At 44.7% G+C, this 49,886-nt stretch carries 38 protein-coding genes; 25 read left to right on the forward strand and 13 right to left on the reverse strand.

Annotated elements, in window-relative coordinates; all coding sequences use genetic code 11:
• Window positions 1–153: 153 nt before the first annotated feature.
• A complete protein-coding gene (locus KDM92_RS09320) occupies window positions 154–861 on the reverse strand; it encodes a DUF6445 family protein (protein ID WP_212684097.1) in 708 nt (235 codons plus the stop codon).
• An 806-nt stretch (window positions 862–1,667) separates the two neighbouring features.
• Between KDM92_RS09320 and KDM92_RS09325 the strand changes: the two genes are divergently transcribed.
• The 6 genes from KDM92_RS09325 (at window position 1,668) to nagZ (ending at window position 10,261) form a co-directional block, all read left to right on the forward strand.
• A complete protein-coding gene (locus tag KDM92_RS09325; protein ID WP_230408266.1) occupies window positions 1,668–4,460 on the forward strand; it encodes a TonB-dependent receptor in 2,793 nt (930 codons plus the stop codon).
• A gap of 353 nt (window positions 4,461–4,813) precedes the next feature.
• Window positions 4,814–5,716: a glucosamine kinase nucleotide-binding domain-containing protein gene (locus KDM92_RS09330; protein ID WP_212684333.1), complete on the forward strand. Its 903-nt coding sequence runs from the start codon at window positions 4,814–4,816 to the stop codon at window positions 5,714–5,716.
• 49 nt (window positions 5,717–5,765) lie between these two features.
• Window positions 5,766–6,500, forward strand: a complete 735-nt coding sequence (locus KDM92_RS09335) for a GntR family transcriptional regulator (protein ID WP_189346951.1) — start codon at window positions 5,766–5,768, stop codon at window positions 6,498–6,500.
• A 50-nt stretch (window positions 6,501–6,550) separates the two neighbouring features.
• Window positions 6,551–7,660, forward strand: coding sequence for an N-acetylglucosamine-6-phosphate deacetylase (gene nagA, locus KDM92_RS09340; RefSeq protein ID WP_438947463.1), 1,110 nt, complete (start codon window positions 6,551–6,553; stop codon window positions 7,658–7,660).
• Window positions 7,653–8,663 (forward strand): SIS domain-containing protein, encoded by a 1,011-nt coding sequence (locus tag KDM92_RS09345; protein WP_212684335.1) that lies wholly within the window; start codon window positions 7,653–7,655, stop codon window positions 8,661–8,663. The genes nagA and KDM92_RS09345 overlap by 8 nt, the downstream gene beginning before the upstream one ends.
• Before the next feature lie 80 nt (window positions 8,664–8,743).
• A complete protein-coding gene (gene nagZ / locus KDM92_RS09350; protein ID WP_212684098.1) occupies window positions 8,744–10,261 on the forward strand; it encodes a beta-N-acetylhexosaminidase in 1,518 nt (505 codons plus the stop codon).
• 117 nt (window positions 10,262–10,378) lie between these two features.
• On the opposite strand, the gene KDM92_RS09355 is transcribed toward nagZ, so the two are convergent.
• Complete coding sequence (locus KDM92_RS09355) at window positions 10,379–10,933, reverse strand: hypothetical protein (RefSeq protein WP_212684099.1); 555 nt, start codon at window positions 10,931–10,933, stop codon at window positions 10,379–10,381.
• Between the two features lie 115 nt (window positions 10,934–11,048).
• On the opposite strand from KDM92_RS09355, the gene clpB reads away from it, so the two are divergent.
• Together clpB and KDM92_RS09365 are read left to right on the forward strand one after the other, a co-directional pair.
• On the forward strand, window positions 11,049–13,634 hold the full coding sequence (clpB, locus tag KDM92_RS09360; protein ID WP_212684100.1) for an ATP-dependent chaperone ClpB: 2,586 nt from the start codon (window positions 11,049–11,051) through the stop codon (window positions 13,632–13,634).
• Window positions 13,635–13,871: 237 nt separating this feature from the next.
• Window positions 13,872–14,426 carry a GNAT family N-acetyltransferase gene (locus tag KDM92_RS09365; RefSeq protein ID WP_212684101.1) on the forward strand — a complete coding sequence of 185 codons (555 nt, stop codon included), beginning with the start codon at window positions 13,872–13,874 and terminating at the stop codon, window positions 14,424–14,426.
• A 126-nt stretch (window positions 14,427–14,552) separates the two neighbouring features.
• On the opposite strand, the gene KDM92_RS09370 is transcribed toward KDM92_RS09365, so the two are convergent.
• The 3 genes from KDM92_RS09370 to sppA form a co-directional block, all read right to left on the reverse strand.
• The gene (locus KDM92_RS09370) at window positions 14,553–15,281 is read right to left on the reverse strand and encodes a hypothetical protein (protein WP_212684102.1); all 729 of its coding nucleotides are present in this window, start codon (window positions 15,279–15,281) and stop codon (window positions 14,553–14,555) included.
• A gap of 102 nt (window positions 15,282–15,383) precedes the next feature.
• Window positions 15,384–16,124, reverse strand: a complete 741-nt coding sequence (locus KDM92_RS09375) for a helix-turn-helix domain-containing protein (RefSeq protein ID WP_212684103.1) — start codon at window positions 16,122–16,124, stop codon at window positions 15,384–15,386.
• A 485-nt stretch (window positions 16,125–16,609) separates the two neighbouring features.
• Window positions 16,610–18,478, reverse strand: a complete 1,869-nt coding sequence (sppA, locus tag KDM92_RS09380; RefSeq protein ID WP_212684104.1) for a signal peptide peptidase SppA — start codon at window positions 18,476–18,478, stop codon at window positions 16,610–16,612.
• Between the two features lie 363 nt (window positions 18,479–18,841).
• Here sppA and KDM92_RS09385 point away from each other — a divergent pair, with 363 nt between their 5' ends.
• Window positions 18,842–19,948 carry an S-(hydroxymethyl)glutathione dehydrogenase/class III alcohol dehydrogenase gene (locus KDM92_RS09385; RefSeq protein ID WP_212684105.1) on the forward strand — a complete coding sequence of 369 codons (1,107 nt, stop codon included), beginning with the start codon at window positions 18,842–18,844 and terminating at the stop codon, window positions 19,946–19,948.
• A gap of 306 nt (window positions 19,949–20,254) precedes the next feature.
• On the forward strand, window positions 20,255–21,922 hold the full coding sequence (locus tag KDM92_RS09390; RefSeq protein ID WP_230408267.1) for a peptide chain release factor 3: 1,668 nt from the start codon (window positions 20,255–20,257) through the stop codon (window positions 21,920–21,922).
• Window positions 21,923–22,088: 166 nt separating this feature from the next.
• On the opposite strand, the gene KDM92_RS09395 is transcribed toward KDM92_RS09390, so the two are convergent.
• Complete coding sequence (locus tag KDM92_RS09395) at window positions 22,089–23,366, reverse strand: MFS transporter (RefSeq protein ID WP_212684107.1); 1,278 nt, start codon at window positions 23,364–23,366, stop codon at window positions 22,089–22,091.
• 493 nt (window positions 23,367–23,859) lie between these two features.
• Here KDM92_RS09395 and KDM92_RS09400 point away from each other — a divergent pair, with 493 nt between their 5' ends.
• From KDM92_RS09400 to KDM92_RS09410, 3 genes are all read left to right on the forward strand, one after another.
• Window positions 23,860–24,984, forward strand: a complete 1,125-nt coding sequence (locus tag KDM92_RS09400; protein WP_212684108.1) for an acyltransferase family protein — start codon at window positions 23,860–23,862, stop codon at window positions 24,982–24,984.
• A 236-nt stretch (window positions 24,985–25,220) separates the two neighbouring features.
• On the forward strand, window positions 25,221–26,357 hold the full coding sequence (locus KDM92_RS09405; RefSeq protein ID WP_212684109.1) for an HD-GYP domain-containing protein: 1,137 nt from the start codon (window positions 25,221–25,223) through the stop codon (window positions 26,355–26,357).
• 56 nt (window positions 26,358–26,413) lie between these two features.
• The gene (locus tag KDM92_RS09410) at window positions 26,414–27,283 is read left to right on the forward strand and encodes a response regulator (protein WP_212684110.1); all 870 of its coding nucleotides are present in this window, start codon (window positions 26,414–26,416) and stop codon (window positions 27,281–27,283) included.
• Window positions 27,284–27,368: 85 nt separating this feature from the next.
• Here KDM92_RS09410 and KDM92_RS09415 read toward each other — a convergent pair whose 3' ends face one another.
• From KDM92_RS09415 to KDM92_RS09445, 7 genes are all read right to left on the reverse strand, one after another.
• A complete protein-coding gene (locus tag KDM92_RS09415) occupies window positions 27,369–29,138 on the reverse strand; it encodes a DUF3426 domain-containing protein (RefSeq protein WP_212684111.1) in 1,770 nt (589 codons plus the stop codon).
• A 24-nt stretch (window positions 29,139–29,162) separates the two neighbouring features.
• A complete protein-coding gene (prmA, locus tag KDM92_RS09420) occupies window positions 29,163–30,083 on the reverse strand; it encodes a 50S ribosomal protein L11 methyltransferase (RefSeq protein ID WP_212684112.1) in 921 nt (306 codons plus the stop codon).
• A 217-nt stretch (window positions 30,084–30,300) separates the two neighbouring features.
• On the reverse strand, window positions 30,301–31,668 hold the full coding sequence (accC, locus tag KDM92_RS09425; RefSeq protein WP_189346968.1) for an acetyl-CoA carboxylase biotin carboxylase subunit: 1,368 nt from the start codon (window positions 31,666–31,668) through the stop codon (window positions 30,301–30,303).
• A 126-nt stretch (window positions 31,669–31,794) separates the two neighbouring features.
• Window positions 31,795–32,265 (reverse strand): acetyl-CoA carboxylase biotin carboxyl carrier protein, encoded by a 471-nt coding sequence (gene accB, locus KDM92_RS09430; RefSeq protein WP_212684113.1) that lies wholly within the window; start codon window positions 32,263–32,265, stop codon window positions 31,795–31,797.
• 136 nt (window positions 32,266–32,401) lie between these two features.
• Complete coding sequence (gene aroQ / locus KDM92_RS09435) at window positions 32,402–32,839, reverse strand: type II 3-dehydroquinate dehydratase (protein ID WP_212684114.1); 438 nt, start codon at window positions 32,837–32,839, stop codon at window positions 32,402–32,404.
• Window positions 32,840–32,919: 80 nt separating this feature from the next.
• Entirely contained in the window at window positions 32,920–33,456 is a 537-nt protein-coding gene (locus KDM92_RS09440) for a TlpA disulfide reductase family protein (RefSeq protein ID WP_212684115.1), read from the reverse strand.
• Window positions 33,456–34,064 (reverse strand): hypothetical protein, encoded by a 609-nt coding sequence (locus KDM92_RS09445; protein ID WP_212684116.1) that lies wholly within the window; start codon window positions 34,062–34,064, stop codon window positions 33,456–33,458. Before KDM92_RS09445 ends, KDM92_RS09440 begins: the two co-directional genes overlap by 1 nt.
• A 153-nt stretch (window positions 34,065–34,217) precedes the next feature.
• Here KDM92_RS09445 and mpl point away from each other — a divergent pair, with 153 nt between their 5' ends.
• The 12 genes from mpl to KDM92_RS09505 all read left to right on the forward strand — a co-directional run.
• Entirely contained in the window at window positions 34,218–35,645 is a 1,428-nt protein-coding gene (gene mpl, locus KDM92_RS09450; protein WP_212684117.1) for a UDP-N-acetylmuramate:L-alanyl-gamma-D-glutamyl-meso-diaminopimelate ligase, read from the forward strand.
• A 21-nt stretch (window positions 35,646–35,666) separates the two neighbouring features.
• Window positions 35,667–36,236, forward strand: a complete 570-nt coding sequence (locus KDM92_RS09455; protein ID WP_212684118.1) for a YqiA/YcfP family alpha/beta fold hydrolase — start codon at window positions 35,667–35,669, stop codon at window positions 36,234–36,236.
• A 34-nt stretch (window positions 36,237–36,270) separates the two neighbouring features.
• A complete protein-coding gene (locus KDM92_RS09460; protein ID WP_212684119.1) occupies window positions 36,271–36,864 on the forward strand; it encodes a chorismate--pyruvate lyase family protein in 594 nt (197 codons plus the stop codon).
• Between the two features lie 34 nt (window positions 36,865–36,898).
• Complete coding sequence (locus KDM92_RS09465; RefSeq protein WP_212684120.1) at window positions 36,899–39,001, forward strand: RNB domain-containing ribonuclease; 2,103 nt, start codon at window positions 36,899–36,901, stop codon at window positions 38,999–39,001.
• 120 nt (window positions 39,002–39,121) lie between these two features.
• A complete protein-coding gene (locus tag KDM92_RS09470) occupies window positions 39,122–40,018 on the forward strand; it encodes an energy transducer TonB family protein (RefSeq protein WP_329603145.1) in 897 nt (298 codons plus the stop codon).
• Complete coding sequence (gene aroE, locus KDM92_RS09475; RefSeq protein WP_212684121.1) at window positions 40,015–40,869, forward strand: shikimate dehydrogenase; 855 nt, start codon at window positions 40,015–40,017, stop codon at window positions 40,867–40,869. The genes KDM92_RS09470 and aroE overlap by 4 nt, the downstream gene beginning before the upstream one ends.
• A 3-nt stretch (window positions 40,870–40,872) precedes the next feature.
• Entirely contained in the window at window positions 40,873–41,571 is a 699-nt protein-coding gene (mtgA, locus tag KDM92_RS09480) for a monofunctional biosynthetic peptidoglycan transglycosylase (RefSeq protein WP_189346978.1), read from the forward strand.
• A 10-nt stretch (window positions 41,572–41,581) separates the two neighbouring features.
• Window positions 41,582–42,556: a magnesium/cobalt transporter CorA gene (gene corA / locus KDM92_RS09485; RefSeq protein ID WP_212684122.1), complete on the forward strand. Its 975-nt coding sequence runs from the start codon at window positions 41,582–41,584 to the stop codon at window positions 42,554–42,556.
• A 236-nt stretch (window positions 42,557–42,792) separates the two neighbouring features.
• Window positions 42,793–44,997, forward strand: coding sequence for a type I secretion system permease/ATPase (locus KDM92_RS09490; RefSeq protein WP_212684123.1), 2,205 nt, complete (start codon window positions 42,793–42,795; stop codon window positions 44,995–44,997).
• Complete coding sequence (locus tag KDM92_RS09495) at window positions 44,994–46,406, forward strand: HlyD family type I secretion periplasmic adaptor subunit (protein WP_189346981.1); 1,413 nt, start codon at window positions 44,994–44,996, stop codon at window positions 46,404–46,406. Before KDM92_RS09490 ends, KDM92_RS09495 begins: the two co-directional genes overlap by 4 nt.
• Before the next feature lie 33 nt (window positions 46,407–46,439).
• A complete protein-coding gene (locus KDM92_RS09500; protein ID WP_212684124.1) occupies window positions 46,440–47,045 on the forward strand; it encodes a response regulator transcription factor in 606 nt (201 codons plus the stop codon).
• A 91-nt stretch (window positions 47,046–47,136) separates the two neighbouring features.
• Window positions 47,137–49,886: retention module-containing protein (locus tag KDM92_RS09505; protein WP_212684125.1), on the forward strand; the 2,750-nt coding region annotated here is incomplete at its 3' end.

The raw sequence follows: 49,886 nt of genomic DNA on the forward strand, positions 1-49,886 counted from the left end.
TTAATGCAAGATACCCCAGTGCGCCACTTAAATACTCTTGCACTACACGGTATTTAAACTCTTCTGTATGTTTAGCCATTAAAAAACCCCAAAAGTTGGTGTCCAACTTTTGGGGTTCAGTTTACTTTTCATCGGGCTGTTTTTTTTGTTGGTTCAAAAATCGTAAAAAGTATTGACGGTAAGTCGACCTTTGCGTGGGTCATCCGTGATGCTGATTGCGGGATTGATGCAGGCGGTATGTAGCAAGCTACCGTGATACATCACCAGTCGATTAAATTTCGCAGGGATCATGCCGAGAAATTGAAATTGCTCAGTAGAGTCGTCGAAATAGCGCTGCGTTGGACGCTTTGCATTGATTTCTTGGTAGTAAACATCTAAATAATGCTCACGCGTGCTTTCGGTAATTTGTTGTAGTCCTGTTGCATTGTGTCGATAGAAGCCTGTGCCTCCATGTCGTTCGTCGCAAAGATAAAGTAGAACTGCCATATGGTAAGGTGTGCTGGCATCGAAATGCGGCGTCCTTTGTAAAGGTCCGAGCTCAGAAGCTGGCATGGTGGTTAGCGAAAAGGCGCAAATACTTTTTCTTAATGCCAGTTGCTCAGGTATATGAAAATTGGTCTTGATGATCGGTTCAAGAAAATCGGTCAGATTCAATGAGTAATCGGATGGTGCTTGCGCTCTAATACCTGGATAACCTTTACGGTCCGCATAACCAGGATAGCGACTGAATTCGCTGTAGACTGCAATTTCAAGTAAATGGCTTGGGTTTTCCAGAAAATCATCAATGATTAAGGCTTGATGGTCTCCAATCTGGACGGATTGAATAACTGGATTTTCGTTAATCGAAAAGTGTTGACTCATGGTTCGTCATTCTAAGATTTTTGCTTAAGTTAATTTTTCGGCGGAACGGTCATAATCTCACGCGCTTACTATTTTAAATTGTCTACATATGAATCTGGTGTGATGCCAATAAAAATCTTCAGATAGTCTGCCTCAATACATTCTTTTTTTATTCCCTTTTTTGGGATTGATGCAAACATGTATTTCTCTAGTTGTTTCTCATTTGATTTGCGGTTATTTCTAAAGCATTCAGGTGGTAACACGGTGCTCATAAATATTATTTTTTTGATTTTTTTGATGTGTAGACTTGTTAGATAAGTGGCTTTATGTTTAATGAAATTGGTCTGCCTCTTGGTAAATGACGTAGTGTTGGATTGGGTCAACATACCATTTAGTTGAGTTGGGTTGATTTTCAAAATAAATCTGATTGTAAACAAGTAGTTACTCTTAATGGCTTTCTATAGTCGCTAATACCATTACCGGTTATTTTCACAATACCAATCAAATAAATGTAATACCACATGAATACCGTTTGACAATTGGTATTAATAAAATTAAAGTGAAAGCTCTTCGAGATCTGTAAATTATTCCTGTGGGGGGAGTATTTAGTTTGAAGTAATCAGATGCTGGAGCGGCACGACAATTTGTATTGATGTGCTTGTTTGGGAAATGAGAGCGTCGATATCACTCGTATGGATTGATGATGTCGTGTTTGGTTTCCGGAGTAAGTAGATGATTTTGAAATTGGTGCAATGATTTGCTGGTAGTTAGATGACTTAGCGAATCATCTGCATTTTGGAAGTTTGATGAAATCCTTGGGGGAATACATGAAAAGTAATTTGAAACTAAATCTGACACCTATCGCTTCTGCGGTATCTGTTTTGATCGTGACGGCGGCGATGGCAACATCGATGTCGGTACAAGCGCAGCAAGCAGACACGAAAAAGGACGAGACACAGCAAGTGACGGTTACTGGTGTTCGTGCATCAATGCAGCAGTCCTTGAATCAAAAACGTAATGCTGAATCACATATCGAAGTGATTACTGCAGAAGACATCGGAAAGATGCCCGACAAAAACGTCGCGGATTCTTTGCAACGTGTTTCTGGTGTGACGACTAGCTCAGCCTCTGGTAACGAAGGTGGTTTCGATGAGAATGATCGCGTCAGTATGCGTGGTACGAATCCAAGTTTGACGCAAACTTTGATTAATGGTCACAACATGGCTGCTGGCGATTGGTTTGTTTTGAACCAATCTGGTGCTGGTGTTGGTCGTTCTATCAGCTATACCTTGTTGCCTTCTGAATTAGTTGGCCGTATCGAAGTCAATAAATCTTCACAAGCTAGCTTGGTAGAAGGTGGTGTTGCAGGCTCGATCAATGTGATCACGCGTAAACCATTAGAATTTAAAAAGCAATTAACAGCCGAAGCGTCATTGGGTGTTGTTTATGCTGATTTACCAAAAAAATCAGATCCACAATTGAGTGGTTTGATTAACTGGAAAAATGACGTAAATACTTTTGGATTGATGGTGCAGGCATTCTCAGAGAAGCGTAGTTTGCGTCGTGACGGTCAAGAAATTCTTGGTTGGTCTCAAATTGCTGCAAATAGTCCAATGGCTAAATCGAATCCAGATTTGGCTGGTGCTTACTATCCAAGCTTGATGGGTTCAGCATTGTTTGAGCAAACGCGTCATCGTACTGGTGGTTTGGTCAGTGCACAATTCAAGCCAAGCAAAGAATTTGACATTGTTTTAAATGGCTTTAGCTCGAAGTTGGATGCAGCGAACTACAACCGTAACTATATGTTCTGGGGTTCACGCATTATCGATAGTGGTAATGGACAAGCACCTGAGCCAGGTTACACCGTGGCGAATGATGGTGGCGTGAAGACTTTAACTAGTGCGACCTTCAAACCAATCGCAGGCAATACATACGGCGTGTATGATCAAATCTCCCGTCCAGATGCAGGCTCAGAGGTCAATTTCTTTAGCGCTGATGCAACTTGGAAAGCCAATGCCGACTTGAAATTTAATGCGCAATTGGGTACGTCAAAAGCGACAGGTAAAACACCAACGCAAGACGTGGCTGAATGGAATGTTGGCGTTGGTTCAGGTGCATCTTATCGTATCAATGGTGTCGATAATGCGGCAGATTGGAAATTAGGAAATACCAATTACGGAAGCCGTGCAAATGATACCTTGGGTTGGGTATTTGGTTATCAAAATACGATAGTCGATGACAAAGAATCTTGGGCGAAGTTAGATGGTGAGTATCAATTAAATCAAGGTGTATTCAGTACATTGAAATTTGGTGTACGTGCTACCGAACACAAACGTAGTAGCGATGCAGCGCTTGGTCAAGGTCCTGGCTGTAAAAATGCTGCTGGTACGCAAGCACCTTGGGATTGGTCACAATCTACATGGTGTCCAGTTGGCACGATCGCGCAAAATGATCCAGCTAAGTTCCCATCCACAGTCAGCCAATATCCATCTAATTATGGTTCTGGCTTAGGTGGTAATTTCCCATCGAATATTTGGTATTACACGCCAGCGCAATTGGCTGAATTTAACAAATATTCCAATCGCGACAATAACGGAACACGTCTTGACTACGGTACGCAGTTTGCTTTGAAAGAAAACGTCAATGCGTTCTATGTACAAGGAAACATGGAAGGCGAAGGTTGGAGCGGTAATGTTGGTCTGCGTTATGTACAAACGAAGGAAAACGTTGTGTCCACTTTGACAGGCCCAGGTGCAGGTCAGAAGACATCTGATTTTGGTACCTTCCATTTCGCGACAACTGAAAATACCTTTAACGATATTTTGCCAAGTTTGAATTTGCGTTTTGATGTGCAGAAAGATTTGGTTGCTCGTTTCGCGGTTTCTAAAACCATGACGCGTCCAGACTTTGGTGCATTGGCTAGTGCAATTAGCTTGAGCCCACCAGCAACGGCAACTGGTGTAGGTAGCGGTAGTGGTGCAAATCCAAACTTGAAACCAATTCGTTCCAATAATTTGGATGTTTCCTTGGAATGGTATTTTGCGCCACGTGCTTTGTTGTCTGGTAGCGTGTACTACATGGATTTGACTAGCTATGTTGGTATTGGCCAAGTTTCGCGTAGTTACTTCACGACTAGCGCTGCAATTCCTCAAGGTGCGATGGTTCCATACGTGTTGAGCGTACCAGTGAACACAAGTGCGAAAGTGAAAGGTTTTGAGTTGGCATACGAACAGCCAATTGGTGCTAACTTCGGTTTTGCTACGAACTACACTTACGCTGATGCAAAAGACGCCAAAGATCAAGAAGTTGTTGGTGCTTCTAAGAACACGTATAACTTGAGTGGTTACTATGAAGACGACACGTTCAATGCGCGTCTGTCCTATAGCTATCGTTCCGCGTTTTACAGTGGTTTGGACCGTGAGACAGCATTCTCACAAGCGGCAACTGGATCTTTGTCTGCTTCTTTAGGTTACAAGATCAATGAAAATTTTGCGATTTCATTTGATGCACATAACTTGAATAAGCCAACTTTGAAGTATTTCGCTTTGAATGAGAACCAACCACGTTCAATTTATCAAAGTGGTCGTCAATACTATTTGACTCTGCGCGCGAAGATGTAATTGAGATGTAATCAAGCGACGGTCGTCGTAGGTAATGATGACGACCGGTTTTTGTCAGTGTCAAAGAAAGGAGTGACGAGGCCATTAGCTTCGTCACTTTTTTTTCGCTCTTTGTTTTGTTCGATGGCTATGTATTTTTGTGCTTTTTGTTGAGCATAAAGCTGGGTTCTACTTCACTAGCAAATTGACGCAATATTGTTGTGCTTAAACGAAAGAATGAAGAAAAGTTTAAATACCACTTAAATACCTATTGACAGCCACTTTGGAAACACCTAAAGTGTTCCTATATCTCAAATTCTGTCTATCGCGACTTGATAGTTAACGTTTTTTCTTTGGAAATGCCCGTGAGCCAAATGCAGCAAAATCAGCAAATTCAATCGACGCAAATTCAATATCTGATCGGTGTTGATGGCGGTGGCACTGGTACGCGCATCGTGTTGACGGACAGAAATGGTATTGAACTTGCTCGTGGTACCGCCGGTCCGTCTGGATTGATGCATGGAGCTAGCGCTGCGTGGAAAGCTATTTTATCAGCAATTGAGCAGGCATTTGCAACAAGTGGTATTGTTGCTCCTGCATTTCAGCAGATTGCGATTGGTTGTGGTTTGGCTGGTGTGAATAATAAGCTTTGGGCAGCGGAGTTTGTCGCTGCAAATCCGGGATTCGGCATGCTATTTGCAGAAACCGATGCGGGCACAACTTTGCTTGGAGCGCATCAGGGTAAACCAGGCGCGATTATCGCTCTTGGAACTGGTAGTGTTGGTGAGGTCATGTTGGCTGATGGTAGTCGGCGTGAAGTTGGCGGTTGGGGATTCCCTTCAAGCGATGAGGCAAGTGGTGCCTGGATGGGCTTGCGGGCAATTAATCATGTACAGCATGTGCTGGACGGACGTGCCGCAGGAGATGAGTTTGCAACGGCTATTATTGATTTTTGTGGCGGTAATAAAGATGCGGTTTTTGCTTGGTTAGGCGGTGCGACGCAAACCAAATTTGCGCAGTTAGCGCCTGTGGTCATCCAATATGCAGCACGTAATCAAAAAGCGAAAAGCATCTTAGTAGAGGCAGGGATAGAAGTAGAAAAAATGGCGAATGCCTTAGATCCAAATTGTGAAATGCCGATCGCTTTATGTGGCGGTTTGGCAGATGCGGTTTGGAACTATTTGCCGGAAAAATTATTGCAGCGCGTAAGTAAACCAATCGGTGATTCTTCTTCCGGTGCGCTTATTTTGGTCAGAAAACATTTGATGAAGTCGTAGTTCAATTTAAAGACTTCAGAAACTCCAGAGACTTAGAGGGATAAAAAATATGCTGGCACAACTGCTCGATTTTAAACCTGATGGTGATAGTTCTACGCCGCTGTATTTGCAGTTGGCAAATAAGTTGGCGAATGGAATTCATAATGGTTATTGGCAGCCAGATGAGGCTTTGCCTTCTGAACGGGTATTGGCTGAAACCTTAGATATTTCGCGTGTGACTGCGCGTAAGGCAATTGAGATGTTGTGTGAGCGTGGCTTATTAACGCGTAAGCATGGTTCCGGTACGTATATCACACCAAAATTAGAGCAACCTTTGTCGCGTTTGACGAACTTCAGTGAAGAATTGCGTCAACGTGGTTTCATGCCTGGCTCGCAGTGGTTGTCACGTGAAACTGGTGTGGCGTCACCAGAAGAAATATTGTCGCTAGGATTATCCCCGCATTCCGTAGTTTCACGCTTGAAGCGTTTGCGTACCGCAGACAATGTGGTCATGGCAATTGAGAGTACGACTATTCCTAATCTTTATTTGCCTAATCCAAAATTGGTAACAGATAGTTTATATGGCTACCTTGATCAAAATAATGCATCGCCAACGCGTGCGTTGCAGCACATTCGTGCGGTCAGTGCGACTGCAGAGCAGGCCAAGCTGATCGGCTTAAAGCAGGGTACGGCGATGCTGTTGATTACGCGTGTCGGTTATCTAGCAAATGGTGCAGCGGTCGAGTTAACGCATTCGTATTGCCGCAGTGATTACTATGACTTTGTAGTGGAGTTGTTTAGATGATTTCAGTGCAGCAAGATCAGCAAGCTCAACAATCTCTGATGCAAACTAAAATGCAAACCATAGAAGGCAATGTGTTGACGGCGGATGGATGGATCGCTGGAACAATTTCTTTTGCCGACAAGATTGAAGAGATACAAGGTAGTGAGGTTGATCCACGCTCGAATAATGCTGCTTATATTTTGCCTGGCTTTATCGATTTGCACGTGCATGGTGCTGGTGGCAAAGACACGATGGAAGCGGGCGACGCAGTTCAGGTAATTTCACGCATGCATGCGCAGCATGGTACGACCAGTATGTTGGCAACCACGATGACTGCGCCCATGTCTGATTTAGAGGCCGCATTGCAAGCTTTGGCAGGCGTTTGCCAACAGCGTACCGCGGGTTCTGCGCGCGTGTTAGGCGTGCATTTGGAAGGGCCTTACATTAATCCAGGCAAGTTGGGTGCACAGCCTGATTTTGCGCATGCGGGATCGCTCGAACAAGTAAAATATTTAGACGCGATTGCGCCAATTAAATTGATTACCTTAGCACCCGAAGTGGAAGGTAATTTGGCGATGGTCAGCCAATTGACTGCGCTTGGTATGCGCGTGCAATTAGGCCATACTTTAGGTACTTACGAAGATGGTGTGGCGGCGCTAGAGAATGGTGCTAGCAGTTTCACCCATTTGTACAATGCGATGTCGCGTCTTGATCATCGCGCACCAGGTATGGTTGGTGCAGCTTTGGCGCACGCGAATTTTGCTGAAATTATTCCAGATTTATTGCACGTTCATCCCGGTGCTATTAAAGCGGCGATGCGTGCGATCCCAAAAGTATATTGTGTAACAGATTCCACTTCTGCCTCTGGGATGCCAGACGGCGAGTACATGCTTGGTCGTCAAGTAGTGCATAAGTGTTTGGGCGGCGTGCGTTTAGCCGACGGCACTCTGGCTGGTAGCACGTTGACGATGGATCAAGCGCTCAGAAATTTAGTCAAGATTGGTTTAGAGCTGGACGATGCATCTAAACGCGTTTCTACCTACGCAGCAGATTTTTTAGGATTATCTGATCGCGGCCGTCTGCAAGTAAATGCGTATGCAGATTTAGTAGTTCTTGATCGGGATTTGAATCTAGTTGCTGTTTATATCGAGGGAGAAAAAATTGAGCTCAAAGATGCTTAAAGAAGCGTGTTCGTCTGGGGAATTTGTTGCTGCACAGTTAGGCCATGATCGTGAACGATTTATAGAATTAGGGAAGCAATTACGCGCGACGCCACCTTCTTCTGTGGTGACGATTGCGCGTGGTAGTTCAGATCATGCAGCAAATTACGCTGCGTATTTAATGATGGCGCGTTTGGGTCACATTGTCGCTTCTTTGCCGATGTCTTTAGTGACCTTGAATAAGGCGCCATTGCTGGTGAAAAATGCGCTGGCAATTGCGATTTCGCAGTCGGGACAAAGCCCTGACGTGGTTGAGCCCATCCGTTATTTTAGTGAACATGGTGCGACCACAGTTGCTTTAGTCAATGATGCTAGTTCGCCATTGGCACAAAGTGCGCAATGGACTATGCCCTTACATGCAGGACCAGAATTAAGTGTCGCCGCTACCAAGAGTTTTATTACCTCTTTAGTCGCAGGCGCACGTTTGGCAGGTCATTGGCAAAATGATCCAGCGTTCTTAGCGGGAATTGAAGAGCTGCCACAAGTTTTGCACGCCGCTACCCAATTAGATTGGTCGAATGCATTAGATGTGTTAGCACCTGCGCAACGTATTATGGTAGTTGGTCGCGGCATTAGCTTTTCTGTTGCTTTGGAATCTGCTTTGAAGTTCAAAGAGACTTCAGTCATCCAGGCAGAAGCATTTAGTGGTGCAGAGATTAAACACGGACCGATGGCATTGATCGATGATGGTTATCCATTATTGATTTTCGCAACGCGTGGTCCGGCACAAGCTGGCTTGATTGCCTTGGCAGAAGAAATGCGTGGACGTGGTGCGAACGTTTTGTTGGCGGCTCCAGCAGATGTCAAAGAACGCAACTTGACATTAGCAACCACAGCAACACCTGATCTTGATCCTATCGCGGCGATACAATCTTTTTACGTGATGGCTGCACATCTGTCAGTGGCACGAGGTTTAGATCCAGATAAGCCACGTCATTTAAGTAAAGTCACCAAGACGAATTGATTGGAACAAGCGGGCGATCATTTAGCATGAAGTCCGTTTTTCTTTTAGCCTATTTTCATTAGCCTCTTTTTGGAAATGCAATGACTCATATTAGTAAAGAAGAAGCACGTCGTATCGCAGGACAGTCGATCATGATTCGCATGCCGGAGACGGTACTAAGCGAAACAACCGCGAACTTTATTCGTGAAAATCATATACGCGCGATTTGTCTGTTTCGCCAAAATATGGTGAACCAAGATCAATTGACCAAATTGACCAGCGACTTACGTGCAGTAATGGGAACAGAAGCCTTGATCGGTATTGATCAAGAGGGCGGTGCGGTGGTTCGTGCCACTTGGGTACCTCAACCACCAGCAGCAATGTCTCTTGGTGCTAGCAATGACCCCGAACTTTGCCGCCAAGTTGGCGCGGCGGTCGCGCGTAGTGTGAAAGCATTAGGATTTAATTGGAACTTTGCACCTGTTTTGGATTTAAATAACAACGTCAATAATCCCGTGATTTCTGAGCGTTCGTTTGGGGCTGATCCAGTGCGAGCACATCAATTGGCGAGTGCGTGGATGGAAGGCAGTTTAAGCGAAGGCGTCGCATGTTGTATCAAACATTTTCCAGGTCACGGCGATACGCATGTCGATTCGCATCGAGATTTACCTGAAGTCAATAAGTCGCGTGCCGAGCTTGATGCCTTGGAATTAGCACCATTTAAAGCTGCCGCCAAAAATGCACCTGCAATGATGACGGCGCATATTGTTTATCCACAAATTGATCCTGAGAATCCAGCAACGATGTCAAGCAAGATTTTGACTGGTATCTTACGTGATGAATGGAATTATCATGGAGTCGTTATTACCGACGGCATGGACATGCACGCGATTGCTGGACGCTATGGTGTTGGCGCGGCTGCGGTGAAAGCATTGGCAGCAGGTGCAGATATGGTGATGGCGCTTGGTAATGCCGAGACGCAAATAGAAACCTTAAATGCCTTGGCGCTGGCGATTGAAAGCGGTGAAATACCCTATAGCGCTGTGCAGAAGAAGTTGGAACGTATCCGCCAACTTGCACAACAATATCCTAGTTTGACAGGGCTCTACGACCAACGAACGGAAGATGCCGATCGTGTTTTGATGGCGCAAGCTTGGCAATGTGGATTAACGACATATCGTCAAGCTGTACCGCCAAAACCTGGCAGTCAAGTGCGCTTGGTTATTAGTGCAGACGTGGTCAGCGATGGCGTGTCAGAGGCGGGTATCCCCGCGCATAAAGTCGCCTCGATGTTGTCGCAAATTTATGATGTGCAGACCAGCACTTTCGATGATGCTTCTAGCTTTGATTGGTCGAGCATTCCTGCCGATGGAAGAACGCTTATTTTGGCGTCAACAGTCAGAATTCGTTATAACGAACATGCCCGCAAAACGTGGAAGCCCGATTTGCACTTGGTCTTATGGAATCCATTTCAAACGCTCGATATCGATGCACCAGCGTTGATTTCTTACGGCTTTGCAGAACCTGCGATTCAAGCAGTTGGGGCTTGGTTATCAGGCAAGGCCGAAGCAAGTGGGCAGGTTCCTGTTGCGAATTTTGATCAGCTAGCAGCGTCTTAAAAAGTTTTTTTGTGCCCTACTAAGGGTGCTAATTGGGCTAAAAAATAAGGTAGGAAAGTAAGCTAATAAAGTAAGTGAACAAAGCCAGAATATGCTCAAGTATTCTGGCTTTTTTTATCAATTTAAAAGATGCGCAGGAATACTCATCTCTTCAGCTTTAGGCAGGCTTAGTGCTAAATCCCAGCCGGCTGCGCGTTCCGCATCGATTAATAATTTACAAAAACCGTGAAGCAGATTGTTTTCCAATCGTAGGTCTATCGATTGTCCTTGTTGCGCAATAAATTGTATGACCAGAGGCGAATTAGCTTTCAAATGGAAATTAATCGATTCAAGCAATAAGGGAACTTCACCGTGAATTGCTTTGCGCTCTTGGCTTTGGTAACTTTGTCCAAAATTACCTTCTTCTTTAATTTGATCAACTGCTTCTTCGTGTTCGATCTGAATTAACTCTTCACTTGCGAATGCTGTTTCAGGCCGATTTAAGCGCATATGCGAACTAATTGACTCCATCAAGACGGGCCACAGTCTTTGAAGCATGCGACGTGTGATGAATAATTGAACTTCTTGTTTTTCATCTAACTCGGATTCTTTGTTTTTTGTAGAAAAACCAATTCTGAGCAAGATACGATCTTCGTTTATCAGGTAGGTTAAATTAAGTTGTTCTAAATGCATAGCTTGTTGATGTAACGCAAAACGCTAATAAATTTTTGCAGGATTTGTTCTTGAAATCAGCTTTTCCCGCCTAATCTATAAGTCAATTAATCATTGAATCCTTTTAGGAGGCATTATGCGTTTAGATAAATTGACGACAAAATTACAGGAGGCGCTGGCAGATGCTCAGAGCCAAGCGGTTGGTAATGATAACCAATATATAGAGCCGGTGCACGTTTTACTTGCATTGATCAATCAGGATGATGGCGGTGCGCGCTCTTTGTTGCAGCGTGCTGGTGTGAATATCAATAGCTTATTGGCAGGTTTAAAAAGTGCGGTTGATCGTTTGCCAAAAGTTACGGGAACCGATGGACAAGTTCAAATTGGACGTGAATTAGCAGGCTTATTGAATTTAGCTGATAAAGAATCTCAAAAGCGCGGCGACCAATTTTTGGCGAGTGAGATGGTCTTGCTCGCTTTGGTCGATGACAAGTCAGAAGCCGGTAAGTTAGCACGAGAAAATGGCTTAACTCGCAGTGCTTTAGAAGCTGCGATCAAAGGTGTGCGCGGTGGTGCGAATGTTGATTCGCCAGAAGCGGAAGGGCAACGAGAGGCTTTAAAGAAATACACGCTCGATCTTACCGAGCGCGCACGTCTCGGCAAGCTTGATCCAGTGATTGGTCGCGACGATGAAATTCGTCGAGCAATCCAAGTCTTGCAACGCCGTAGTAAGAATAATCCGGTTCTGATTGGTGAGCCGGGTGTTGGTAAAACCGCGATTGTTGAGGGCCTTGCGCAACGGATAGTTAATGGTGAAGTACCAGATAGTTTGAAGTCAAAGCGCGTGTTGTCGCTTGATATGGCGGCTCTGCTGGCTGGAGCGAAATTCCGCGGTGAATTTGAAGAGCGTCTAAAAGCGGTGCTGAAAGAAATCGCAATGGATGAGGGGCAAACCATCGTATTCATTGACGAATTGCACATCATGGTTGGTGCTGGTAAGGCAGAAGGTGCGATGGATGCGGGCAATATGCTCAAGCCAGCGTTGGCGCGCGGTGAATTGCATTGTGTCGGCGCAACTACGCTTGATGAGTATCGTAAGTACATCGAAAAAGATGCAGCGCTTGAGCGTCGCTTCCAAAAAATTATTGTGGACGAGCCTAGTGTAGAAGCTACGATTGCAATTCTGCGCGGACTACAAGAGAAATATGAAGTACATCATGGCGTTGATATTACGGATCCAGCAATCATTGCTGCGGCAGAGCTCTCGCATCGTTATATTACCGATCGCTTCTTACCTGACAAGGCAATCGATTTGATTGATGAAGCTGCAGCCAAGATCAAAATTGAAATTGATTCCAAGCCCGAAGTGATGGATAAATTGGATCGTCGTTTGATTCAATTGAAAATTGAAAAAGAAGCGGTCAAGCGTGAGAAAGATGAGGGATCGAAAAAACGTCTTGCTTTGATTGAGGATGAAATCAAGGCTTTATCACGCGAGTACGCTGATCTTGAAGAAGTATGGAAGTCAGAAAAAGCAACGGTACAAGGTAGTACGCACATTAAGGAAGAGATAGAAAAAATTCGCCTGCAAATGGAGGAAGCAAAGCGTAAAGGTGATTGGCAAACGATGTCGCAACTCCAGTATGGTCGCTTACCAGAACTAGAGGCACAATTAAAATCAGCCGATTTGCAAGCCGCTAAAAATGCCGAAGCGGGTGGCAAACCTAAGTTGTTACGCACTCAAGTTGGTGCGGAAGAGATTGCTGAGATTGTGTCGCGTGCGACAGGTATTCCTGTATCTCGTATGATGCAAGGTGAGCGTGAAAAATTACTGCACATGGAAGATGCCTTGCATAAACGGGTAGTGGGTCAAGATGAGGCGATTACCGCGGTCTCTGATGCAATTCGTCGCTCCCGCGCTGGGTTGGGCGATCCGAATCGTCCGTATGGATCTTTCTTGTTCTTAGGTCCAACTGGCGTTGGTAAAACTGAATTGTGTAAGGCATTGGCTAACTTTATGTTCGATACGGAAGAGTCCTTGATTCGTATTGATATGAGTGAGTTCATGGAGAAGCACTCGGTTGCGCGATTAATCGGTGCGCCGCCGGGTTACGTTGGATACGAGGAGGGCGGCTATTTGACCGAAGCGGTTCGACGTAAGCCATACAGCGTGATTTTATTGGATGAAGTCGAGAAAGCGCATCACGATGTGTTTAATGTTTTGCTGCAGGTGCTTGATGATGGACGTATGACCGATGGTCAAGGGCGCACTGTAGATTTCAAAAACACTGTGATCGTCATGACTTCTAATTTAGGATCGCATCAAATTCAAGCGATGGAGGGAAGTGAACCCAGCGTCATTAAGATGGCGGTAATGGGTGAGGTTAAGTCACATTTCCGTCCAGAATTTATTAATCGTATCGATGAAATCGTCGTTTTCCATGCGCTCGATGCAAAAAATATTGGCGCTATTGCGAAGATACAATTAGATACTTTACATAAACGTTTGACGCAGATGGATATGAGTTTGCAGGTTACTGATGCTGCATTATTGAAGATTGCCGAAGCAGGATTTGATCCAGTTTATGGTGCCCGACCATTGAAACGTGCAATCCAACAAGAGATAGAAAATCCTTTATCTAAATTAATGTTGCAAGGTAAGTTTGGTCCCAAAGATACAATTGTTGTTGACGTCGCGAACGGAGAATTGGTGTTTAAGTAAGCAGACTTTGTTAAGCTAACTTCGAGTTGACATCTGGACCGTCGGATAGTCTTATTTGTATACCCTACAAATAAGACTATCCGACGGTTTTGTTTTTTTGGGCTTTTTGTGTATATTTTGTTGTGACGTTGGAGTGACAGCGTTGATGATTTTAGATATGCACCAATAGATGTGCCAATAGACGTACCAATAAATGCACGAATCTATCCAACTAGTATTTTTCAGCAAGAGGAATTTATGGTATCTGCAAACAATACGCAATTGATTGTTCGAACAAGCACTTTGGACGAGATTCCGCAGCTGAATCAATTGATAGTGGAATCAGCGCGTGTCTTAAGTCGAGGCTTTTACACGGAACAAGAAACCGAATCTGCGATCAAGTATGTATTCGGTGTTGATTCCGCTTTAGTGAAAGATGGTAGTTATTTCACCGCAATTTTAGATGGTGAATTAGTTGGTTGTGGTGGTTGGAGTCGTCGCCGCACTTTGTATGGTGGTGATCAGCGTCCAATGGGAGCAGATGAATATCTCGATCCGGCACATGATCCAGCCAGAATTCGCGCGTTCTTTATTTCGCCAAAAGCAGCAAGACGAGGTGTTGGTAGAGCCGTGTTTGAAGCATGTAAGCAAGCTGCACTTAAACAAGGATTTACTAGCTTGGAATTAATGGCAACGCTGCCCGGCGTGCCATTTTATGAAGTCTTGGGTTTTCAAAAGCTCGAAGATGTAGCTGATGTTTTGCCAGATGGTGTGACTATTCGGTTTGAGCGTATGCGTTTGCAGATTGCATGATTTGCTTCAGCTCTAATTAATTTTGTTATTCACACAATCGGTGTCAGAGCTTAAAAGAAAGGCCGGCGTTATTGCGTTCTGGCCTTTCTTTTCGTTCTTTGTTAATCCGACTACGAACAAGAATTATTAATTGCTCGGTGTAATGCTCTTCACAACTTTGCCAGTTTCATCCAGCATCTGGATTTCTGCTTGACCTGCGGCGCTTACGATTAACATCATGCGTGTTCTACCTTTGGCATCTTTTAGGCTCAGTGCTGACCCCTTATCTCTTGTATTACCCAAGTAGATTCGATTTTCGGACAGACGACCTTCGTCAGATAGTTTTTTCCAGTATGCAGCTTGCTCGGCTTGCGGAAGTTTTTCCGCTTCTGCGCCAAATTTTTTGATATCTTCTATCGAGCTAACTTTGTACATAGGTACATCGTTGATGCGAATACCGGTTTGTTGATGGTTGGCACTATCCGTACTGATCAGTTGTAAAGCCTGATCTTGACGGAAACGATCGAAGGTCAGTGATAGTCCAGCATCAATCTTGCCATTTTCCCCGATACTTCCTTTTTGAATAAAACCACCATTTTCAGTACCCTCTTCATTCACAAAGATCATGCCAGCAAAGCTGCGACGATCTGGGCGTGCACCTTCTTTTCCTTGGTGAAAATCGCCAGGAAATTGTGCACGATTCGAAATGATCATACGTTTGGTTCCATCTGGTTCGACGATATTGATTCGACCTACGGTGATTTCATCAAAGCGTTCGTTCTTCACAGGTTCACGTGCGCCAGTTAAAGCGAATACAGCGGCGAGTGCGGCTGCCATTGTGGTTGCGCCTGCAAAGAAAGTTCTGAGTTGTGACATAGTTTTCCTTCTAAAAAGTGAAGTGAGTGATCGGTGAAACAAAGCTAAGGAAGTAGATATATGAAAAAATGCTTGAATAAAATTATAGCGATAATTAAAAATTCATCGTGTTGGAATTTTACGAATACGCCATTCCATGAAGAAACCTAGGATGCCCGTAAAAAGAAAAAGGCCACCCAAAAATTGTATAAATTGATTTTGATAAGATCGAATAATACTGACGTCGACTAAATGAAATTTTCGACGACCACCTTCGACGTTTTCATAAAATACCGTGCCAGCATTGTGGCTTTTCTCAAGAAAAAGTGGTCGTCTGCGCTTCTCTGTGAAGTCTGCCAATAATTTGCTGGCTTCGTTTCTAGAAATTATGTTTGCATCAAATTTCAAATTGATGATTTTTTCAAATTGTTCAAATACGTCTTCTGCTTCGTCTGCGCGAAATACGCCTTTCGACTCGTACTTATAGAGTTTATTCGGAAAAAATATTCCTTCATTCGCGCTCAAGAGGAAGGCGAAGCCTAATGTGCACAGCGCAGCGGACCCAAACAGCCAACGCTTTACGCTATGGGTTTTTACGACGATTGTTGAGTTCAAATAGTGTGCGACTTCGGGAATATGTTTAAGGCTAGTTTGTAGAATTTTTTTATCAATGTCTTTTAAAAAATCACTGGCGTCGATCTCTAGCGATTTCATAATGGTCTGGAACATTTCAGCAGAAGGTACCGATTTGTCGTTTTCCAATTTCGATAAATAGGATTGTTCGATACCGATTGCCTCTGCCATTTGCGGTTGCGTCAGATTTTTCTGAGTTCTTATTTGCTTCAACTTCTCACCAAAGTTCATACGGGTGTCCTTTACATTTCTACTCTGGAATCGTTCAATCAACTTAATTCAATTTATTATCGAAGGCACTATCAATAGAGCCAACAGGGTCGTGCAAGTCGTATTCTTTTGTATTCAAGCGGAAATTGGAAGCTGAATATCTTCGAATATCCATGAATATTCAAATTTTTAGCCGATTTAGCTAATTTTTTTCGCTGTGACGATCGCGGGATTGAGAGCATGATTTAATAACTGATCATGTCATAGCAATTGCTTAAGCTAAATTGAATGTGAATCCCCATCATTCATAAGTCGCAAAGCTGTTGCTTGATCCAACTTAGCATGCATTGAACAGTGTGTAGCTTGGGCGGTATTCGATCTAAAAATGTTGAGGTGAGATGACAAAAGGGAGGCAATTTGCCTCCCTTATGCGTCTTCAAAGGTGCCGTACTTTATGTAATTGGCCTTATGTAATTTGCTTGAACATCAAGTTGAGATGTGGCTATTTAGGGCAAAGTACACATGCAGTGCGCCATTACCATATAGCTTCGATTCTCTTTGCGTAAATCCGCCAACCAAGCAAGATCTTTAATCATTTCTGTTGCTGCCGCTGGCGGAATGCCACTAGGTGCAACAGCAACTTTGAACTGTTCATTGATTGCACGAGCCGCTGCTTTGGTCGCACCGTCTTCAAACATACTAAAGAATCGGTCAAATTTAGACGGTTCGCGTTCGATATAGGTCACGCGATATTCATTACCTAATTTTGCTAGCGTTGCAGCGGACTTCAAGGCATCTTGATAACTACCAACGCGATCAATCAAGCCACGCTCTTTTGCCTGTTCACCAGTCCACACGCGGCCTTGTGCAACCGCGTCAATTTTTTCTGGTGTCGTTTTGCGTGCAGCTGCGGCCTTCGTCGTGAACTCGGAATAAATATTTTCCACTCCCAACTGAATCACTTCGCCAAACTTCGGATTCATAGGACGCAAAGGATTAAAGGAATCGCTCATCCAAGTGGTTGTCGTGCCGGCGGTGCGTACACCAATCTTTTCAACGATTTTATCTACAGTTGGAAAGATCACGTACACGCCAATCGATCCGGTGATGGTCGCTGCATCGGCAATAACTTCATCAGATGACATGGAAATCCAATAACCGCCAGAGGCTGCGACATTCCCCATAGAAATGACCACAGGTTTTCCCGCTTTGCGCGTTAATTCCAATTCTTGGCGAATTAACTCAGAACCGAATGCACTACCGCCAGGAGAATCAACTCTGACTACGAGTGCTTTGATTTGATCGTCCTCACGTGCCTTACGAATCAAGTTTGCTGTGGACATACCGCCAATCGCACCAGGTGGCGCGTTGCCTTCGCTAATTTCACCTTCTGCAACGATCACTGCAACCGCTGGCCCAAACGAAAAATGATTTTGCGCTTGTAGGTAGTCATCAAAGCTTACTTCTTTGAAGCTCTTTGTCCGCTCGTCCTTCGCGCCCAAGCCCAACATCATTTGGCGTAGTTCGTCACGCGATTTCAAACCATCAATTAATTTTGCATTGACCGCAAATTGCGCGACGCTTCCATTTGCTGCTTTTAACATTTCTGGTAAGTTGTTGATGCTCTCCATGATCGCGCCAGCAGGTAGTTTGCGTGCTTTTTCTACGCCATCGGTGTAGAGCTTCCACATTGCGTTGTATAAAAACGCTTCCGCTTCAGACGAGGCTGGTGAAGGACCGTTAGCAACGTAGGGTTCAGCAGCGCTTTTGAAGGTGCCGACTTTTAATAGATTGACAGTCACACCAATTTTATCTAGTGCATCTTTATAGTAATTGCGATATCCACCAAAGCCACTCAACATCACATTACCCATTGGGTGCATATACACTTCATTCGCATGCGCGGCTAAAAAGTATTGACGTTGATCGAAGCTAGATCCCCATGCGATCACTTTTTTGCCACTAGCTTTAAATCGTTCTAAGGCCGCTGCGACTTCGCGCAGCATCGGCAATCCCGCTCCTTGCATGCCATCAAGCATTAGCACGGCATTGTTAATTTTGGGATCTTTGCTAGCTGCATCAATCACGGTCAAAATGTCACGCAATTGTGTGGAGCGCTTGTTCTCGCCCTGCACCTCAGCAATGAAGGCATCACTTGCACTGCCAGCATGCTGTTCAACTAGTTGCCCTTTGAAATTCAAAATGAGCGCGGTTTTATCTTCAATCTTTAACTTGTCTGAAGAAAATAAAGCGTTCAATAGAATTATGACTAGTAACAAGAAAATAAAGTTAATGACAAAACGCCGACTCGTATCGACCGCACTCCAAAACCACTTAATACCTCGTCCGATTGAACGGAAGGGCGTAAAAGCCATAATAACTCCTGATTAAAAACAATTAAGGACAATAAATTACATACCAAGTTAAATCTACAACGTCTAACAAGTTACTGAATAGAGGAAATGCCAATCATTTTACCCATAGTTTATGCGAGCCAGTGGAAGTCCAGCATTTAAGTATCTATTTTAGCGATACATGTCGACAACCTGATTAGAAAAAATGAAGGCAAGCTTAAATTTATATTGACACGAGTTGGTTAGAATTTTAGCGGATTCCATTTTCCACAGCATAACAAAATCAGAAGTAGGAATTAAGGTTAAAATCCGTTTCGATCCGAGTTAAATTTGAGTTTGAATCAAATTTCTTTAATTTATTAACTTACGCGAAAGACCTCAATAATGAAAACCAAAGCCGCAATCGCATGGGAAGCAGGAAAGCCATTAACTATTGAAGAGGTAGATCTTCAAGGTCCAAAGGCGGGCGAAGTATTAGTCGAAATTAAAGCGACGGGCATTTGTCACACCGATTATTACACGCTGTCGGGTGCAGATCCTGAGGGGATTTTTCCAGCGATTCTAGGGCATGAAGGTGCCGGTGTTGTGGTCGATGTTGGGTCAGGTGTGAAGAGTTTAAAAAAGGATGATCACGTCATCCCACTCTATACGCCTGAGTGTCGTGAATGTAAGTTTTGTTTATCGCAAAAGACCAATTTATGCCAAGCTATTCGCAGCACGCAGGGACGCGGTTTGATGCCTGATGCGACTAGCCGTTTTTCTATTGATGGCAAGCCGATTTTTCATTACATGGGTACATCGACATTCTCCAATTACATTGTTGTCCCAGAAATTGCTTTGGCAAAGATTCGTGAAGATGCACCGTTTGATAAAGTTTGCTATATCGGCTGTGGCGTCACCACTGGCGTTGGTGCGGTCTTGTTCACAGCTAAAGTGGAAGCTGGTGCAAATGTTGTCGTGTTTGGTTTAGGTGGTATCGGTTTAAATGTGATTCAAGCCGCACGCATGGTTGGCGCGAATAAAATTATTGGTGTCGATATCAATCCCGCGCGTGAAAGCATGGCACGCAAATTCGGTATGACGCATTTCATTAATCCGAAAGAAGTTGCGAACGTGGTCGATGCGATTATCGGTATGACTGATGGTGGTGCGGATTATAGTTTTGAATGCATCGGCAATACAACAACCATGCGCCAATCATTAGAGTGCTGCCACAAAGGATGGGGACAATCCATCATCATTGGTGTCGCGGCAGCAGGACAAGAAATTAGCACGCGTCCATTTCAATTAGTTACTGGTCGGGTTTGGAAAGGCTCTGCCTTCGGTGGCGCACGCGGTCGCACCGACGTTCCAAAAATTGTCGATTGGTACATGGAAGGCAAATTAAATATCGACGACTTAATCACCCATAAATTGCCTTTAGAGAGAATTAACGAAGGCTTTGACTTAATGAAGAGTGGCGAATCGATTCGTTCTGTGGTCGAATTTTAATACTGATGATTTGATCTGAGTGAAGCGCAATTAAGAACAATCAATTCATTTTGATATTGTCCGTCATTTGCGCTTTAACTACCTAAGACTTAACTATCAAAGTTTCGATTACTTGTGCTTTGATTTTTGCAATCTCTTTCTCTAAAGCTAAAAGCGCGAGGGATTCTCTGCTTATTTCGCGCCTTATTCCTGTAATTTGTACTTAATTTGTTATTTCGAAATCCGAGCGCGGGTCTGCGCAAGCGAGAAAATCACGGTATCGCATGTTAAAATGTGCGGTTATTTTTTTCTAAGCAAAATCTCGCAATGACCGATTCCATCAGCACTCCAGACGATAGTAATGAAGCAGACAACCTTGTCGTCAAAAAAGTATCGACCGACCTCATCAGTAAAGAAGTAGCGCGTCGTCGCACATTCGGGATCATTTCCCACCCGGATGCAGGTAAAACCACTTTGACTGAAAAACTTTTGATGTTTTCGGGTGCGATTCAGTTAGCGGGCACGGTCAAGGCGCGTAAAAGCGGTCGTCATGCGACCTCTGACTGGATGGAAATTGAAAAGCAACGCGGTATTTCGGTAGCGTCCTCAGTGATGCAGTTTGAATATCGTGATCACGTCGTTAACTTATTAGATACACCAGGTCACCAAGATTTCTCAGAAGACACGTATCGCGTGTTGACCGCAGTCGATTCGGCCTTGATGGTGATCGATGCGGCAAAAGGTGTGGAAGAGCAGACCATTAAGTTGCTCAATGTTTGCCGTATGCGCAACACACCCATTATTAGTTTCGTCAATAAAATGGACCGTGAAACCCGCGATCCCTTGGAATTGCTCGACGAGCTCGAATCAGTCTTAAAGATTAATTGCTCACCAGTGACTTGGCCGATTGGTATGGGTAAAACTTTCCGCGGTGTTTATCACATCTTAAAAGATGAGATCATGTTGTTTACACCAGGTAGTGAGCGTGCCGATCAAGAATTTGAAGTTGTTAAAGGTATCGATAATCCACGTTTGGCTGAATTATTTCCATTAGAAATCGAGCAATTAAAGATGGAAGTCGAACTGGTACACGGCGCTTCACATCCTTTTGATTTAGCAGCTGTTTTGGCAGGTACGCAGACGCCGGTATTCTTCGGCTCTGCAATCAATAATTTTGGTGTGCGTGAGATTTTGAACGCGCTGCTTGACTGGGCACCCGCACCACGCGAGCGTGATGCGACTGTGCGTACCGTTGCACCGACTGAAGAGCCATTCTCTGGTTTTGTGTTCAAAATTCAAGCAAATATGGACCCAGCACATCGTGATCGTATTGCGTTCTTACGTGTCTGTTCAGGTCGCTTTGAGCGTGGCATGAAGCTCAAGCATTTGCGCATTAATCGTGACATTAAAGTGTCGTCGGTGGTGACCTTCATGGCATCTTCACGCGAGCAAGTCGAAGAAGCCTATGCAGGCGATATTATTGGTTTACCGAATCACGGCAATATGCAAATCGGTGATAGCTTTTCTGAAGGCGAATTACTGCAATTTACGGGTATTCCTTACTTTGCACCGGACTTTTTCCGTATCGCACGGATTTTGAACCCATTAAAAACCAAACAGCTACAAAAAGGTTTGCAACAATTGGGTGAAGAGGGTGCTGTGCAGGTTTTTAAACCTATCGTCAGCAGCGATTTAATCCTTGGCGCGGTTGGTGTTTTGCAGTTTGAAGTAGTCGCTAGCCGTTTGAAAAATGAATATGGTGTTGATGCTGTATTCGAGGGAACAAGTATTAGTAGCGCGCGTTGGATTACTTGCGAAGATAAAAAAATGTTGGCTGATTTTGAACGCTCTAGTGCGGGCGCCAACGTCGCTTATGATGCGGCCGGTAACATGGCTTACCTTGCTAGCTCCGGTGTCAATTTACGATTAACTCAAGAGCGTTGGCCTGATATCGTGTTCCATGCAACGCGTGAGCACGCGGCGAAGTTGGATTGATGCGTTGTTGTTGGTTTTGACTGGCACACAAAAAAAGGCAGAAATTTTTCTGCCTTTTTTATTACTGTTTATACAAAATAGAAAAGCGAGCGACTTGTTAACTCAACGACGTGATCTGATGAGTTGGATCGGTCATATTTTCGCCCCAGTTTGAACTGACTGCCAACTATTGGGAACTATCCGCTTCCTGATCTTTAATATTAAGAAAGCGACACAGGAATAAAACTGGTAGTGCTGAGATGATGACCCAGATAAAGAAATTGTGATAGCCAAGCATGGTTTGAATTTTTCCACTTAGCATTTTCGGGATAACCAATCCTAGTTGCATAACGCCAGTGGCAAGGGCGTAGTGTGCTGTTTGGTATTTTCCAACCGCGACTACTTGCATCATAAATAGAATCAGCCCAACGAAGCCAAAGCCGTAGCCGAACATTTCTATGCTTAAGGCTGCGCCAATAATCATTAAATTATCTGGTAATGAAGTGCTCAAAAAAAAGAACACGATATTCGGGAAATTCATTGTGATAATTAGCCAAGGTAAGGCTCGGCGTAGGCCTAACCAAGAAGTAAAGTAACCACCAAGTATGCTGCCGCCCAAAAACGCGATTGTGCCTGCGGTGCCATAGACCAGACCAACTTGTTCATTGCTTAAACCTAAGCCACCATGTTCTTTTAATTCTTTTAGAAATAGCGGGCCTATGGTTTGGATTTGTCCCTCGCCAGTTCTAAATAAAATGATGAACAGAATTGCCAACCAGATTCCTGGCTTTTTGAAAAAATCGATGACCACATCAACAGTGGTTGTGTAAATACTGCGCATGGATTGCTTGGATTCTGCTTGCTTTACATTGGGTAAAGACCAAGTGTGATAGAAACCAAGTGCAACTAACATTGCGCCTAACAATCCAAAAATAATTCCCCAGGCTTGTGCTGGCGGCATGCTTTTTTCTAGATGCCCAGCCAAGATAACTAGTCCACCAAGCGAAATGAATTTAGCCGCATTAAAAAATGCACCTTGCCAGCCAGCGTAGGCAGCCTGTTGTTTATTGTTGAGACTCGCTATGTAGAGCCCGTCTGCGGCGATGTCGTGGGTTGCAGAAGATATGGCGACAACCGCGAGTAAAGCGATACTGACTGCGAAGTAGTTGGGTAGCTGCATCGCTAGCGCAACGAGCCCTAGCGTCGCACCCCCGATTAGTTGAAAGCAGACTACTAGAAATTTCTTGCTACGAGCAGCTTCCAGAAATGGACTCCACAATGGTTTAAATACCCATGCAAAACCAATCGCGCCAGTCCAATAAGCAATTTCTTCGTTCGATACGCCTAAACTTTTGTACATCAAACCTGCGACGAGTGCGATCGCAAAAAAAGGTAAGCCCTCGGCCAGATAGAGTGTAGGAACCCAAGTAATCGGGGAGCGCGCAGGTTTTTGTTCGGTAGTCATAACAGCTGTCTCAGAAGGTGTAAGCAAAGATTCGGTGATATTTTGAGTGTTGCAGTAGGTAACTGAATCCAAACTGGTATATCGACGAAAGCAAGCTAAATTCGAAAATTTGGTGATACGAGCGGTCAGGTTTGAGCGCCTGAGCTACAACATACTATTCCGTTTTTATTCGGTCAACTGGTTTTACAAAAATAATGCCACTTAAGTACCAATATGCAACTATACTGATGTTTTTTGTTCGCCTACTCGTCTAAATAGGTGTTTCTAATTGCAATATTCAGTATAGTTAATCAGAGATGAATTGAAGTTAAGGTACTTCGAGTTGATTGATGTAGTTACTCTCGATTTTAGATAATTCACCTGAGTGGTATTGAAATATTGAAATCGTTTTGATTTGAAAATATTGGATGAAAAAGGTTTTCATGGTGCTGGGAAATGATGTTGCGGATGGTTTGGAAAAGTCTTAATCGGGGGGGCAGGAATGAGTCAGGATATGAATCAAGATGGGCAAGTGTATCTTGCGCACAGTCATGCGCAAGTTGCGAGTTTAAACAATCAACGTTTAACCTCCATTGATGCTTTGCGTGGGCTAACAGTTGCCGCAATGTTGTTAGTCAATAATGCGGGTGATTGGAATTATGTTTATTCTTGGCTTTCGCATTCCAGCTGGCACGGTGCGAGTCCTGCTGATTTCATTTTCCCGTTTTTCTTGGTCATCGTCGGTGTTTCCTTGTACTTGGCCTTAACGCCCAAATTCGAAAAAGGCCTTAATGCGAGACAATTGGCGCCGACAATTATTTGGCGTGCTTGTAAAATTTTTGCCCTAGGTGTGGCTCTACACTTGGTCGCGGTTGCATTGATTCCTGATCGTCAATTTCGCTTAATGGGGGTGTTACAACGAATCGGGTTGTGTTTCTTGGTGGCGGGTTTGCTCTTTATTTATCTACGCTCTTTAAAGCAGCTTTGGTACTTGATCGTTGCCATATTATTGTCTTACTGGTATTTGTTAGCGTCGGCTGGTTCTTATCAAGCACATTTGAATTTGGTTGATCAAATTGATACGCGTATTTTAGGAAGTCTCGCCTATCATTTCGATGTGCAATCAGGTTTAGCGCAAGAGCCAGAGGGCATACTGAGTACTTTGTCTGCTATCGTTTCTGTTCTATTGGGAATTCAAGCGGGGGCGATTCTGCGCCGAGGACTGGCTAGCAATCTCTTATTGCTGGGTTTGGTGATGTGTGCGTGTGCTTATCTCTGGTCATTTGTTTTGCCGATCAATAAACATCTTTGGACATCCTCATTTGTGTTGTGGACCACGGGATTTGCTTACCTGATTATTTGGCTCATGCATCAACTCGTTGATCGCTTGAAGCTGCCCGCAATTGGTTTAAGTTTTGGTGTGAATGCGATTGCGGCATATGCGGGTTCATGGGTAGCAACTTGCGTATTGGCGGGAACAGGATGGATGGATAAAATTTATAGTGGATTGTTTGTTCCCATTTTTTCGCCGATCAATAATCCATATTTGACATCGCTGGCTTTTGCTATTGTATTTACAGCGATATTTGCCGTTTTGATGTTGATCTTACGCAAAATTGGCTGGCGCTTCTCCGTTTGAATAGCCAACTTGAAATTGCTTTTTTTGATTGAAATTTGTTGGTGATGATTGCTTTGGAGTTTTCATAGCACAAGCACTCTCGATCTGTTGCATCAATTCATCAGACAAACGCGTAAAAGCTTGTGTCTTGTGCTTACTCTGTTAGGATAGAAGAGAAGGTCGCTCGCAAATCCTTTGGTTTGCTTGCTTGGCGCTTCTCGTAGCTTCGCTTCTCTCTCCACCTAATGGAGTTATGCATGTCGAGTAAACGTATTTCGATGTCAGATATCGTGCTTGGGCAACCCTTGCAATGGGATATCTTTGGTGCCGATGGCAATTTGTTGTTGAGGCGCGGCTTTGTCGTGAATAATGCACATCAAGTCGAGGTTTTGATTGAACGTGGGTTATATGTCGACGGCGACTTAATGGAGAATGCATCGCGCGATAAGAAAATTCCTAAAGTAGTTGAACAACCATCCGTTGTGCGCATCATTTCGCAAATACGCAATGACCTACGGGCCTTGTCTTACAATTTGAATAGTGTTGAAAATCCTCGCGATAAATTCCTTACCTTAGCGAAGTATGTTTTGTTGGCGACTCGTATTGATATGGACGTCGCTCTAGGTTGTATCTTGTTACACCAGGAAGGCAATTACTCTTCTCGACATTGCGTAGATACCGCTGTAGTTGCGATTGTCATTGGACGGGCATTAAAGAAATCTGAAGATGAATTAATTCTGTTGGCAGCGGCATGCTTGACCATGAACTTGAGTATGCTCAGACAACAAGAAAGACTGCAAGAGAAAAGTGAGTCTTTGAGCGCAGAGGAACAAGAGTTGATTTTTCGCCATCCTCAAGAATCCGTGCAGCAGTTACTTAGTGTTGGTGTCAATGACGAGCAATGGTTGTCTTGGATTTTACATCACCACGAGAACGAAGATGGCAGTGGCTATCCCGCCAAGAAACGTAGCGCCGAAATCCCCCAAAACGCAAAAATTATTTCGATTGCTGATCGCTATTGTGCGCGGGTTTGCGCGCGAAGTTATCGTAAGTCTTTATTGCCAAATGCGGCATTGCGAGACATTTTAATAGGTGGAAAAAATACCGTAGACATGATGTTGCTGACGCTATTTATTCGTGAGTTAGGAACATATCCAATTGGGACTTTTGTACGCTTGGAGGATGGAGCGATTGGCGTCGTTACCAGCAAAGGTGCGACTACCACGACACCTTATGTGCACTGCTTGCTTGGGCCAAGAGGTGTGCCATTAGCCGCACCGATTAAACGCGATACACAAAAACCTTTGCATGCAATTCGTGAAGTTTTACACCGAGATCAAATTGTGATGCGCTTCAGTATGCGGCAACTTTGGGGCGATGTGGCTGCTCAGTGAATGGTATTTATTTGGCGTAGAATTTTGTGTGTTTTACGATTAAAGATTGAGATGATATGAGTCGAGACGAATTGGATGTATATGCAGAACAGAATCAGCAAATGGCTGACGAGGCAACATTGGGAGACATCGTAATGAGTGAACTATCTGAACAAGAACCGACGAGGTATTTTGATCTTGTTTATATCTATTCTGCAGATAATAGGTATGTTCAAGAATTAAGTGATGCCTTGAGTCTGTTCGATCATGAAGTGGTAGGCTTTTCTGATTTAGAGGAGTTCCGCTCCGCGATTTTGGTGAGAGCTCCGGCAGCCGCTGTGTTGGATATTGATTCCGAGGCTGGTAAGTTGGCTAAGACTGCAATGTCGACTCGTGTGATCACCAGCTTTCCAGTGATTTACATTTCAGCAAATGATAATTTTGAGGATAGATTACTGGCGGTACGCGAGGGTGCCGAAGGTTATTTTATTAAACCGATTGATGCCCAGGCTTTAAGTGTAAAAATTGACGAGAAGATTGCAAAAAACGCGGTGCGCTCTTATCGCGTGTTGGTCGTTGATGATGACGAATTTTTCTTAAGCTTTTTTGATGCTGTGTTAAGTAGTGCGGGCATGCACGTGCGTTCGTTGATGGATCCGACAGAAATTCTTGATGCGATAAAAAAGTTTAAACCAGAACTTATCTTAACTGACTTATATATGCCGCAATGTAATGGCATAGAAATGGCAAAGGTTATACGTCAGAATAACTTGTATGTCGAAATCCCTATCGTGTTTTTGTCTTCTGAGACAGAAATGCAAAAGCAATTAGGCGCAATGGAAACTGGTGCAGATGATTTTTTAACCAAGCCTATAGATCCAGAAAAATTGATTGCCTCGATTTCAGCACGCGCTGAGCGCTATCGAAATTTGCGCAAAAAAGGATGATACAGCTAAGGGGAAGGGCGGCTTAGTTTATCTAGCCGTTTTTTTTATTTACTTGCTTTATTTGCTGAAGTTTTAGAGCCAAACTTTAAGGGTAGAAAATTTCTACTTGATAGTTGGATGCCTTTGCGATATTCAGCTCAAAATACAGTTTGTGGTTGCTCTCACTGAGTGCGGCTATTCCCTTTGGTAGATCCGATTTTGTATTCAGATATTCACTCGCTTGGAAAACTTTTTGTAATACAGTTTTACCGCGACGATCTTTTAAAGTTAACTCTAGCGCTGGCCATTCTTGAATAGTAGAGCTCTTATTTTGAATTTGAAATGCTAAGGTATTGATTCTTAACTCTTCATTTAAAATCAATAACTCGCTTCCAACCAGCTCTAACATACGTCGCTCTGCCGGTAACTTGATTTGGCATCCAATCATTTGACATGCACGTAACAAGTGCGGCTTAGTCGCTGGCCATTGTGCTGCGATTTGCGTTCGGAAGAAATACGCACCTTGTAGCAAGGTAGCGAAGACCAATACTAGGCATGAAAAAAACAAAGCAAATGTTTGCCATTTTCCATAACGCCGTTTTTTTTCTGCCTGCAGCACAAATTTGGGCGTTTCTTCATCGCCATCAATCTCGGCTGGTGGCTGTGAATCAGAGATGCTTTCGACCGGCTCTTCTGCATATATTGCATCCGAATGTGTGTCGGAATCTGCGCTGCTTTGCGCAGTTGTTGCATGCGAAGACGTAAATGAGGGCGGACGATTCGATGACGCTGATTCTTTTAAATCTTCGCCTAAATGAGGTTCGTGCCTAGACCATTCTTTGGCATCTTCATCAAGCGTTGCGATTCGATTCTCTAATTCTAATTGATGTAATAAATCCGCTTGTTCAACTAGGGCGCGCTCTTCAGACGTAAGCTCGAACTCCAACTTGCCAGTTAGGGGGGAAGGCTTCTGTTTATCGTTTGAATTGCTTTCAGGCTTAGGCTCTGTAGTACCACTGACACCTAACTCGGGCTCAATTGTTTCTAATTGTGCCGAGAATTGCTGCATTAAGTTTTGTTGTTGCTGGCTATGAACCGATTCTGATGCCGAACCTAAATTCATCAATTGCTCAAATTCATCAAGCTCTTGTTCCGAATTGGAATCGGATTTATCTTTGGTTTTTACATCAGCGTTGGATTCTGGCGCTAAATTCGAATCGGGATTTGAGTCTAGAGTGAAAACTGGCGCAGTGGTATCAATCGGTGACGCATTTTCGTCTATCGTATCCTGCGTTTGTTCTTGTGTAGCTTCATCGTTTGCTGTTGTGAAGTCGTGTTCTTCGCCAGATTGACGATTAGATTCAAAATCGAATTCTTGATTTTTTGAATCAGCTGTATCTAGCTGATCATTTTGAGCATCTGCTTCTACAATGTCCGAACCAGCTTCAAACTCATCTTCAAACTTAGCAATAAATTCTGTCGTAATTTGAGGTTTATGTTCATCGCCATCTTGACTTGCTTCATCTGCAGCTATTTCAGGATGATGAGACTGTTCCGTTGCATTGGATGCGATTGGATGTTCGTCTAAACTTGATTGATGCTGCGGTTCTGTTTGCTGAGAACTAGGCAGTTTCTTTGCGTCCTCGACTGCAGCTTTCTGTTGAAGTGAGCTTGGTGTTTGTTGCTCACTTGCTGATTCTGTCAGCTTGGAATCAGGCCGCTTGCGCGGTGCCTCACCGGGTGCAAGCAAATGTTCGATGCCATTAAAGGTGAGCTTGCAAGAGCCGCATCGAACCATCCCCGCGTGTAGCTTTAGCTGGTCATTCGCGACCCGGAAGCTGGTATAGCAATGAGGACATTGGGTCGCGAGTGCCATGATGTATGTGTTCGATGCTGAAGATTAGTTGTTGGATGCGGAGCGGCGACCGTGTAAAGCAACCCAGCCTTCACGCTCTTGCCAAACACTCAATTGGATGAAAGGCGCATAAGCGGCGGCAACTTCTTCAGCTTGACGTGCTAACACGCCAGATAGAATCAGTGCGCCACCTTCGGCGACTCGACCCGAGAGCATTGGAGCCATCAGTTTTAATGGGCTTGAAAGAATGTTAGCAACGACAACATCAAATTGTTGTGTCGACGGATATTTGTCACCAAATGCTTCCGGTAGTGAGAACTCGATATCGCATTGATTGCGTTCGGCATTGAAATTCGCTGATTCAATTGCTTGAGGATCGATGTCTACGCCGACCACTTTATTCGCGGCGAGTTTTTTCGCTACCATCGCTAAAATTCCCGAGCCGCAACCATAGTCGAGCACCGATAAATTGCTGGGGGCGTGCGCTTCTAACCATTCCATGCATAAACGTGTGGTCGGATGACTACCCGTGCCAAACGCCAAGCCCGGATCTAGTTCAAGAACTAAAGCTTGTGGATCAGGAATTTCATGCCAACTTGGTACCACCCAGATATTTTTGCCGATATGAATTGGTTCAAATTGAGATTGCGTCAGGCGTACCCAATCTTGCTCTTCTACACTGCGCGTCGTGAATGATGGCACTGTTGCCAATTTGATCGACGCTGCGGCTTCCGCTACCAGCGCAGCATGGTCGATGTCGGTGTCTGCTAAGGCAACTACACGACTGCGTTCCCACGCGCGCTCAGTGATTTCCATGCCTGGTTCACCGAATAATGGTTTTTCAGCGTCTGTTCCTTCATCGGCATCTTCTACCGATACAGATAAGGCACCTGCATCCATTAGTGCGTCGGATAAATTTTCTGCGTGATCGCGCGCAACTTCAATTAGGATCTCGACCCAGGCCATAAATATGCTTTCAAATTCAAAATACGTTTCGTCGCATTCAGGAATGCAGACGAATTAAATTAATAGTGCTTACACAAAATTCCGTCAATTAGGTAGCTTGCTGTGAGCGTAAAGACCTTAGTTTTTGTTTTTCGCAAGTTCTAATCAAAAAACGCGATTGAATATAGTATCTCAATCGCGTCATGGAAACTACCTAAGCAATCTTATTGCCGATGGTTTATTTATCTTTTTTAGATAGCACAGGCATATCTGCCAATTTATGCTCTAAATAATGAATATTGGTACCACCTTCAATAAAGCGTGCATCGACCATCAATTCGCGGTGGAGCGGAATGTTGGTTTGAATTCCTTCAACGACCATCTCAGACAAGGCAATTTGCATACGACGAATTGCTTGTTCGCGCGTCGCACCGTAAGAAATCACTTTGCCTATCATTGAGTCGTAATTTGGTGGTACGAAGTAGCCAGCATAAGCGTGTGAATCAACGCGAATACCAGGACCGCCCGGTGTATGCCAAGTTGCAATACGTCCAGGTGATGGTGTAAATTTGAATGGATCTTCAGCGTTAATACGGCACTCAATTGAATGTCCACGCAATTCAATGTCCGATTGCTTGAAGCGTAGCTTGTTGCCAAACGCAATATGAATTTGCTCTTGAACAATATCCACGCCAGTAATCATTTCGGTGACCGGATGTTCAACTTGTACGCGCGTATTCATTTCGATGAAATAGAATTCACCGTTTTCATAGAGGAACTCAAATGTACCCGCACCACGGTAGCCAATCTTGCGGCAAGCTTCAGCGCAACGATTACCAATTTTTTCGATTGTTTTGCGTGGAATGCCTGGAGCAGGGGCTTCTTCAATAACTTTTTGATGGCGACGTTGCATGGAGCAATCGCGCTCACCCAACCAAACGGCGTTGCCATGCTGATCAGCTAAGATTTGGATTTCCACATGCCGTGGATTTTCCAAAAACTTTTCCATATACACTTCTGGATTGCCGAATGCGGCACCGGCTTCGGTCTTGGTCATGGTGACAGCATTTAACAACGCTGCTTCAGTATGAACCACGCGCATACCGCGACCACCACCACCACCAGCGGCTTTGATGATGACCGGATAGCCGACTTTACGTGCAGTTTGGACGATCACTTTAGGATCATCTGGCAAGGCACCGTCTGAGCCTGGTACGCAAGGTACGCCAGCTTCAATCATGGCGTGCTTAGCAGAGACTTTGTCGCCCATCAAACGAATCGATTCTGCACGAGGACCAATGAAAACAAAGCCGGATTGTTCAACGCGTTCAGCGAAATCTGCGTTTTCAGATAAAAAGCCGTAGCCAGGATGAATCGCTTGCGCATCAGTGACTTCTGCGGCACTGATAATTGCCGGCATGCTTAAGTAACTGAGATTGGATGGTGCCGGGCCGATACAAACGGATTCATCAGCGAGTTTGACGTATTTGGCTTCGCGGTCTGCTTCAGAGTGAACGACTACGGTTTTGATGCCCATTTCGCGGCAGGCGCGCTGAATACGGAGGGCAATTTCGCCACGATTGGCGATCAGAATTTTTTCAAACATAATATATTTTGCTTTGGCAGAGGTTGCAGTCCGAAAGCTTGGGAGCGGTAAATTTTGTTTTCGCCAGATTGACTGGCGAAGCAAATGGCGTCATCAAGCTAGTCGTGCTGATAGGTCGTGCTGGAATTAAGCAATGATAAACAATGGTTGGCCAAATTCGACCGGTTGACCATTTTCGACCAAAATTTGCTTGATGCTGCCAGAGAAATCGCTTTCGATTTCATTGAGCAATTTCATCGCTTCGATAATGCATAAAGTGTCGCCACTGTTTACATTTTTGCCAATGTCTACGAATGGCGCAGAACCAGGTGAGGCTGCGCGGTAGAAAGTACCAACCATAGGTGATTTGACTACATGGCCTTCAACTGCAGCAGGTGCTGCTGGAGCTGCCGCGGCAGCGATTGGTGCAGCTGCTGGTGCTGGTGCAGCTTGTTGCATCATGGTCTGCATTTGTGGCTGCATCATCACCATTTGCCCTTGTTGAGCGGGTGCGGATTTCACGATACGAACTTTACCTTCGCCTTCGGTGACTTCCAACTCAGAAATGTCGGATTCTGCAACGAGGTCGATAAGGGTCTTGAGTTTTCTTAAATCCATGTGAAATCTCCTGAAAATTGAGGGCGTTTATCTGTGCATTTAGACATACTTTTGGTCGCTAAAATGCTATTTTTGGAATTGACGCAATTCATATTTATGTGATGAATGTATGTTAATTGCGTGAAGATGCGAGAATTTAAAGGTTTTTTAATGCAAAGTCAATCGCAAAGCGATATCCATCTGTGCCTAGACCACAGATCACACCTTTGGCTATATCGGAAAGATAAGAGTGATGTCGAAATGCTTCTCGTTGATGAATATTTGAGATATGTACTTCGACAAATGGAATCGCAACACCTGCCAAAGCATCGCGCAAAGCTACACTAGTGTGGGTGTAACCACCTGGATTGATTATAATTGCGTCAACTTGTTCGGCGCGTGCTGCGTGGATTCGGTCGATTAAAGCACCTTCGTGATTACTTTGAAAACATAAGAAAACACCGTTGGCGGCTTTAATTTGTTGCTCTGCTATATTTTCTATGTCACTAAGTGTTTGTTTTCCATACACTTCTGGTTCTCGGGTGCCTAATAAATTCAGGTTGGGACCATTGATGAGCAAGATCTTGCGTGCCATAGAATTTGATGAATTTGCCGAAGTTGCTGGCATTTTGCCGTTAATTGCTCCTAATTGGCAAGCAAAAATCCAGTATCTTTTTATTTTTTTGTGTTTAGTCTTAGGATATCGGCTTTCAATTCCGGCATTTTTAAGCGTCCGGTATAAGCTTTTACGACTTTTCCTTCAGGTGAAATTAAGACGGTAAAGGGAAGCCCACCAGCCTTGTTTCCCATCGCTTGCGACAGGCTAGTACCATCCATACCAGCAGCAAAAACGGGATAGCTAATTTGGTATTTTTTTGTGAAGTCTGCAATATTGCTCGGTGTGTCGATACCCAAGCCAAGTAGTTGAACATTCTTATTCGCAAATTCTTTTTGCAATTCGACTAACTCTGGCATTTCTTCTACGCAAGGTTTGCACCAAGTTGCCCAGAAATTAACGACAAGAAACTTTCCTTGCCATTGCTTGATTGCTTGCGGTTTGGCACCCGCATCATTTAAGGTGAGCCCAAAAAATTGTTGAACCGCGGTATCAGCGGCCGGAGCTGGTTCGAATTTCTTCGCGCCAAGAGTTGCACCGAGGCCAGTAAAGACTAAGCCGATCAAGATAGCGGAGATGGTGAAACGTTTATTCATCACATAGTTCCCAATTGTTGGTTTTCTATTAAGGTCAGTAAATTGCTCAAATTGGCGCGTTCATTTTTATCGGTGTGGCGAAGATCGTCGATATCATGCACTAATAAATGAACACCCTCATTTTTGTAGATGAAACTCAAAGTCTCAAGCGCTTCACCACGTTTGCCTTGATGTTCTGAGACTTCGTAGTCGATCCCTAAGTTCAATAGGTAAATCGCAACATCTTTGCTGTTGTCAGTGTAAAGCTGTAAATAAATATCTGAATGTTCGCCCGCAGTGCCGTTTAAAACTGCGCCAATGACGTAGGGGTTGAATGCGTTCAGTTCTTGCATTAGAACTGCGGCTAATTGTCGCAAGTGCAACAATCGTGCAGGCTGGCTATCGCCGAAGAAGATCGCTTGATACTCACGCACTTGTTGTTCAATTTGCGCATTGTCCGGCAAAATGTTGCCGTTTAGCTTTTGATTGCCAAGTAACTGTTTTACAGCGCGCCGCTTGGCTGTGCCGTATTCCGCACCTTCTTCGGCGATGAATTTGGCCGCAAGCGAAGCAATTTCTTCGCGTATTTGGGTGACTGAGTCGCCATCATTAAAAATAAAATTCGTCATTTGCGCATCATATCGCATTCGGTTTAGTCCTGCCTGCGAGCTTGCTCAGGTAGAATTGCGGCAATTGAAAAAAATTGGTCAAATTGAATCGGATGAGCAGGAATTGACTTGCCACCTTCATGATCAGGCATCTTGGAAAGTTGGCGTTTTTTTATGCATATTCATATTTTAGGTATTTGCGGTACCTTTATGGGCGGGCTGGCAGTATTGGCTAAACAAGCTGGGCATCGTGTGACCGGCTGTGATGCGAATGTGTATCCACCCATGAGTACACAACTAGCTTCGCAAGGAATTGAACTGATCGAAGGTTTTGACCCAGCACAGCTGGATTTGCAGCCAGATTTGTTCGTGATTGGTAACGTGGTGTCGCGCGGTAATCCTTTAATGGAAGCGATTTTGAATCGAGGATTGCCATATGTTTCAGGGCCACAGTGGATAGGTGAGCAGCTATTGCGCGATAAATGGGTGTTGGCAGTTGCAGGTACACATGGTAAGACCACAACCGCATCCATGTTGGCGTGGATTTTGGAATATGCCGGTTATGCACCAGGATTTTTGATTGGTGGCGTGCCTTTGAATTTTGGGATTTCTGCGCGCTTATCTGGTGATACCGTGGAAGGCAAAGGCAAAAGTTCTGACTTTTTTGTGATTGAAGCAGATGAGTACGACACTGCGTTTTTTGATAAGCGTAGTAAGTTTGTGCACTATCACGCGAAGACAGCGGTTTTAAATAATCTAGAATTCGATCATGCGGATATTTTTCCTGATCTTGCCGCGATCGAAACCCAGTTTCATCATTTGGTGCGCACAGTGCCAGGCATTGGTCGTTTGATCGTGAATGCAAAAGAGCCGTCTTTAGCGCGCGTGATACAACGTGGTTGCTGGAGTGAAAAGGAATTTTTCAGTGATAGTGCTTCGGATGCTGCAGCCGATTGGTCATTGCAATTGGGTGAATTAGAAGACTTTGAGGTGTATTTCAAAGCGCAGTTGCAGGGCGTAGTTCGCTGGAACTTAAATGGCGCCCATAATCGTTTAAATGCTTTAGCTGCGATCGCAGCTGCACGTCATGTCGGGGTTGAACCGGTGACCGCGATTGCTGCGCTATCTGAATTTATCAATGTGAAGCGCCGCATGGAAGTGCGTGGTGTGGTCGCCGACATTCAAGTGATCGATGATTTCGCCCATCATCCCACCGCCATCGCCACAACAGTGCAAGGGCTGCGCCGTAAAATGGGTTCAGGACGAATTTTGGCTGTGTTGGAACCGCGTTCAAATACGATGAAGATGGGCGCAATTAAGCAAGCCTTGCCAACTAGTTTAGAAGCTTCCGACTTGGTATATGTCTATGGTGCACAGAATGGAAAAGATGCGATTCATTGGGATTTGAGTGATACTTTTTCTCCCTTGGGTAGCAAGGTAAAAGCACATCATCAACTAGATGAATTAGTGCGCGATATTGTTAACGAGGCGCGATCCGGAGACGCAATTTTGGTGATGAGTAATGGCGGTTTCGGTGGTGTGCATCAACTATTGTTAGATGCGTTGGCTTTGAAATTTCAGACCGCATCTTCTGCGCAATGAATTAGCTAGATCGTAACGACAATGATTTTGTACTTGCACGGATTTCGTTCCTCACCGAGCTCATTTAAAGCGCGCTTATTGGCACAACACTTTGCCAGCATTGGACGTGCGGATGAATTTGTTTGCCCACAGCTGCCTGCCTCGCCTGCTGCTGCAATCGCCTTGGCACAAGAATTAATCAATCAGCGTCGTGATGAACGTTTGGTTTTAATTGGTTCATCCTTAGGTGGCTATTATGCGACCTATTTGGCGGAGCAAAATGATTGCAAAGCGGTGTTGGTTAATCCCGCTGTAAAGCCACCGCGTGATTTAGAAAAATATGTTGGCGTCACTACAGCTTTTCATAGTGATGAGCCGTTTGAGTTTAAGCAAGCTTATATCGATGAGTTGAAACGATTTGCGATTGATACGATTACGCGACCTGAACGTTATTTTTTGATCGCCGCAACCGGAGATGAAGTTTTAGACTGGCGCGACATGGTTGATCATTATCCACAGTCAAAACAATTGATTATTCAAGGTAGTGACCACGGTGTGAGTGAGTTTGCTGCGTATATTGAGACCGTGATGGCGTTCTGTGATGCAGAATAATTTTTTATCCGTTCTGTCGTCAGGGCATAAACAAATGCATCGACCTAGAGTCGCACAATGGCATACGCATACAAATGGTGTGCAAGCGACGCCTATGATGGCGGATTGGTTAAGCAATCGCGATTCATTGACTGAGCGTCTAATTGCGCATAGTCAGCAATTTCGGGTGCAGCGTTTGTATCAAGGTCGCGCGATGTGTTTGCGGGATGAGTTTGCAGAGATTGACTTGGCGAAACCGCAGCAAGTAGTTGAGCGAGAAGTTTTATTGCGATGTGATGATGTTGCGGTTGTATACGCCCATACCATCGTGCCACTCACAGCAAATGCGCAAGAGTGGCCTTTATTTGCATCATTAGGAAACCGTTCTTTGGGCACGACTTTGTTCAACGATCCTTTGGTGCAACGTGGTCAATTGCAATATGCGCGATTGAGTTGGACACATCCACTCATGCGGCGTATTCAGCATTGTGAGTTTATTCAACAGGATGGTCTGTTGGGATTGACGCACTTGTGGGCGCGCCGTTCCGTATTTACGCGCCACGGCGCAAAGTTATTGGTGACAGAAGTATTTTTGCCGACGCTACAACATTTGCGCTTGGTTGCGCATTCGAATTTGTCGTCGCAGTAATGTAAAGATGTAAGTATTTTAGAAGACAGACAGCATGAATTTATTTTTTGAAGAATCCGGTGATTTCAAGGCAGGTAGCGTGTTGTCGCAAGCGGGTGAGGCATATCAGGTAGAGCTAGCCAGTGGCAAACGAACCAAGGTGAAAGCAAAAGACGTTTTATTGCAATTTACTGCGCCAACACCACAAGAATTGTTGGAACAAGCGAAGCAACAAAGTACTGAAATCGATCTTGAATTTCTATGGGAAGTTGCGGGGCAAGAGGAGTTTGGTTTTGCCGAGTTAGGGGCTGAGTATTTTGGTCACGCGCCACAGTCAGTAGAAGCCGCTGGTTTGATTTTAGCCTTGCATGGTGCGCCGTTTTATTTTTATAAAAAGGGACGCGGCCGCTACAAGGCTGCACCAGAGACGGCACTCAAAGCAGCGCTGGCTGGTATAGAAAAGAAGAAGCAGCAAGCGATTATTCAAGCTGCTTATGTTGAAGAATTGAAGCAATTGCGTTTGCCGGAACAGTTTAAAAGTTTGGGTTTGCAATTATTGTTTAAGCCTGACAAAAACAGCATTGAATATAAAGCTTTCATTGAAGCTTGTTCTGCGATGCAAATGAATCCAGCGCGCTTGATGTTGGCGAGTGGCGGATTAAAAAGCGCGAAAGACTTTCACTTGTCTAAATTTTTGCTGGAGCATTTCCCGAAAGGATCTGGTTTTCCGCAAATCCCCTTGCCAAGTTTGCCGCAAGATTTACCAGTCGCCGATGTGCGCGCATTTTCTATTGATGATGTGACGACAACAGAAATCGACGATGCTTTGTCGATCACGCATATTGATGATCACACCGTTAAAGTTGGTATTCATATTGCTGCGCCAGCTTTAGGCATACAACGTAACGATGCCGTGGATCTGATGGCTCGCGCACGTATGTCGACAGTCTATATGCCTGGCGACAAAATTACGATGATGCCTGATGCTCTGGTGGATATTTACACTTTGGGTGAGGGACAAACGCGTCCTGCGGTATCTCTTTATGTCACTGTGAATATGAGTGATTGGAGCATACTCAGCACCGAAACCAAGGTCGAAGCTGTACCTATTGCAGCGAATCTTCGCCATAACGAGCTTGATGCATTAGTTACTGAAGAAAATCTTGCGAACGACGTAGGTGATTATCCGCATAAGGCTGATATTGCCTTGCTTTGGAAATGGGTGCAAGTATTAGAAGCAGGGCGCATGGCCAAGCGTGAAAGCTTTGGCTTAAAGCCTGAACAAACCAATCGCGTCGATTTTAATTTTTATGTTGAAGATGACGTGGTTAGTATCGTGCGCCGTAAGCGTGGTGCGCCTTTAGATAAAATCGTTGCAGAGTTAATGATTTTGGCGAACAGCACCTGGGGTAAATTGTTAGCCGATCACAATATTCCTGGCATCTATCGCGCTCAAGGTGGTGGCTCTGGCGGTTGGGCCGCCAAGATGCAGGTTCGAATGGTGACACATGCCGCACCCCATCAAGGATTAGGGGTGGACCAGTATGCTTGGAGCACCTCACCTTTGCGTCGTTATACAGACTTGGTCAATCAATGGCAGATCATTGCTTGTGTGCAGCACGGTGTGACCGCTGCGTTAGCGGCTCCTTTCAAGCCAAAAGATGCAGATTTGTTTGCGATCGTGTCGGGGTTTGATGCGGCTTACGCGGCGTACGGTGATTTCCAAACCAATATGGAACGCTATTGGTGTTTGCGTTGGCTAGGTCAAGAAAAACGTCAGCAAGTCGATGCTGTTGTATTAAAAGATGAAGTCTTGCGTTTGTTGGAAATCCCGCTGATCATTCGTCTGCCTGGTATGTCACAGATGGCGCGTGGCGCGCAGGTTCGACTCGAAGTGATTCGTTGGGATGAGTTGGATTTGAGTATCGAAGTGCGTTTGCTAGAAATGTTGGCGACATCGACCGATGAAGATTTAGAAGAAGCACCAGACGACGAAGTGGTGGAGCAAGTTGCGCCAGAGTCTGAATTAATCGAGTCGGATATAGCAAATTCGCTGACGGCAGAAGTCGATGGTGATCAAGATTTGGCGCTGCAAGAATCAAACTCGGTTGCTGATTTGTCAGAAGGTCTTGATCCAAAATCAGATGGCGCGATGTAGTCCCGAATACCAACCAATCGGCTTAATGCAAGAACTGTAAATGCTTTGTTTGATCTGCTTGGCGACCGACTTTCGCTGCGCCAATTTTTTGTAAGCTTGATGTAGTGTGGAATTTAATTTGTGAAAATCATTCTGGATAATTTGATTCTTAGTATGGCAGCGCTTGCTTCGGTGCTAGTGCATGCGGTCGCCTTGATGGTGCATTTCGTGATGCCGCCGCCTGAGCCTGTGCCCGCACACGACCCTGGTTTGGAAATCATTTTAGTCAATGCAAAACATGCTAAACGTCCGATGCAAGCGCAAGCATTGGCGCAGGTGAATTTGGACGGTGGTGGTGCGAATGATGAAGGGCGTGCGAAGTCGCCACTACCTGATATGCGTCGAACAGAAGACGGAGATAGCGTTTTAGTTGCGCAGAGAAAAATTCAAGAGTTAGAAGAGCGTCAAAAGCAGTTGATTGATCAAGTACGCAATGAAACGCGCTTTAAATCGCAGCGCGTACTCGACAAGAAACAATTAGAGGATAATCAACAAGCTGAGAACGGGCGAGACCAGTTGGATAGCAGCAAAATGTTGGCGCGCTCGATTGCTGAAATCTCGCAAACGATTGAAGATCAAAACAAACGTCCACGAAAGACATTTTTATCGCCGAGCACGCAAGCTGTTGGACATGCAATTTATTACAAAGCACTACAGAAAAAAGTCGAAGAGGTAGGAACCATTAATTTCCCTCAGGTGAATGGTAAAAAACTCTACGGAGAAGTGATTATTTATATCCCGATTTTTCAAGATGGCACCATCTATGAAAAAGGTGGTGGACCCAAAGTGGAGAAGTCATCGGGAAATGCAGCATTAGATGCAGCTGCATTAAAAATTATTAGGAAGGCCGCGCCATTTGGACATTTTCCGCCGAATATGCGTTCGAAAGACAAAGACGATATTTGGATTGTGATCACGCGCTTCAAGTTTACGCGTGAACAGCAATTGGAAACCGAAATGCGCGGAGGTCAGCAATGAGTGTGATCAATAGCTCGGCGCAGTTAGACCGCTATTGCGTGTTCGGGAATCCAATTCAACATAGTAAGTCGCCGGCGATTCACGCGATGTTTGCTAGTCAGACTGGGCAAACGTTGGAATATTCCGCGAGGCTCGCACCGCTCGATAGTTTTGTCCCCTCGGTACAGCAATTTATTGCCGAAGGGGGGAAAGGTGCAAATGTCACTGTACCGTTTAAGTTGGAGGCTTATGCTTTGGCGAATCACTTGAGCGAGCGTGCAGCCATTGCGGGTGCCGTCAACACACTGACGTTTTCTGATGGGGTGATTGTTGGTGACAACACCGATGGTGTCGGCCTGGTGCGAGATATCACTGAAAATGCAAAGACCGCGATTGTTGGGCGTCGGATTTTGTTATTAGGAGCCGGCGGCGCGGCGCGTGGCGCGCTATTGCCACTGTTGGCGCAACAGCCTGCTAGTTTGACGATAGCAAACCGTACCATATCGAAAGCGGAAGATTTGGTGCAATTAGCGCATGCAACAAAAACTTATCGCGGTGAGATTGAGGCGAAAACTTGGCAAGACTTGAATGGTAGCTTCGATGTCATTATTAATGCGACTTCGGCAAGCCTGCAAAGTGAAGTGCCACCAATTCCTTACACGGTTTTTGCTGATACCAGTTTTGCGTATGACATGATGTATAGCGATGGGCAAACCAGCTTCAATCGTTATGCCGAACAAGCTGGTGCTCGCACGCGTGATGGTTTAGGGATGTTGTTGGAACAAGCAGCGGAAGCTTTTTTTATCTGGCGTGGCGTAAGACCGCAAACGGCTCCGTTGTTCGCGCATTTTCGTACTAAAGGGAGCGTTTGAAATATGAAGTTGAAACGCATTTTATTTTGGTTGATTGTTCTGCCGATTAGTTTGTTCTTGCTTCTACAATTGTATTTTTTGATTCAAATTATTTGGTGGCGTAGCTTTAATCCAGAATCAACAAGTTTCATGCGGCAGCAAGAAGCTATTTTGCAGGAGAAAGATCCAAAGTTCGTTCTGAAACATAAATGGGTCGACTATTCGAAAATTTCGAGAAATTTGAAGCGTGCAGTGATCGCGTCTGAAGATGATGGTTTCTCAGAACACGATGGCGTAGACTGGGACGCGATGCAAAAAGCCTTTGAAAAAAATAAGAAAAAAGGCAAAGTGGTGTCTGGTGGATCAACCATTACCCAACAATTAGCGAAGAATTTATTTTTGTCTGGTGAACGCAGCTATTTCCGTAAAGGACAAGAATTAATTATTACCTTTATGTTGGAAATGTGCATGGATAAAGAGCGCATTTTTGAAATTTATTTGAATTCAGTAGAGTGGGGAATTGGCGTGTTTGGTGCGGAAGCGGCGGCTCGTCATTATTACGGCATCAGTGCAGCATCCTTATCACCAGCGCAAGCAGCCCGTCTTGCGGTGATGCTGCCTAAGCCGCGATACTACGATAAAAATACTGGGTCAGCGTATTTGCAAAAACGCAGTGAAATTATTTTACGTCGCATGAACTCGTCAGAGTTACCAGCGCGCTAAAGGAGTTGGCATGATCAATGTATTTGTTTTACACAATGGACGCCTGAGTCAAATACACATCGAGAGTCGTGAAGATCTAGAAAATACCTTACCAGTGTGGGTAGATTTAACTGATCCAAACGAGGAAGAGCGTGAATGGGTTAAAGGCATTTACGGTGTGACTTTGCCAGGTGAAGACGAGGTCAAAGACATCGAAGCCTCGGCTCGTTACTACGAGGCGGACAATGGCGACTTGCATCTACGCACTGACTTCTTGATTGATGATGACGATGATGACGAGCCTGCACGTACGGTCACTGTCGCTTTCATTTTGGCACGTGAAATTTTGTTCTCTGTGCACACCGTTGATTTACCAGTATTTCGCTTAGTTAGAATGCGCGCCCGTTCGCGTCCAGGCTCAATTGCCGATTACAAAGACGTGTTAATGGATTTGTATGCGACCGATGCGGAATATTCTGCAGATGCATTAGAAGGTATTTATCAAAATCTGGAAGACGTAAGTCGAGCCGTACTGCAAAAGGATTTTTCAGATCAAGATGCAGCCGTCGCTTTGAACGCGATTGCGCAAGAGGAAGATTTGAATGGCAGGATACGTCGCAATATGATGGATACACGGCGTGCGGTCAGTTTCTTAATGCGCGGACGTTTGCTCAATGCGGAGCAGTTTGAAGAAGCAAGACAGATTCTGCGTGATATTGAGTCGCTTGATGGTCATACCTCGTTCTTGTTCGATAAGATTAACTTCTTGATGGATGCCACCGTCGGTTTTATTAATATTAATCAGAATAAGATTATTAAGATCTTCTCCGTCGCGTCGGTGGCTTTCCTACCACCAACTTTGATCGCGAGTATTTATGGGATGAACTTCAAGGTTTGGTTCCCCGAATTGGATTGGACTTTTGGTTATCCGTTTGCACTTGGCTTGATGCTAGTTTCTGCGATCACACCGTTTTGGTATTTCAAGCGTCGAGGTTGGCTAAAATAAGATAATCAGATAAGAGAATCAATTTTTTTGTTGCCATAAATTCGTTAAGAATTGTAAACGCCTGATTTTTGATTGCGAATTTCCTTTCAGGAATATTCTTGCTATTGTAAAATCAACCAGATAAGTTTTCCGTCAAGTGAAAGCAAATTAGCTAGCTACAGACTGATGTACTTCACTAAGTTGTCACTGGTGAAGCTTAGAGTGGAATGGTAGGGATTTACGATGGCGGCAATCGCATGACTCAGCAAGAAAATTTAACTCCTCAATCTGATAAACCAAGCAATAGCATGGGATTCGGCTCGGGTATTCGAGAAGATATCTTGCATCGCGATCCTTTGCTCGATTGTTTGGTTGAACTAACTCGAATCCATGGTCGGCCGAGTACGCGTGCGGCCTTGACGGCAGGCCTGCCATTGCCTGCAGCGGGTTTAACACCTTCTTTATTTGCAAGAGCCGCTGCGCATGCGGGTTTCTCTGCCAAAGTGGTGCGCCGAGAATTGTTAAAAATCGACGCGGCTTTAATGCCCGTGATTTTGCTACTCAAAAATAATGAAGCTTGTTTATTGCAGGGTTGGAGTAGTGATGGTGAACGTGCGCAATTACTGATGCCCGATTCTGGGCAAGGTGCGGTGAGTCTAAGTCGAGAAGAATTATTGGCGCGCTACACAGGAGTCGCGATTTTTTCGCGCCCCCATTTCCGGTTTGATCGACGTACCCCACCATTGGTTGAAGTTCCGCAGCGTCATTGGTTCTGGGGCGCTGTGTTGGAACAAAGTCCTATCTTTAAAGATATTCTTGCCGCTGCCTTACTAATTAATCTGTTTGCGATCGCAATGCCCTTGTTCACGATGAACGTGTATGACCGTGTGGTGCCGAATTTTGCGTTTCAAACTTTATGGGTGTTTGCTGGCGGGATTATCTTAGTTTTACTTTTAGATTACGCCATTCGTGTCTTGCGCGGACACTTCATTAATTTAGTTAGTAATCGTATCGATCTCAAATTATCCGGCTTGATTATGGAGCGGGTATTGGGCATGCGTATGTCGGAACGTCCGGCCTCGGTTGGTGCGTTTGCTTCGAATTTGCGTTCATTTGAAACCGTGCGTGATTTCATTGCGTCTGCGACTGTTACTGCTTTGATCGATTTGCCATTTGCAATTCTGTTCTTGTTTGTACTGGCTTGGATTGCTTGGCCCATCGTGTTACTACCGATTGTGGGCATCATTTTGGTGGTGATCTATAGCTATATGGTTCAGCACAAAATGCGCGAGTTATCGGAAACGACCTTTCGTGCTGCCGCGCTACGAAATTCCACCTTGGTGGAAAGTCTAACTGCCTTAGAAACAATCAAAGCGCACGGTGCAGAGAGCCAGATGCAAGAGAAATGGGAAAAAACCACCGCATTTCTCGCGAAAGTTAATTCTGAACTCAAATTGTTATCTTCATCGAGTATCAATGGCGCTTCTACTATTCAGCAACTAGTCAATGTGGCGGTGGTGATTGCGGGCGTTTATTTGATTCAAGAAAAAATGATGTCTATGGGTGGCTTGATTGCTGCAACCATGTTGGCGGGGCGGGCGATGGCGCCGGTGGCACAGGTAGTTGGCTTGATGTTGCAATTTGAAGGTGCGAAAAATTCGCTGGCGTCCTTAGAAAATATCATGGCAACACCAACGGAACGTAGTGATGAAACTGCTTTCATTCACCGACCTGAAATTAAAGGGCAAATCGAGTTTCGTAATGTTCATTTTAGTTATCCTGGCCGAACTGAAGAAGCGTTGCGCGGTGTGAGTTTTAAAATTGCACAAGGCGAACATGTGGTTATTATTGGTCGTATTGGATCTGGTAAATCCACCTTAGAAAAATTAATCTTGGGTTTGTATGCACCGACTAAGGGTGCCGTGTTGCTAGATGATGTCGACTTGCGACAATTAGATCCGGCTGATTTGCGTCGAAATTTAGGATACGTAGAACAAGATTCGATGCTGTTTTATGGCAGCTTACGAGAAAATATTACGATTCGAGCACCTTATGCGGATGATCGTGCGGTCGTTGCCGCCGCAGAGTTGGCAGGTTTGACCGAGTTCGTTAATAGCCATCCAGAAGGCTTTGATATGGCGATTAGCGAACGTGGTGAATCGATTTCTGGCGGTCAGCGTCAAAGTATTGCGATTGCGCGAGCAGCTTTGCTAGATCCGCCGGTTTTGCTGCTCGATGAGCCAACGAGCGCGATGGATTATCCCTCAGAAGCACAATTTAAAGATCGCATCGGGCGTTATGGCAAACATAAGACCATGATTATTGTGACGCATAGACCGAGTTTGATGGATTTAGCCACACGCATTATCGTCCTTGATCATGGTGTGATTGTGGCAGACGGGCCGCGCGACAAAGTTATGCATGCGCTGCAAACTGGTCAAATTGGAAGAGCGAAATTATGAAGTTCTGGCAACGATTAGGACTTGGCGTTTTGTCTTTATTAGAGCGTCTGCGTTTGCGTTTGGGGATGACGCCGGGTGGATGGCTGCAACGCTGGCAAGACGATGTTAGTTTGCCTGAATCAGATTTCATGCGTGATGCGGATAGCATCATTGCACAACAGGAACCTTTGCGTGCACGCATCTTACTGCGCGCCGTGATTGTTGTTTGCGTGTTGTTTGTGTTGTGGGCAGCCTTTGTGCATGTCGATGAAATTACCAAAGGAGAAGGCAAGGTCATTCCCTCTCAGCAGCTACAAGTCTATCCAAGTTTAGACGGCGGTATCGTTACTGATATTTTGGTAAAAGAGGGGCAGGTCGTCAATGAGGGACAGGTTTTATTGCAGATTGATCCGACCCGATTCGAAGCATCCGTGAATGAAAATCGGGCCTTGTATTTATCCTTGACTGCGAAAGCAGCACGCTTGCGAGCAATTGGTGAGGGAAAAGCTTTTGTGCCACCGCCAGAAGTGGTTGCCGAAGATCCTAAAACTGCGGAAGAAGAGCAAAAATTGTATGAAACTGCGACTTCTGAGTTGAACACACAAGTTTCTATCGCAAGACAACAATACGAGCAACGTAGTCAAGAGCAAGCAGAAGCGATTGCACGCCAAAAACAAGCTACAAATGCTTATGAATCTAGTTTGAAAGAATTGAATGTTACCAAGCCCTTGTTAGCGACTGGTGCTGTGTCAGAGGTGGAATTGCTGCGCTTGGAGCGCGATGTATCTCGGTTTAAAGGTGAGAAAGATGTCGCTACTGCGCAGATCGCCCGCTCTGGCGCTGCAATGTCTGAAGCTATGCGTAAGATTCAAGAAGTTGAATTAGCTGTACGTAATAATGCCAGCAAAGAATTATCAGAAACGATGGCACGTTTAAATTCATTGATTCAAACTGGCACCGGCTTGGCGGACAAAGTTAAACAGACCGCCATTCGTTCGCAAGTACGCGGTACGGTCAAGCGATTATTGGTTAATACTGTCGGTGGCGTGGTTCAGCCTGGTCGCGATGTGGTCGAGGTTGTTCCAAGTGACGGTAAGTTGATTTTGGAAGCGAAAGTCGCACCAAAAGATATTGCATTCTTGGTGCCAGGGCAAAAAGCAGTAGTGAAGTTCTCTGCTTACGACTTCGCCACATACGGTGGCTTGGATGCAAAATTAGAGCATATCGGTGCTGACTCTGTGACCGATGAACGAGGCAATACCTTTTACACCGTGCGTGTTTCTACGAATAAATCGACTTTGGAAGGCGGACAGCCGATTATTCCAGGTATGGTGGCGGAGGTTGATATCATTACTGGTAAAAAGACTATCCTGTCTTATATGTTAAAACCCGTTTTGCGCGCAAAACAAGCGGCATTTACTGAGCGCTAGGTGATGAAATTGTTTGACCAAAATTGTGTAACGATGCACTTCTTCAGCTCGGCAACGATGGAAGTTCCGACTGCTTTGAAGAAAAGCTTTCCGTTGGTTAAATCCATGGAGATGCCTCAACTTAGTACATTGCCTAGCAACGGTAAATCAATCATTTGGATACATTTAAGATCGGATCAAACTATCGCAGAACAATTGGCACCCGTGAAAGCTGCTGCACCTGCAGCTTTGATAGTGGTCATGAGTGACATCCCAAATGATCTAGAAGCATTGGCAGCATTTTCAATGTTGGCAAAAGCCTATTGCAATACGCATGCTGGTGCTGAGGTTTTGCTAAATGTTGCGAGTGTTGTAGAGCAAGGTGGGATTTGGATTGGTGAATCCATCATGCAAAAATTAATTGGCGGTGTGGCACCAGAGGCACCCCAGTTAGATTTAGCTATTGGTAAATGGGCTAAAGTTTTGACTGGCCGTGAGCTGGAAGTGGCGAAGGCAATTGCGATTGGACTGACAAACAAAGAAATCGCTTCAAAAATGCAGATCACAGAGAGAACTGTGAAGGCGCATGTCGGTGCAGTTCTTGATAAATTACAATTAAAGAATCGTTTACAACTCGCTTTGCTTGTAAAAGAAGGTTAAATCGATTTTCTCTAGTACCTAGGTACAATTACTTGGCTGAAATGGATTTGTTAGAGTCTGGATATTCAATTTATCCGTCTGGAGACTCAAAATGGCAAATTCAGCAAATATTATTGGCAAAGTAGTTGCGCTTCAAGGTCAAGCTTTCATCAAGTCTCCTGATGGTAAGCAACATCAACTCAAAGTAGGTGATGTCGTCTATGAAAAAGACATCATCATTACCGCACCAGGTGCCCAAGTCGAATTGGCATTTGATTCCGGCCATAATTACTTAGTTCGTCAAAATGAAACCGTGACGCTTGATGCGTCTGTGTTTGCGCCTAGCCAATCCGACATCGCAAAGGCCGCCTTATTGCCAGCGGACGCTAACCAACAAAACGTTGCGAAGGCGATTATAGGCGGTGATAGCCTTGATCAATTGCTTGAAGAAACAGCGGCTGGCTTGGGCGGTGGTGAAGTTAGTGATGGAAATAGTTTTGTGCGGGTTGGACGAATTGCAGAGAATGTGACGCCAGTAAATATAGCAGCCGCCACTACCACCACTTCAACTACTCAGACGCAGCAAGAAGCACCGCCAGTCGTTGTCAACGCAGTTCCTAATGTCATCTCTGTATCGTCGCCAAGTAGTGGTGAGGGTACTAGCCAAGATTTCATCGTCGAACTCTCTGCGCCTAGCACGCAGACTATTCAATTGAATTTGTCTCTCTCGTCGGGCAGTGCAACACTCGGTGTTGATACGAGTACGCAATTCGTCTCGTTTAATGGTGGGCAATCGTTTATTCCGTTCAGTGGGGGGGGCGTTGACGTTCCTGCTGGGGTGACGAGTGTGATCGTTCGTGTGAATACTGTTAATGATGGTTTGATTGAGGGTAATGAAAATTTTTCATTGACAGCAAGTACATCGTCTAATGTTTCAGTAGTCAGTGGCTCTGGTTCGATTGTTGACGCTGCCGCTCCGGTACTTTCTATTAGTGGTCCGATTGAGGTTAGCGAGTCGACTGGGGTGGTCACGTTCACGGTCAGCTTAAATTCTGCAAGCACAGCGACTGTTTCAGTTAATTACGCTACTGCTAACGGTTCAGCTGTCGCTGGTAGTGACTTTACACCAGTTGCGGGAAATATCGTCTTTGCCCCTGGTGAGACAACAAAAACTATTTCAGTGCCAATTACGGCGGATCGTATTTTTGAAAACTTAGAAAATTTTAGTGTTAACTTGTCAAATCCAAGCAATGCCTTAATCGGTAGTGGTAGTACTTCAGTCAATATTCGTGATGAGGCACTGGTGGTGAGTAGCATTTCAAGTCCGACTGTCAACGAAGGTGGATCGCTTGTATTTGATGTTAGTTTAAGTGGTGTAAGTAATACTGACACCGAAGTCAGTGTGAGTCTCGCCTCAGGCTCTGCGATTTTAGGGGTAGACACCGGAGTTCAAGAATATTCAGTGGATGGTGGAGGATCTTGGAGGCCATTTAACGGTGTGGTGCTCGTTCCACCGGGTTCAATTGGATTTCAAGTTCGTGTTGCGACGTTGACTGACAATTTAATCGAAGGTAGGGAGACAATATCTCTTTCTGGCGCTACTTCGCAAAATACGTCACCAATAGTTGGTACTGGAACCATTGTAGATGGTACTGTTTTGTCAGTAAATATTAGTGGCCCCACCAGTGTAAATGAAGGAGTGGGATCGGTTAGTTATACGATTAGTTTAAGCGGATCAAGTACCATTCCAGTGAGCGTTAACTATCAAAGTAGCGATGGGACTGCTCTAAATGGAAGTGACTATGGTGCCGTCTCAGGTAGTGTTACTTTTGAACCGGGAGAAACTACCAAGGTAATCACAGTTAATATTGCAAATGATTCTATTTTTGAAGGACCTGAAAATTTTAACGTTAGTCTTTCAGGTGTAGTTAATGCAACTATTGGTAACGGATCGGTTACAACGACTATTTTTGATGATGGCACAGGATTTGGTGGGAACGATGATGACCGCGTTACTGTTAGCAGTGTTTCTAGCCCATCTGTCAGTGAAGGCGGCGATCTCATTTTTACCGTCAATTTGAGTGGTAAAAGTTCTAATGATACTTCTGTATCGGTTAGCGCTTCTTCTGGTACGGCAATTCTCGGCGTTGATACTAGTGAAGGACAAGAATTTTCATTGGATGGTGGTTTAAGTTGGAATCCACTGAGTGGATCGATTGTTGTTCCCGCTGGTGTAGATAGTTTTCAAGTGAAGGTGTCCACGAAGCTTGATGGAATACTTGAGGGCGATGAGACTATAAGTTTGTCTGCGGCAACAGCTCAGAATGCTAGCTCAATTACTGGTATCGGAACCATCATTGACGGCGCTGTGCCATCGATTAGCGTTGTCGGTCCAGCGAGCATAAATGAATCAGCAGGGACAGTAACTTATACAGTGAGTTTGAGCTCAGCTAGTATTGCTACTGTTAATGTTAACTTTGCCACAAATAACGGTTCTGCGATTAGTGGAAGTGATTTTGTTGGAACTTCTGGGACTATCTCTTTTGCTCCAGGCGAGACAACAAAAACAGTTGTAGTTTTATTGATTAATGACTCAATCGAAGAAAGTACAGAAAATTTCACTTTTAATCTTAGTAACGCTGTTAATGCGACTATTGGCAACGCCAGCTTAGTTACAACAATCATTGATGATGACAGGCCCACGATCACCACAGTAGAACCAGGCGCAGCAGGCCCAGCTGGTGACACGGTGGTCGAAGGCAATAATTTGGTGTACACAGTCAGCTTGTCAGGTCCGACCACAATCGCCTCGACGTACAGCTACAACTTAGGTGGCGGTACAGCGACAGCAGGTAGTGACTA

Origin of the sequence: Affinundibacterium baiyunense (assembly GCF_018139645.1) — a bacterium.
GTDB lineage: Bacteria > Pseudomonadota > Gammaproteobacteria > Burkholderiales > Burkholderiaceae_D > Undibacterium > Undibacterium baiyunense.

Bases quoted from the DNA above. Each gene is read 5' to 3' on its own strand.
- KDM92_RS09460 (WP_212684119.1), top strand. From the start codon at position 36,271: ATGCATCGACCTAGAGTCGCACAATGGCATACGCATACAAATGGTGTG.
- accB (WP_212684113.1), bottom strand. From the start codon at position 32,265: ATGGATTTAAGAAAACTCAAGACCCTTATCGACCTCGTTGCAGAATCC.
- KDM92_RS09325 (WP_230408266.1), top strand. From the start codon at position 1,668: ATGAAAAGTAATTTGAAACTAAATCTGACACCTATCGCTTCTGCGGTA.
- KDM92_RS09345 (WP_212684335.1), top strand. From the start codon at position 7,653: ATGCTTAAAGAAGCGTGTTCGTCTGGGGAATTTGTTGCTGCACAGTTA.
- KDM92_RS09410 (WP_212684110.1), top strand. From the start codon at position 26,414: ATGAGTCGAGACGAATTGGATGTATATGCAGAACAGAATCAGCAAATG.
- KDM92_RS09465 (WP_212684120.1), top strand. From the start codon at position 36,899: ATGAATTTATTTTTTGAAGAATCCGGTGATTTCAAGGCAGGTAGCGTG.
- clpB (WP_212684100.1), top strand. From the start codon at position 11,049: ATGCGTTTAGATAAATTGACGACAAAATTACAGGAGGCGCTGGCAGAT.
- KDM92_RS09415 (WP_212684111.1), bottom strand. From the start codon at position 29,138: ATGGCACTCGCGACCCAATGTCCTCATTGCTATACCAGCTTCCGGGTC.
- KDM92_RS09455 (WP_212684118.1), top strand. From the start codon at position 35,667: ATGATTTTGTACTTGCACGGATTTCGTTCCTCACCGAGCTCATTTAAA.
- prmA (WP_212684112.1), bottom strand. From the start codon at position 30,083: ATGGCCTGGGTCGAGATCCTAATTGAAGTTGCGCGCGATCACGCAGAA.
- mpl (WP_212684117.1), top strand. From the start codon at position 34,218: ATGCATATTCATATTTTAGGTATTTGCGGTACCTTTATGGGCGGGCTG.
- KDM92_RS09400 (WP_212684108.1), top strand. From the start codon at position 23,860: ATGAATCAAGATGGGCAAGTGTATCTTGCGCACAGTCATGCGCAAGTT.
- KDM92_RS09330 (WP_212684333.1), top strand. From the start codon at position 4,814: ATGCAGCAAAATCAGCAAATTCAATCGACGCAAATTCAATATCTGATC.
- KDM92_RS09320 (WP_212684097.1), bottom strand. From the start codon at position 861: ATGAGTCAACACTTTTCGATTAACGAAAATCCAGTTATTCAATCCGTC.
- nagZ (WP_212684098.1), top strand. From the start codon at position 8,744: ATGACTCATATTAGTAAAGAAGAAGCACGTCGTATCGCAGGACAGTCG.
- KDM92_RS09500 (WP_212684124.1), top strand. From the start codon at position 46,440: ATGCACTTCTTCAGCTCGGCAACGATGGAAGTTCCGACTGCTTTGAAG.
- KDM92_RS09495 (WP_189346981.1), top strand. From the start codon at position 44,994: ATGAAGTTCTGGCAACGATTAGGACTTGGCGTTTTGTCTTTATTAGAG.
- KDM92_RS09355 (WP_212684099.1), bottom strand. From the start codon at position 10,933: ATGCATTTAGAACAACTTAATTTAACCTACCTGATAAACGAAGATCGT.
- nagA (WP_438947463.1), top strand. From the start codon at position 6,551: ATGCAAACCATAGAAGGCAATGTGTTGACGGCGGATGGATGGATCGCT.
- KDM92_RS09405 (WP_212684109.1), top strand. From the start codon at position 25,221: ATGTCGAGTAAACGTATTTCGATGTCAGATATCGTGCTTGGGCAACCC.
- corA (WP_212684122.1), top strand. From the start codon at position 41,582: ATGATCAATGTATTTGTTTTACACAATGGACGCCTGAGTCAAATACAC.
- KDM92_RS09445 (WP_212684116.1), bottom strand. From the start codon at position 34,064: ATGACGAATTTTATTTTTAATGATGGCGACTCAGTCACCCAAATACGC.
- KDM92_RS09385 (WP_212684105.1), top strand. From the start codon at position 18,842: ATGAAAACCAAAGCCGCAATCGCATGGGAAGCAGGAAAGCCATTAACT.
- aroQ (WP_212684114.1), bottom strand. From the start codon at position 32,839: ATGGCACGCAAGATCTTGCTCATCAATGGTCCCAACCTGAATTTATTA.
- KDM92_RS09390 (WP_230408267.1), top strand. From the start codon at position 20,255: ATGACCGATTCCATCAGCACTCCAGACGATAGTAATGAAGCAGACAAC.
- aroE (WP_212684121.1), top strand. From the start codon at position 40,015: ATGAGTGTGATCAATAGCTCGGCGCAGTTAGACCGCTATTGCGTGTTC.
- KDM92_RS09365 (WP_212684101.1), top strand. From the start codon at position 13,872: ATGGTATCTGCAAACAATACGCAATTGATTGTTCGAACAAGCACTTTG.
- mtgA (WP_189346978.1), top strand. From the start codon at position 40,873: ATGAAGTTGAAACGCATTTTATTTTGGTTGATTGTTCTGCCGATTAGT.
- KDM92_RS09395 (WP_212684107.1), bottom strand. From the start codon at position 23,366: ATGACTACCGAACAAAAACCTGCGCGCTCCCCGATTACTTGGGTTCCT.
- KDM92_RS09490 (WP_212684123.1), top strand. From the start codon at position 42,793: ATGACTCAGCAAGAAAATTTAACTCCTCAATCTGATAAACCAAGCAAT.
- KDM92_RS09370 (WP_212684102.1), bottom strand. From the start codon at position 15,281: ATGTCACAACTCAGAACTTTCTTTGCAGGCGCAACCACAATGGCAGCC.
- KDM92_RS09375 (WP_212684103.1), bottom strand. From the start codon at position 16,124: ATGAACTTTGGTGAGAAGTTGAAGCAAATAAGAACTCAGAAAAATCTG.
- accC (WP_189346968.1), bottom strand. From the start codon at position 31,668: ATGTTTGAAAAAATTCTGATCGCCAATCGTGGCGAAATTGCCCTCCGT.
- KDM92_RS09335 (WP_189346951.1), top strand. From the start codon at position 5,766: ATGCTGGCACAACTGCTCGATTTTAAACCTGATGGTGATAGTTCTACG.
- sppA (WP_212684104.1), bottom strand. From the start codon at position 18,478: ATGGCTTTTACGCCCTTCCGTTCAATCGGACGAGGTATTAAGTGGTTT.
- KDM92_RS09440 (WP_212684115.1), bottom strand. From the start codon at position 33,456: ATGAATAAACGTTTCACCATCTCCGCTATCTTGATCGGCTTAGTCTTT.